The sequence below is a fragment of the Sulfobacillus thermotolerans genome, assembly GCF_039623705.1.
Classification (GTDB): domain Bacteria; phylum Bacillota; class Sulfobacillia; order Sulfobacillales; family Sulfobacillaceae; genus Sulfobacillus; species Sulfobacillus thermotolerans.
Genome location: NZ_CP133983.1, coordinates 115,343 through 173,013, shown reverse-complemented (window position 1 = coordinate 173,013; position 57,671 = coordinate 115,343). Strand labels below are relative to the sequence as shown.

54 protein-coding genes, 1 pseudogene and 1 riboswitch (1 of these 56 cut by a window edge) are annotated in these 57,671 nt (G+C 53.4%); of the genes and pseudogenes, 14 read left to right on the top strand and 41 right to left on the bottom strand.

Features of this window, described 5'->3' with window-relative positions; translation table 11 throughout:
• Nucleotides 1-112: 112 nt before the first annotated feature.
• Nucleotides 113-535: a DUF1284 domain-containing protein gene (locus ORD20_RS00730; protein ID WP_242968513.1), complete on the top strand. Its 423-nt coding sequence runs from the start codon at nucleotides 113-115 to the stop codon at nucleotides 533-535.
• Nucleotides 536-560: 25 nt separating this feature from the next.
• On the opposite strand, the gene ORD20_RS00725 is transcribed toward ORD20_RS00730, so the two are convergent.
• The 4 genes from ORD20_RS00725 to ORD20_RS00710 all read right to left on the bottom strand — a co-directional run bounded on the left by ORD20_RS00725 (nucleotide 561) and on the right by ORD20_RS00710 (nucleotide 2,303).
• Entirely contained in the window at nucleotides 561-1,040 is a 480-nt protein-coding gene (locus tag ORD20_RS00725) for a universal stress protein (RefSeq protein ID WP_158246264.1), read from the bottom strand.
• 116 nt (nucleotides 1,041-1,156) lie between these two features.
• The gene (locus tag ORD20_RS00720; protein WP_158246263.1) at nucleotides 1,157-1,330 is read right to left on the bottom strand and encodes a hypothetical protein; all 174 of its coding nucleotides are present in this window, start codon (nucleotides 1,328-1,330) and stop codon (nucleotides 1,157-1,159) included.
• Nucleotides 1,327-1,632 carry a hypothetical protein gene (locus ORD20_RS00715; protein ID WP_103375577.1) on the bottom strand — a complete coding sequence of 102 codons (306 nt, stop codon included), beginning with the start codon at nucleotides 1,630-1,632 and terminating at the stop codon, nucleotides 1,327-1,329. The genes ORD20_RS00720 and ORD20_RS00715 overlap by 4 nt, the downstream gene beginning before the upstream one ends.
• A 209-nt stretch (nucleotides 1,633-1,841) precedes the next feature.
• Nucleotides 1,842-2,303 (bottom strand): Fur family transcriptional regulator, encoded by a 462-nt coding sequence (locus ORD20_RS00710; protein WP_103375576.1) that lies wholly within the window; start codon nucleotides 2,301-2,303, stop codon nucleotides 1,842-1,844.
• A 178-nt stretch (nucleotides 2,304-2,481) separates the two neighbouring features.
• Here ORD20_RS00710 and ORD20_RS00705 point away from each other — a divergent pair, with 178 nt between their 5' ends.
• Nucleotides 2,482-3,042, top strand: a complete 561-nt coding sequence (locus ORD20_RS00705; RefSeq protein WP_103375575.1) for a hypothetical protein — start codon at nucleotides 2,482-2,484, stop codon at nucleotides 3,040-3,042.
• Here ORD20_RS00705 and ORD20_RS00700 read toward each other — a convergent pair.
• From ORD20_RS00700 to ORD20_RS00685, 4 genes are all read right to left on the bottom strand, one after another.
• Nucleotides 3,026-4,267 (bottom strand): SH3 domain-containing protein, encoded by a 1,242-nt coding sequence (locus tag ORD20_RS00700; protein WP_158246262.1) that lies wholly within the window; start codon nucleotides 4,265-4,267, stop codon nucleotides 3,026-3,028. The genes ORD20_RS00705 and ORD20_RS00700 overlap by 17 nt on opposite strands.
• Nucleotides 4,264-5,346, bottom strand: coding sequence for a dipeptide epimerase (locus ORD20_RS00695; protein WP_103375573.1), 1,083 nt, complete (start codon nucleotides 5,344-5,346; stop codon nucleotides 4,264-4,266). Before ORD20_RS00695 ends, ORD20_RS00700 begins: the two co-directional genes overlap by 4 nt.
• Nucleotides 5,347-5,448: 102 nt before the next feature.
• Nucleotides 5,449-6,309 (bottom strand): patatin-like phospholipase family protein, encoded by an 861-nt coding sequence (locus tag ORD20_RS00690; protein ID WP_158246261.1) that lies wholly within the window; start codon nucleotides 6,307-6,309, stop codon nucleotides 5,449-5,451.
• 111 nt (nucleotides 6,310-6,420) lie between these two features.
• Nucleotides 6,421-8,541: an MMPL family transporter gene (locus ORD20_RS00685; protein ID WP_430626405.1), complete on the bottom strand. Its 2,121-nt coding sequence runs from the start codon at nucleotides 8,539-8,541 to the stop codon at nucleotides 6,421-6,423.
• Between the two features lie 45 nt (nucleotides 8,542-8,586).
• On the opposite strand from ORD20_RS00685, the gene ORD20_RS00680 reads away from it, so the two are divergent.
• Entirely contained in the window at nucleotides 8,587-9,126 is a 540-nt protein-coding gene (locus tag ORD20_RS00680) for a peroxiredoxin (RefSeq protein ID WP_430626666.1), read from the top strand.
• A 227-nt stretch (nucleotides 9,127-9,353) separates the two neighbouring features.
• Here the strand turns inward: ORD20_RS00680 and ORD20_RS00675 are convergent, their stop codons facing one another.
• Complete coding sequence (locus ORD20_RS00675; protein WP_242968512.1) at nucleotides 9,354-10,910, bottom strand: APC family permease; 1,557 nt, start codon at nucleotides 10,908-10,910, stop codon at nucleotides 9,354-9,356.
• 295 nt (nucleotides 10,911-11,205) lie between these two features.
• Here ORD20_RS00675 and ORD20_RS00670 point away from each other — a divergent pair, with 295 nt between their 5' ends.
• Complete coding sequence (locus tag ORD20_RS00670) at nucleotides 11,206-11,832, top strand: GntR family transcriptional regulator (protein ID WP_430626404.1); 627 nt, start codon at nucleotides 11,206-11,208, stop codon at nucleotides 11,830-11,832.
• 313 nt (nucleotides 11,833-12,145) lie between these two features.
• Here the strand turns inward: ORD20_RS00670 and ORD20_RS00665 are convergent, their stop codons facing one another.
• The 11 genes from ORD20_RS00665 to ORD20_RS00615 all read right to left on the bottom strand — a co-directional run bounded on the left by ORD20_RS00665 (nucleotide 12,146) and on the right by ORD20_RS00615 (nucleotide 22,876).
• Nucleotides 12,146-12,985: a 2Fe-2S iron-sulfur cluster-binding protein gene (locus ORD20_RS00665; RefSeq protein WP_242968510.1), complete on the bottom strand. Its 840-nt coding sequence runs from the start codon at nucleotides 12,983-12,985 to the stop codon at nucleotides 12,146-12,148.
• Nucleotides 12,986-13,004: 19 nt separating this feature from the next.
• Nucleotides 13,005-14,150 carry a complex I 51 kDa subunit family protein gene (locus ORD20_RS00660; RefSeq protein ID WP_430626403.1) on the bottom strand — a complete coding sequence of 382 codons (1,146 nt, stop codon included), beginning with the start codon at nucleotides 14,148-14,150 and terminating at the stop codon, nucleotides 13,005-13,007.
• Nucleotides 14,102-15,793 (bottom strand): molybdopterin oxidoreductase family protein, encoded by a 1,692-nt coding sequence (locus ORD20_RS00655; protein WP_430626402.1) that lies wholly within the window; start codon nucleotides 15,791-15,793, stop codon nucleotides 14,102-14,104. Before ORD20_RS00655 ends, ORD20_RS00660 begins: the two co-directional genes overlap by 49 nt.
• 114 nt (nucleotides 15,794-15,907) lie before the next feature.
• Nucleotides 15,908-16,351 carry a PAS domain-containing protein gene (locus ORD20_RS00650; RefSeq protein ID WP_103375563.1) on the bottom strand — a complete coding sequence of 148 codons (444 nt, stop codon included), beginning with the start codon at nucleotides 16,349-16,351 and terminating at the stop codon, nucleotides 15,908-15,910.
• 18 nt (nucleotides 16,352-16,369) lie between these two features.
• Nucleotides 16,370-17,176 carry a thiamine pyrophosphate-binding protein gene (locus tag ORD20_RS00645; RefSeq protein WP_430626401.1) on the bottom strand — a complete coding sequence of 269 codons (807 nt, stop codon included), beginning with the start codon at nucleotides 17,174-17,176 and terminating at the stop codon, nucleotides 16,370-16,372.
• A gap of 35 nt (nucleotides 17,177-17,211) precedes the next feature.
• Nucleotides 17,212-18,462, bottom strand: a complete 1,251-nt coding sequence (gene frc / locus ORD20_RS00640) for a formyl-CoA transferase (RefSeq protein WP_103375561.1) — start codon at nucleotides 18,460-18,462, stop codon at nucleotides 17,212-17,214.
• Between the two features lie 223 nt (nucleotides 18,463-18,685).
• Nucleotides 18,686-18,835 (bottom strand): hypothetical protein, encoded by a 150-nt coding sequence (locus tag ORD20_RS00635; RefSeq protein ID WP_158246260.1) that lies wholly within the window; start codon nucleotides 18,833-18,835, stop codon nucleotides 18,686-18,688.
• 165 nt (nucleotides 18,836-19,000) lie between these two features.
• Nucleotides 19,001-19,489, bottom strand: a complete 489-nt coding sequence (locus ORD20_RS00630) for a hypothetical protein (protein WP_103375560.1) — start codon at nucleotides 19,487-19,489, stop codon at nucleotides 19,001-19,003.
• A 37-nt stretch (nucleotides 19,490-19,526) separates the two neighbouring features.
• Complete coding sequence (locus tag ORD20_RS00625; protein WP_158246259.1) at nucleotides 19,527-20,465, bottom strand: LysR family transcriptional regulator; 939 nt, start codon at nucleotides 20,463-20,465, stop codon at nucleotides 19,527-19,529.
• A 121-nt stretch (nucleotides 20,466-20,586) separates the two neighbouring features.
• Entirely contained in the window at nucleotides 20,587-21,399 is an 813-nt protein-coding gene (fdhD, locus tag ORD20_RS00620; protein WP_103375558.1) for a formate dehydrogenase accessory sulfurtransferase FdhD, read from the bottom strand.
• Nucleotides 21,400-21,484: 85 nt separating this feature from the next.
• A complete protein-coding gene (locus ORD20_RS00615; protein WP_242968514.1) occupies nucleotides 21,485-22,876 on the bottom strand; it encodes an OFA family MFS transporter in 1,392 nt (463 codons plus the stop codon).
• A 503-nt stretch (nucleotides 22,877-23,379) separates the two neighbouring features.
• Between ORD20_RS00615 and ORD20_RS00610 the strand changes: the two genes are divergently transcribed.
• Genes ORD20_RS00610 through ORD20_RS00600 form a run of 3 tightly spaced genes read left to right on the top strand, consistent with a single transcriptional unit; the run spans nucleotide 23,380 to nucleotide 26,698 of the window.
• Nucleotides 23,380-24,858 (top strand): efflux RND transporter periplasmic adaptor subunit, encoded by a 1,479-nt coding sequence (locus ORD20_RS00610; protein ID WP_103375556.1) that lies wholly within the window; start codon nucleotides 23,380-23,382, stop codon nucleotides 24,856-24,858.
• Nucleotides 24,855-25,535 (top strand): ABC transporter ATP-binding protein, encoded by a 681-nt coding sequence (locus tag ORD20_RS00605; protein ID WP_242968509.1) that lies wholly within the window; start codon nucleotides 24,855-24,857, stop codon nucleotides 25,533-25,535. The genes ORD20_RS00610 and ORD20_RS00605 overlap by 4 nt, the downstream gene beginning before the upstream one ends.
• Nucleotides 25,532-26,698 carry an ABC transporter permease gene (locus tag ORD20_RS00600; protein WP_158246258.1) on the top strand — a complete coding sequence of 389 codons (1,167 nt, stop codon included), beginning with the start codon at nucleotides 25,532-25,534 and terminating at the stop codon, nucleotides 26,696-26,698. The genes ORD20_RS00605 and ORD20_RS00600 overlap by 4 nt, the downstream gene beginning before the upstream one ends.
• 622 nt (nucleotides 26,699-27,320) lie before the next feature.
• On the opposite strand, the gene ORD20_RS00595 is transcribed toward ORD20_RS00600, so the two are convergent.
• Both ORD20_RS00595 and ORD20_RS00590 read right to left on the bottom strand, forming a co-directional pair.
• Nucleotides 27,321-28,649 (bottom strand): PQQ-binding-like beta-propeller repeat protein, encoded by a 1,329-nt coding sequence (locus tag ORD20_RS00595; protein ID WP_103375554.1) that lies wholly within the window; start codon nucleotides 28,647-28,649, stop codon nucleotides 27,321-27,323.
• Between the two features lie 107 nt (nucleotides 28,650-28,756).
• On the bottom strand, nucleotides 28,757-29,455 hold the full coding sequence (locus tag ORD20_RS00590) for an ArsR/SmtB family transcription factor (protein WP_103375553.1): 699 nt from the start codon (nucleotides 29,453-29,455) through the stop codon (nucleotides 28,757-28,759).
• 107 nt (nucleotides 29,456-29,562) lie between these two features.
• Between ORD20_RS00590 and ORD20_RS00585 the strand changes: the two genes are divergently transcribed.
• Nucleotides 29,563-30,183, top strand: coding sequence for a flavin reductase family protein (locus ORD20_RS00585; protein ID WP_103375552.1), 621 nt, complete (start codon nucleotides 29,563-29,565; stop codon nucleotides 30,181-30,183).
• A gap of 84 nt (nucleotides 30,184-30,267) precedes the next feature.
• On the opposite strand, the gene ORD20_RS00580 is transcribed toward ORD20_RS00585, so the two are convergent.
• Together ORD20_RS00580 and ORD20_RS00575 are read right to left on the bottom strand one after the other, a co-directional pair.
• Entirely contained in the window at nucleotides 30,268-32,652 is a 2,385-nt protein-coding gene (locus ORD20_RS00580) for an ATP-binding cassette domain-containing protein (protein WP_242968508.1), read from the bottom strand.
• Nucleotides 32,649-33,236, bottom strand: a complete 588-nt coding sequence (locus ORD20_RS00575; protein WP_242968507.1) for an ECF transporter S component — start codon at nucleotides 33,234-33,236, stop codon at nucleotides 32,649-32,651. Before ORD20_RS00575 ends, ORD20_RS00580 begins: the two co-directional genes overlap by 4 nt.
• A gap of 74 nt (nucleotides 33,237-33,310) precedes the next feature.
• Nucleotides 33,311-33,416, bottom strand: a riboswitch (TPP riboswitch).
• A gap of 231 nt (nucleotides 33,417-33,647) precedes the next feature.
• On the opposite strand from ORD20_RS00575, the gene ORD20_RS00570 reads away from it, so the two are divergent.
• On the top strand, nucleotides 33,648-34,463 hold the full coding sequence (locus ORD20_RS00570; RefSeq protein WP_103375551.1) for an SDR family NAD(P)-dependent oxidoreductase: 816 nt from the start codon (nucleotides 33,648-33,650) through the stop codon (nucleotides 34,461-34,463).
• Here ORD20_RS00570 and ORD20_RS00565 read toward each other — a convergent pair.
• The 6 genes from ORD20_RS00565 to speB form a co-directional block, all read right to left on the bottom strand.
• Nucleotides 34,420-35,871 carry a PucR family transcriptional regulator gene (locus ORD20_RS00565; protein WP_103375550.1) on the bottom strand — a complete coding sequence of 484 codons (1,452 nt, stop codon included), beginning with the start codon at nucleotides 35,869-35,871 and terminating at the stop codon, nucleotides 34,420-34,422. The genes ORD20_RS00570 and ORD20_RS00565 overlap by 44 nt on opposite strands.
• A gap of 174 nt (nucleotides 35,872-36,045) precedes the next feature.
• Nucleotides 36,046-36,642: an aldehyde dehydrogenase family protein gene (locus tag ORD20_RS00560; protein WP_430626740.1), complete on the bottom strand. Its 597-nt coding sequence runs from the start codon at nucleotides 36,640-36,642 to the stop codon at nucleotides 36,046-36,048.
• A gap of 16 nt (nucleotides 36,643-36,658) precedes the next feature.
• Nucleotides 36,659-36,781, bottom strand: a complete 123-nt coding sequence (locus tag ORD20_RS00555) for a hypothetical protein (protein ID WP_430626400.1) — start codon at nucleotides 36,779-36,781, stop codon at nucleotides 36,659-36,661.
• 20 nt (nucleotides 36,782-36,801) lie between these two features.
• On the bottom strand, nucleotides 36,802-37,857 hold the full coding sequence (locus tag ORD20_RS00550) for an aspartate aminotransferase family protein (protein ID WP_430626399.1): 1,056 nt from the start codon (nucleotides 37,855-37,857) through the stop codon (nucleotides 36,802-36,804).
• Nucleotides 37,835-38,758 carry an aminotransferase class III-fold pyridoxal phosphate-dependent enzyme gene (locus tag ORD20_RS00545; protein ID WP_430626398.1) on the bottom strand — a complete coding sequence of 308 codons (924 nt, stop codon included), beginning with the start codon at nucleotides 38,756-38,758 and terminating at the stop codon, nucleotides 37,835-37,837. The genes ORD20_RS00550 and ORD20_RS00545 overlap by 23 nt, the downstream gene beginning before the upstream one ends.
• Nucleotides 38,759-39,715, bottom strand: a complete 957-nt coding sequence (gene speB / locus ORD20_RS00540) for an agmatinase (protein WP_103375546.1) — start codon at nucleotides 39,713-39,715, stop codon at nucleotides 38,759-38,761.
• A gap of 328 nt (nucleotides 39,716-40,043) precedes the next feature.
• Here speB and ORD20_RS00535 point away from each other — a divergent pair, with 328 nt between their 5' ends.
• Nucleotides 40,044-41,498: an aldehyde dehydrogenase family protein gene (locus tag ORD20_RS00535; protein WP_103375545.1), complete on the top strand. Its 1,455-nt coding sequence runs from the start codon at nucleotides 40,044-40,046 to the stop codon at nucleotides 41,496-41,498.
• A gap of 353 nt (nucleotides 41,499-41,851) precedes the next feature.
• Nucleotides 41,852-43,087: a saccharopine dehydrogenase family protein gene (locus ORD20_RS00530; RefSeq protein ID WP_103375544.1), complete on the top strand. Its 1,236-nt coding sequence runs from the start codon at nucleotides 41,852-41,854 to the stop codon at nucleotides 43,085-43,087.
• Between the two features lie 81 nt (nucleotides 43,088-43,168).
• On the opposite strand, the gene ORD20_RS00525 is transcribed toward ORD20_RS00530, so the two are convergent.
• The 4 genes from ORD20_RS00525 to ORD20_RS00510 all read right to left on the bottom strand — a co-directional run bounded on the left by ORD20_RS00525 (nucleotide 43,169) and on the right by ORD20_RS00510 (nucleotide 47,151).
• Nucleotides 43,169-44,242: a polyamine ABC transporter substrate-binding protein gene (locus ORD20_RS00525; protein WP_158246257.1), complete on the bottom strand. Its 1,074-nt coding sequence runs from the start codon at nucleotides 44,240-44,242 to the stop codon at nucleotides 43,169-43,171.
• A 119-nt stretch (nucleotides 44,243-44,361) separates the two neighbouring features.
• Entirely contained in the window at nucleotides 44,362-45,183 is an 822-nt protein-coding gene (locus ORD20_RS00520; RefSeq protein WP_103375542.1) for an ABC transporter permease, read from the bottom strand.
• 1 nt (nucleotide 45,184) lies between these two features.
• Nucleotides 45,185-46,120, bottom strand: a complete 936-nt coding sequence (locus tag ORD20_RS00515) for an ABC transporter permease (protein WP_242968506.1) — start codon at nucleotides 46,118-46,120, stop codon at nucleotides 45,185-45,187.
• Complete coding sequence (locus ORD20_RS00510) at nucleotides 46,012-47,151, bottom strand: ABC transporter ATP-binding protein (RefSeq protein ID WP_207654665.1); 1,140 nt, start codon at nucleotides 47,149-47,151, stop codon at nucleotides 46,012-46,014. Before ORD20_RS00510 ends, ORD20_RS00515 begins: the two co-directional genes overlap by 109 nt.
• A 395-nt stretch (nucleotides 47,152-47,546) precedes the next feature.
• Here ORD20_RS00510 and speE point away from each other — a divergent pair, with 395 nt between their 5' ends.
• Together speE and ORD20_RS00500 are read left to right on the top strand one after the other, a co-directional pair.
• Nucleotides 47,547-48,392, top strand: coding sequence for a polyamine aminopropyltransferase (gene speE / locus ORD20_RS00505; protein WP_103375540.1), 846 nt, complete (start codon nucleotides 47,547-47,549; stop codon nucleotides 48,390-48,392).
• Nucleotides 48,393-48,874: 482 nt separating this feature from the next.
• Nucleotides 48,875-50,059, top strand: a complete 1,185-nt coding sequence (locus ORD20_RS00500) for an MDR family MFS transporter (protein ID WP_103375539.1) — start codon at nucleotides 48,875-48,877, stop codon at nucleotides 50,057-50,059.
• Between the two features lie 177 nt (nucleotides 50,060-50,236).
• Here ORD20_RS00500 and ORD20_RS00495 read toward each other — a convergent pair whose 3' ends face one another.
• The 3 genes and pseudogenes from ORD20_RS00495 to ORD20_RS00485 all read right to left on the bottom strand — a co-directional run.
• On the bottom strand, nucleotides 50,237-50,452 hold the full coding sequence (locus ORD20_RS00495) for a hypothetical protein (RefSeq protein WP_103375538.1): 216 nt from the start codon (nucleotides 50,450-50,452) through the stop codon (nucleotides 50,237-50,239).
• 118 nt (nucleotides 50,453-50,570) lie between these two features.
• Nucleotides 50,571-51,314 (bottom strand): ABC transporter permease, encoded by a 744-nt coding sequence (locus ORD20_RS00490; RefSeq protein ID WP_103375537.1) that lies wholly within the window; start codon nucleotides 51,312-51,314, stop codon nucleotides 50,571-50,573.
• Nucleotides 51,311-52,075, bottom strand: a pseudogene (locus ORD20_RS00485) (ABC transporter ATP-binding protein); the annotation flags it as partial. The pseudogene ORD20_RS00485 and the gene ORD20_RS00490, both read right to left, overlap by 4 nt.
• A 78-nt stretch (nucleotides 52,076-52,153) precedes the next feature.
• On the opposite strand from ORD20_RS00485, the gene ORD20_RS00480 reads away from it, so the two are divergent.
• Entirely contained in the window at nucleotides 52,154-52,924 is a 771-nt protein-coding gene (locus ORD20_RS00480) for a hypothetical protein (RefSeq protein WP_430626397.1), read from the top strand.
• Nucleotides 52,925-53,012: 88 nt separating this feature from the next.
• Here the strand turns inward: ORD20_RS00480 and ORD20_RS00475 are convergent, their stop codons facing one another.
• The 4 genes from ORD20_RS00475 to ORD20_RS00460 form a co-directional block, all read right to left on the bottom strand.
• Nucleotides 53,013-53,198, bottom strand: coding sequence for a twin-arginine translocase TatA/TatE family subunit (locus ORD20_RS00475; RefSeq protein ID WP_103375535.1), 186 nt, complete (start codon nucleotides 53,196-53,198; stop codon nucleotides 53,013-53,015).
• 289 nt (nucleotides 53,199-53,487) lie between these two features.
• A complete protein-coding gene (locus tag ORD20_RS00470; RefSeq protein ID WP_242968505.1) occupies nucleotides 53,488-55,119 on the bottom strand; it encodes an APC family permease in 1,632 nt (543 codons plus the stop codon).
• Nucleotides 55,120-55,596: 477 nt separating this feature from the next.
• Nucleotides 55,597-57,117, bottom strand: coding sequence for an IS200/IS605 family accessory protein TnpB-related protein (locus ORD20_RS00465; RefSeq protein ID WP_430626396.1), 1,521 nt, complete (start codon nucleotides 57,115-57,117; stop codon nucleotides 55,597-55,599).
• Nucleotides 57,114-57,671, bottom strand: partial view of an IS607 family transposase gene (locus ORD20_RS00460; protein WP_430626395.1) — the 3' portion only. The gene runs 93 nt beyond the window's last position; 558 of the gene's 651 nt are visible here — the last part of the coding sequence; its start codon lies beyond the right edge, outside the window; it ends in the stop codon at nucleotides 57,114-57,116. The genes ORD20_RS00465 and ORD20_RS00460 overlap by 4 nt, the downstream gene beginning before the upstream one ends.

Sequence of the window (57,671 nt, the reverse complement as noted above, 5' to 3'; positions counted from 1 at the left end):
GATTTTATTCAATGTCGAGGGGAATACGCCACGCCTTGCGGAACGTGAGACCTGCTTCAAGAACCGGTGAGTCCAATCCCTTCGTGGTATAATTCGCCGAGGTGGTATTAACGTGAAGACAATACGTTTACGCGGTCATCATATTTTATGCTTGCTGGGGTACCGCGGCATGGGATATTCAGAAGAATACATTGTCAATATGACAGCCATTCATCAGACCTTGCGCAACGAGCCGCAGACTCGAATCATATTGATAACAGGCCCTGACGACTTATGCGATAAATTCCCGACAACTCAACCTTATCATTGTGAAGATGCCGAAATCTTTTGGCGCGATCAACGCGTCTTAGACCAGTTATCGCTGTCATTAACCAAAGAAACAACGTGGGACGCTATTGTCGACCGCATCAGGCAGCATATGGTTTCCGGTGATATCGACACGCTCTGTGCTACGTGCTCGTGGCGACCTTACGGTGTCTGCGCTCAAGGTCTTGATGACATCAAACAGGGTAAGGGATTGTTTCCAATCCCTTAACGCCTGCACGCCCCAGATATTTCTGTCATGATGCATCTTGGGACGGGGGAATAATGACAACAGGTAAGGATGCATGCGTCGCCAGCCACCGCGGAAAACTGCCAAAGAGTCCTTCAATCCATGCTGAGCCATGGTGACGGCCTGCGACCACCGCTTGGGCCTTGGCTTTGATAGCCGCTTCTAAGAACGCTTGGGCAGCATGCATTTCCCCATCTTGAATCGTTACGACTTGCCACTGAGCCGTAATGCCCGTCTTCTTCACCATGGCCATCGCCTGTTCGCGCACCTTTTCGGCATTGGCATCCCATTCCTCGAGCAGTGTTTCGAGACTCGCCATGGACGATCCTCCGTAGGTGGTCGGAGCAATGGGCTGAACAAAGGCCACAATGTCTTTAACGTCAACGATCAACACTTCACCCTGGTCTCCGAGCCATTCCAAGGCGGCTTCTAAGGCGCGCCAACTGGCATGCGATCCATCGACGGCTACTGCCACTTTCGTTAGCATGTTCATTTCTCCTCTGCAAAATCTCGCGTATTGCCCTGATTATGCCATACATTTCCACAGATGCCTAAAGGCTTACAGGACAAGACACGCGCTTTTTGTCTTGTCCTAAACGAAAATTAATGAAACACCGCGATAGTAAAAAAAATGAGGGTAATGGCTGCCAACCCCAAATGGGTGATCACCAAGCCCAACGGATAATTCCGTTTCGGCAGGAGATAGGCAAAGAACAATGTACCTCCTCCCACAACCGTGAGCAAAAACAACATATACGTCCATTGCAACAAGGTCATTTGGTCGCCCCCTGACTAGGTGCAACCGACCCCGAATTCGTGAAAGTCAGACCATGCCGGTGCAAAGTCAACCATAAGGTGCTATGAGCGCCTCGGCCAATTACCGGATGCGGATAATGCTGCCTAAGACTCGGCGCCATGGCTGACGAAAACAAAATAAACGTCATGACCGTCAAAAATAAGTGGACGGCCAAAAAACGCGGCGGCAACTTGCGCCGGCGCAAATCATACCGCAGAAAAAATATGACGCCTAAAACAAATGTCAGAAGGTACGTAAGATACGCCCATATGACCACATGCATCCTTTATCACCTTCCTTGAGCCAAAACGGCTACACCTACCATGACTCCTCGCGACAGAGTTTGCGAGAAAACGACACCATGGACCTGCCTCATTGTAACGCACTCAGTAGGACTATGATGCACGCAAATCACCATACGACGTTCGAAATCATGGCATAGAAAATTAGCTGGCACCGCAATGCCAGCTCGCACCTTCCCTCTTATTATGGTTAAAAAGCCTTATGCTCGGCACGAGCTGCCGTCGACAGGGTGTTTTGCTTAGCGCAGGCAGGACACAAGCCGCGCAACGTCACGTCGACGGTTTCAATGACAAACCCCGGCGCATCAAACGTCAAAGCCTCCACATTATTCGGTTGCACGTCAAACCAGCCATGGCATGCGACGCAATAAAAATGCTGATGCGGCTTTAAACGCAAGCCATATAAGGCATAACCCTGGGGTGTCGGCAAAAGCTCCACGATGTTGACCGCGGTTAAATCCTGTAGGGTCTTGTACATCGTCCCTTTTGCCAACTCAGGCAATAACGGCAATAACGCATCACGCACTTGGTCGGCCGTGAAATGACTGCCTTCGTGGTCCAGCAAATATTGTAGGACCATGCGCCGTTGCGCTGTCACGCGTAGCCCTTTTTCGCGTAAAAGCGATTCCGCTGATACCCCGCGCTGATTCATGACCTCTCTCCTTGCTCTTTATCCTAGGTCTCCCTCTTATCTATTATACGGTCTCACCAAGAAAATACAAACCGCTGGAAATTGGTAGCCGTCCTAGAAAATAGTCCTTATGGCCCTGGTCACCTGTCTTGGGAATGGGTACCCTAAACACAGACTCTGACATTAGGGGAGGTTGAGTATGACTCCACGACCAATTATGATCGCGATGACCACAGCAATGGCTCTGGGACTTGCCGGATGTGGACTCAATACCGCTAGTCCATCCAAAGCACCGACGGTGATTGCCCGGACGATGGTCATTTACACGGGCCAGGAAATTCACAAACCAGGCTGGCCCCAATACCGTCCCGCTTTTTGGTCCGCGCCAGCCGGCAGCACCGTACAGCTCACCATTATCTCGCACGATTCCGGTACGGCTCCCTTGACGATGCTGCAAGATGACAAAGTCCGCGGGACGATTGGCGATACGGAGATGATTGACGGAAAAGCCGAGCGCTCCGTCAACAACCAAAACATCGCCCATACCTTTACCATTCCTGCGATTGGCTTAAACTTGCCCATACCCGCAGCACCCGCAGGCCACACAGTCACCGTCACCGCCAAAATTCGGATGCCTCAAGCAGGCCGTTACGGCTGGCAATGCATGGCCCCTTGCGGCACCTCTCCCATGGGCATGGGCGGTCCCATGGTCACTCCAGGGTATATGCAAGGCACTATTACTGTCACTCCAGCGTCTTAAGGACCGCGCCAACAGACGTGACGCCTTGGAGATAAGGCAGGTCACGGTCTCTAAGCTCAATATCAAGAGGCGAGACCATGACCTGATTAACCCAATGCACCTGGCCACCATGACGATACCCCACAAAAGCATGCAGGGCATAAGGACGACCACGGTACATACCTAAGTAAACCATCACGTGCCCTGGCATAAAGAGCACATCGCCCGCTAACGCTCCTTCTAATGCGATCCGGCGCTCATCATATGAGCCCGATAACCGCTGACGCCAAGACACCGCTTGTTCTTGGGCACTGCTATTGCGCGGCATATGAATGCCTAGGGTTTGAAAAACATCGCGAACAAAACTCGAGCAATCATGCCGGTCAAAGCTATCGCCCCAGCCATACCGCTCGCCTAATAAGCTGAAAGCGACACGTAGGAGGTTGGCACGCGTCGCCGGCAAAAACCCCTGGTGCACACCCGGCCCTTTTACCATAAGCGCCGGACGAACGCTCAAGGATCCATCAGCCGCACGCTGTGGCCACCACACCGCCACATGAACCAGCGATGCTTGATGGCCCACTGAGAACGTCGTGGCCTCTGGCAACATGGTGCCTACACTGACCACGTGGGGCTCCTCATCGCTCCCCGGCTCCGGTTCCACCACCTGCCTGGGGTGGGTAATGACAACAAGATGGGAACGATCCGCAAAACGCGTAAACGTCAGCGCGTCACACCAGGCCACATCGTCTTGGCGAACCCATCCCTGATAAATGGGTGACTGCACCAAAAACCATTGGCCATCTGCGCTTTGTCCTAAAATCAAAAGCGGTTCAAAAACCCCAACGCGTGTCTGTTGCAACTGATCAAATTCCTGGTCCTTTGGCGTGCGAAAGACGGGGTCTAAGGTAGGCCATGACCGTAGTGCCGCCCGCGTCACAGAAAATCCCCATCGCTCAGGAAATGGTTCCAGAATGGCATTCTTTTGCACCTGCCCTTGCCACGCCGCTGTCACGGGTTGCCCATGACGGTCATAGCCCTGGGGCACTGCACCCGCAGGGAGAATTAACGCCGCTTGGTCCCCTCCTTGACGAAGTGTTTGGATTGCCTCTTGAAAGGGGAGATGAGGAGGCTTGAGCGCCTGGTTAATAGCCTGTGGATTATAAACACGGTGTGCCGCCTCTTCCCCCATGCGAGCGATCCAGAATTCTGGAGACAGCATGGCCTCTTCGACGTGCAAAATCATACCAGCCCCTCTTCCTGGCCTTGCCATGTGAGCGCCAAACCCGGCTTGTCTGGAAACACAATGGCCCCATGTTCATAGCGAATGCCCCCTTGCGCTTTCGCCTCGTGTAAAAAGTAGCCGGCATCCAAATCAACATAGTGACATTGGTAGGCTTGGGCCAGCGCGGCGGCCGCACTGACCGATGCCGGACCTTCCATCATGCTGCCCACCATCAAGTGCAATCCGGCTGCTTGAGCCCACGCTAACAAGAGCGCCCCTCGGGTCAATCCTCCTGCCTTCATTAATTTGACATTGAGAATATCGGCTGCACGCAAATCCAACAGCCGTTGCAAATCAAGAGGCCCATACACCGCTTCATCCGCACAAATCGGCAACGCGCTGCGGCTTCGTACCTCGGCCATCCCCCGCATGTCGTTAGCCGGGAGTGGCTGTTCAATAAATTCCACCCCATAGGGACCAAGCGCTTCGGCTTGGTCCAACGTTTCTCGGACGGACCACGCTTGATTGGGGTCTACCCACAGACGCACATGGCCGCCCACGGCCTCCCGAATTCGGCGCACGCGCACCGCATCGTCTCCGTCGCGGCCACCCACTTTAATTTTTAGCTGCGAAAATCCTTGAGCCACAAGCGACAAAGCTTGACGCTCCATGGTCTCACTCGTGTCCAAACTGACAGTCGCATCCGTCAACACCGTGGTGCCCTTCCCCCCCAGTTGGCGCACCAACGGCATGTCATCAAAGCGGGCATACAAATCATGTAACGCAATATCCACCGCCGCTTTTGCCGACGTATTGTGTTGCAGCGCATCTTGAACCGCTTGATACGTCGCGTTGCGGTCATCGAGATCGCGCCCATAGAGCGCAGGCAATAGATATTCCCGAATCGCAGCCACGATGCCCGCCGTCGTCTCACCCGTAATCGCCGCCGTAGGAGACGCTGACCCCAGCCCTTGGTGGCCGGAATCGGCTAGCAAGGTGACACGGACATCGTCTACCGCTGTCACTTCCCGTAAACTTGTACGGAATGGGGTCACAAGCGGCAAACGAGCAACATGGACCATCCCTTCTATCAATCGCACCCCAGACCCCTCCTCTTCACCTGTGACGGCCAAGCTTGTTACCAAAAAGATTCGCTTTGGCAGGTGAAAGTTCCTGTCTTTGGGGTGGGATTTTTCTTTCAATCACAGAGATAGCATCTTGGCAATGTCCGGCAGAGCCTCAATCGCCGCATGGCGCCCTAAGGCGATAAGGCGATGATAGTCGTGAAAAGCCCAAAATGGCGTCCCTTCAGTCGGTGGACTTATCACGACTGAGAGGTAGTGTTGATTCTGCACATCGGACAATTCTTGGGTCACAAAAGCCTCCGACCGCGCTAAAATGTCGGCAATCCCCAAATCGGCGCCGTTGACCGGTTTCGTGGGCGCGACATTGACCCCAATAACCGGCCCTGGGCAAAGTTGAAAAGCCCAATTAATCGGCAACGTGTCGGAAATCCCGCCATCGACATACAAGGCCGCCTTGTGGCGCACCGCATCAAATAACGCAGGAATCGCCATCGTCGCCCCTAAAGCCCAACGCAGGTAAGCTTGTTGGATAATTTCCCAGCCCGGCCCTGGGGGCTTAACCCCCAAAACGGGCGTAAAGGCCGCGGGCTGCATTTGCGCAATATTCGTCGCAATCACCGCACAGGGCATCGCCCAATCCGCAATGGTTTGCACAGTGGGAGATAGCGCAATGAGACTCTCCAAGAACTTTTGCGGATTAATGATCCCGGTAGCGGGCTGATGTACCCCCGGCCAAATTTCTTTAACAAATCCCTCCGTATTCAGCTCGAAATAGTCCTCCGGGTGTTCGGTTACGGCTTGGCCCCACGCGACCATATCCTCCACCCCTACCCCTGACGCGACCATCGATGCCACCAATCCTCCGGCCGATGTTCCTGCCACTGCCGACGGCCACAAACCGTTTTCCTCCAAGACTTGCAGCACGCCTAAATGCGCGGCTCCCAGCAAACCTCCCCCAGACAATGCGAGTGCAAACATAATACGATTGCCCCCCTTCAGTGGTCCTTTTACACCATATTCCAAAGGTCCCATGTTTCTTCGGGAAGGCAATAACTGGGGCAAAGAAAAGTTGAAAATCAACCGAAAATCTTAAGACGGATCCCTGGCATCTTCTCGTGCCCATCCATCGCTCTCACTGGCCACCTGTTGCGCCGGATCCGATGAGGGAATGCGCCACGGCCAATACGACGCCCGCCCCAATAAAACGATGGTGCTCGGTACTAACAACGAACGGACAATCCATGTATCCACCAACACCGCAAAGCTCAATCCAAGCGCTAAGGTCTTCATCACCTGCAGCGGGCTGACCATCAAAGATAAGAACACCACTACCATAATCATGCCTGCCCCCGTAATCATCGAGCCGGTGGTCGACACCCCCGAATACACCGCCCGGGATACGGGCGCCCCCGTTCGCAGCGGCTCTTGAATTCGGTGCAATAAAATCACTTCATAGTCCATGGATAAGCCAAAAAGCAACACAAAGATCAACGGCGTAATCGAACTATCTAAGGGTTGGGCTTGGAAGCCCCACAGACCGCGCTGAACGACCAGCACCAACAGTCCGGCTGTCGCCAGCGCAACCAACGCATCAAATACTACGCCTAATACGGCCTGCATAATGGACCCCGTCGCAATGGACAGCACAATCAAGGCAACAATCAGGGCCGCGCCAATAATCCACGGAAGTCGGTGCGCCGTCAGCGTATTAAAACTGCGCAAAATCGGCACCTGCCCCCCCACCGCAGCGCGGGTACCCCGCGGCAGCCACCGCGGCAACTGATGGTCAATGCGAGCCGCCAAATGGGCGGTCGCTGGATTATCTGGTCCGGTCGTGGCTACCACGTAAACGACCACGGTGCGGGGAATAACATGGGGATTGATAAAATTGGACAAGGCCGTTTTCAAAGCGGCAGGCTCTGGCAGTTTATGTCCCACCATCGCAGCTAAACCCCCTGGGGGCACGCCCAAGTCCCTGGGAGAGGAAACTTTCTTGACCCCCGAAAGATTTTGCAAATGGGCCGTGACGTCATTCACAGCGCTCCACGTTTGTGCCTGACTAAGCGGCGTGGCAAAGCGCATCACCACCCCTAATGGGGCAATACTGCCTGGCCCTTGAATTTTCTGCTCGAGGATGACGGCTTGCCGAATCGGACTATTTAAGGGCAACATACTGGCCAAATTAGCCGGAGTCCGCATTTGCATGCGCGGCCCCAATAACGCCAGGGGCACTAACAGCAATACGCTTAGGATCAAGCCCCACCACGGCTTATCGACGGATAACCGGCCGACAAACCGCCAGAATCCCCAATTGGGCACCCGCTTCAGTCCACCCCAACGCAAGTGTTTGCCCATGACCGCCATAACCGCTGGCAACAGCGAATGGGTAGCCAACAGCACAGAAGCAATGGCGACAGCGCCTCCCAAAGCCAGACCTTGCCAATACGCATTGCCTCCCAACAGCAATGTCGCCACCGCCAACGCTACCGCGATTCCGGAATAGAGCACAGAGCGCCCCGCATGACGCATGCTTTCCACAACGGCCTCTTCAACCCCGTGACCGCGGTCTAACGCTTGGCGAAAACGCGTGCTAATAAAGAGCGCATAATCAATGCCGACCCCTAAGGCTAAAAAGGACACAATGTCTGTCAAAAAGACGGACAATTGAATGTGTGTTTCCACGAGAGTAATCACCGAAAGCGCAATTTCCGACCCCGCCACCGCAATGATGAGCGGCAAAGCAATCGCCGCCACCGATCCGAACACGGCAAACAAGAGCACGGCTAAAAAGGGGATGGCGAGTACGCCGCTTAACGCCAAGGTTTTCGCGCTATCATGGGCCACGGTTTTCCCCACAGAGCCTTGGGTCACATCTTGCCACTGTCCATGGTGGGCCGTAATCACGGTTTCAAAATGGCGTGACATCGACACCGACGTCTGGGGAGAAGGCACATACAGCACCCCGCCCCCGTGCAGGGGATGCAAAGTTTGACGACCAATATGCGCATCTTGGGCAATCGCGATCACGCGGCCTTGAGATAATCCCTGAATCAAAAGGGGGTCAGGGGCAGGCGGAGGATTCAGCCGGGAGAGTTGATCCGTCGCCCACCTCGCCTCACTCCGAGGATTATCAAATCCATTGGCCGTGAGATGGCGGGTGACTTGCATCGCTAAGGGGATAGTCGCAACGATTAATAGCACCCACACCATAATTACCAGCCATCTAGACCGTACTGTAAACCGCGTCCACCCCGCATTGTGGCACTCGTAGGAAAACCCGCACCATCTTTTGACATGCCGGCTATTATGCCGAACGGTGAAACCGAGCAAGTACGCCTTGAACAGTACCGCGGTAAGTGGGTTGTCCTATTCTTCTATCCCCACGACTTCACCTTTGTCTGCCCGACCGAAATCACTGCCTTATCCACCGCCTATGACCGCTTTGCGAATCTGGGCGCAGAAATCATCGGTGTCTCCACAGACAGTCCGCATGTACATAAGGCATGGATTCAGCAAAGCCCAGACAAAGGCGGCATTGGACCCATCAACTACCCGTTAGCCAGTGACTGGACTCATGACGTCTCACGGCGTTACATGGTCTATGTTCCTGAAGAAGGTGCAGCGTACCGCGGTCTTTTCATCATCAATCCAGACGGCGTCGTAGAATATGAAGTGGTGCACAACCTCAACGTCGGCCGTTCCGTAGATGAAACCTTGCGTGTTTTGCAAGCCATTCAAGCGGGTGGTTTGTGTCCTGTGGACTGGACCCCTGGCAAGCCCTTGCTGAAAGTCTAAGGACCCCTTTTTGGCGTCACCAGCCGCCCTCTTACGGGGCGGCTTTATTATGTTGGACAAAATGCGACCTTAGGTATTGGACTTGTTGCATTGACAGCGGCTTTTGCCACCTCTGCCTGCCCTCTCGTTCCCACCCAAGACTACAAGGGCACAGCACATAAGCAAAGACCACTAAGCGCAGGGGGCCGAAGTCTCCCCTGCGCCTCTAGCAAGGTTAAGACGTGCCTTTAAGCGCTATCTCCCACACTGCCTTTAGCCGTTACATCGGGATTCGCCTGCGGAGCCATCCGCGAGGCGATTCCCCACGGCAAAAACAACACTAAACACACCACGACAACAATGACGCTGCCTATATCAATATTAAACCACTTCAGGGCTCCGACGCTGCCAATATAGGTCATGAGCGTCAAAAACAGCACATAGGCGATATACCAGATGGCATTAACAAATCCCCCTTTGACCTTGTACATGAGGCCAAAGACAACAGAGGCCAATGCCAGCAAGACAGTGGCATAGGGGACTGAAGGCCACCCACTCCAATAGACAATGAGTGACGCGGACGCAAACGCCAACACTGCGACGAGTGAACCATTTTTCAACTTGCCGGCATGACCTTCCTTGCGCAAGGCCAACATCACCACAGGATTGACTGCAAAGCCCAAATAGCCCGCCACGACGGCATCGGTAATCAAACTGTAAATCGATGGCAAGGGTGCCGCAATATACGCCACAACCGCTCCGATGACCGTAAAGACAAGCAAGGCCCATACAGGAATCGCATAGCGATCGCTTAATTCTTGCATTTTGGCGCTTACCAAACCGGAACGGCCCATGGCCAAAAGGATACGACTCCCTGCCCCTTGATAAATGTAGCCGGTCACAAACGGACCAATGACGGCGATGATGACAGTCAGGAATATCAGCCACCCAACATGCGCACCCTGGGCTATTGTCAAAAAGGGATTGCCCGCAATAGACGCAATGGCGCTCCACGTCCCAGGATGAATCTTGAGCTGGGACCAATCCAGGGCCGTAAGAAAACCCAAACTCAACAAGACATAGATAATGGTTTGACCAAGAACTGACCATAATATCGCATGACCTAAGAGCCTTGGCTGTTTAACCTCTTCGGCATAGTCGGGAATTACCCGTATGCCGCCAAAAGCAAACATCCCAAGTGGTATGGCCGCAAACACGCCCCCCATCCCGAAAGGCATGAAGCCACCATACGCCGTGAAATTCTGACTATGCGCGAAGGATAGAAAGCCAATTCCGACCACGACATAGAGCAATAGCTTGGCGATGCCAAAAACATTGGTCGAATTGGCAAACATGCGAACGCCATAATAATTGAACGGCAGAAATAAGAGCATCAACACGACCCCAAGTACGGCTCCAGCCGTCGTGGGATTGCCTAACGCATTAATAAAATGCGGGTAAAAATAGTTCAGCCCTTCTACAGTCGCCAATGCTTCAACCGGCGGAATAAAGAGATACCAAATCAGGTCAGCGAACGCATTAATCATATTGGTCGTTTTACCATAGCTGTACAGACTGTACCGTGAGGGTCCGCCCGCTTCGGGATATAAATAACTCAAATCGACATAGGTCAACCCCACGAAAAGATACATCACAGCCCCAATCAACCACGCTAAAACCACGCCGGGTCCCGCCACCGCAGCCATCCCCGCTGAGCTGAAAAGAACACCGGTTCCGACTGCTCCTGCGACCCCAATGACGATTAGGTCGAACAATGTAAGATGCTTTTTTAAGCTGTTCAGCACTGTCACGTCCTTTCGCCCGAAATGTTCTGCCGAGCCCTGTGAAGCCAATCCGTTTAGGCTAGCCGTCTAAAACACTTCCATTGGTGCAGCCAGCCAGTCTTTCTTATTGTTCTCAGCCATTGACTCCACGCTTTAATTGTATAGAATTATCTGGCTATACAATAGGGATGGCGCACAACTTCTGACTATCACTGCATTTCGAGGTATTGATTTGATATAATATATCTATCAATACTCGTAGATGATTCACCTCATCACAATGCGGCGGCAACGCGCTGAGGAAGCAGGCAGAGGTATGGAGAACAAAGCATTTGAAACCAAAAAGGACTATATCTTAAGAAGGCTGCGAGAAAAAATTCTCGCAGGCGAGTATGCTCCTGGCGACCGACTGAAAACACGCCAACTGGCCGAAGAGTTCGGAACCAGCGAAATCCCTGTACGGGAGGCCATTAACCAATTAGCCTCAACCGGTTTGGTGTCCATTACGCCTCATGTGGGAGCCACGGCAAGTTTAATCTCTTCACGGGATTTGGAAGAAATTTTTCAGATCCGGACTGCGTTGGAAAGCTTAGCCATTCGTCTCGCTACGCCCGCGTTAACCGATCAGGATTTGGACGAACTCGACCGCATGGCGCACGAACTGGAGGAGGCTGTTGCCCAGAACGCGCCGCCTGAACAATTAAACGCGTTGAATCGGCGGCTCCATATGGCCATCTATCAGCACTCCGGCAATCGCAGACTTATCCAAGGCATCGAAGAGCTGTGGAACCATGCGGGCCGCTATCCCGGTCCTCTAACGGGTAGCGACGACAGCACACGCTACAACCCGGCAGGTCTAAGGCATGCACCGTATAGCGATCTTGAAGGAGCCGAAACGGCCAGACCGACTCGGCCGTCCATCCCATTCCCGGAAGAAAAATGACGGGGCTACCCACTCCGGCGACCTTAGCAAAGACCTTAATGCGCATCCCTCTTTTCTCTCACCCATCTTCCCATGACTAAACGGCCCAGCGCCCACGCCTATTTGCCACACCTCGTATCATCCTAATAGATATTTCTTGCGGACGCATAGAGCAAATTACACCAACCCCGGACTCTATGGAATGTATAGCACACGCGGTGGCCAGTTAACCGAATCCCCCTTTTAACAAACCAGCCATTCACTTTCCTATAACCAAAAAATAACTCCCTTTCCGTATTCGAAAAAGGGAGTTTAGTGCGTATATGGTTTAAGGTTACTCGTCTTCACTTTGGGCAAAAGCATAGCCATAACGTCCTTTTACACACAACATGCCATGCGTCACAGGATGATCTGCAGGCGATGTGACTTTGACAATTTGGTTGTCTAGGACATGTAACTGCAGATCGCAGCCCACGCCACAATAGGAGCAAACCGTTTCGGTCGTGGTGATCTGGCTTTCATCCCACTGCCCCTCCTGCCGCAATTCGTATTCCTTTTTGCCAATCAATGCTCCTGTAGGACAGACTGCCACACAATTTCCACAAAAGACACAATCTGACTCCGGCAGTTCGCGCCCGAAGCCCGCATCAATATGAGCATCAAACCCTCGCCCCGCCACCGCAATCGCAAATGTATTCTGCGCGTCGTCGCCACACGCTTCAACACAACGGTAGCACAAAATGCACTTGGACAAGTCCCGCACATATAAATTGTTGTCATCGCGCATCGGCTGCGCCCACGTGGCCCCCCCTGCAAAGCGATTGGGATCCGCTCCCGATATTTGGGCCAATTCCTGAAGACTCGGCGCCAATGTCGCATCCGATGTAGATAACAGCAATTCCGCGACTACCTGGCGCGCATTCTGAACACGCTCGCTCGCTGTCAACACTTCCATCCCATCTTCTGCGACACGCGAACATGATGCCACGAGCGTACGCGACCCTTTCAGTTCAACAACACACGCTCGGCAAGCATTAGCCGGCGTCAAGTTTTCATGCCAACAAAGCGTGGGCACCGGATGCTGCGCCTGTTCGCATGCGGCCCGCAAGGTCGTGCCAGGCGCTACCGTTACGACTTGGCCGTCAATGGTCAGTGATATGGATTTCTCCATCATAGCCTCCTCCTTCTTCGCCTCAGGCATGAGGCCTCAGTTGCGGCCGTTCGATGAATGACAGGAGAGCTAAGGGCGCTGTCTGGCCTAAGCCACAAATCGAGGCATCGCGCATCGCCTGTGCTAACGCCCGCACATCGTGTACGCGACTTTCCCACTGCTTGGCTTCCACGATCTCTAAGAGGCGGCGGGTGCCAATACGGCACGGCACACACTGGCCACAAGATTCCTCTGCGAAGAAGCGGGCAAGCCTTGCGACCACCCAGCCCAAATCCACGGTATCGTCAAAGAACATCATTGCGCCTGAGCCAATGCTGGCTCCTAGCGCTTGCAGCGACTCATAGTCCAAATGGTGGTTCATGACCTCCTCCGGTGTCAAAAAGGTGCCAGCCGCTCCGCCAAGTAACACCGCTCCCAAGCGGCCGCTCCCTGCCACCTGTCCACCCAAGTCCGGATCGCTCACAATATCGGCCAACGGCACACCAAACGGCACTTCATAAACACCAGCACGGCGAATGTGTCCGCTTAAGGCCACTAATTTGGTGCCCGGCGTCTTTGGGGTCCCGTACTGCGTAAACCACGACACATCATGAGCGAATAACACGGCAACATTGGCCAACGTTTCCACATTTTGAATGAGGGTCGGTGAGCTCCATAGCCCTTTCACCGTCGGAAAGGGTGGTTTGACCCGCGGTTCGGGCCGCTTTCCTTCAATGCTATTAAACAAAGCCGTTTCTTCGCCGGCAATATACGCCCCCGCTCCCCGCCGGATTTCAACATCCACCCCGCGCAGCCAATCACCCTGGCGTAAGGTTTCCAAGGCATTGGCTAAAGCCTGCTCGACCTCCCGGTATTCGCCGCGGATATAACAAAAGGCTTTTCGAGCCCCGACGGCATACGCCGCAATGAGAAGCCCCGTCAATGCGCCTAAGGGATCTTGCTCTAACAAGACCCGGTCTTTGAACGTCCCGAGTTCGCTTTCATCCGCATTCATCACCACATACTTTATCTCTCCAGGCGCTTGACGCACACTCGTCCATTTGATCCCGGTGGGGAAGGCAGCACCCCCGCGCCCCTTAATCCCACTGGCCGTGACCCATTCAATCACCGTTTCCGGGCTCATCGCCCAAATCGTGGCCAACGCCTGATCAAAACCCCGTTCACGCATCCGCTCAGCACTTTGTCATAGACATTGGACTGCACCCCCGTGTTATAAAAGGCCAGCCGACGCCCCGTGGTGAGCTGAAACGGATACTCCGGTGTCGGCATCTCCACAGGAGGCGCCCACTGCACTGGCATAAAGGGAGCTTTTACCGCCACCTCCGGCGCCCACAAGCGTTCATGTAAAACTTTACTGCCCGGATGGTCCAGCTCCGGTACAGGCCACTGCAAGCCGTGCGCTTCCTCTAATCGTGCATACGTCATGCCCCGGAAATTCACCGTCAGTTGCCGCATCTCGTCAAATACCCCTTCGGCATCGAGATAAGGCCACGGATAACCCATCGCCCGCGCCAGTGACGTCACAATCCACAAGTCGTCTTGGGCCTGGCCCGGAGCTCTGCGGGCCGCGCGAACACGCTGCACTCTTCGTTCACTATTGGTATACGTTCCGTCGCTTTCCGCAAACGACACCCGAGCGGGGAAGACCACATCGGCTATTTCCGCCGTAGCGGTTAAAAAGATGTCTTGAACCACCAATGCACCCAGTTGGCCAAACAGCGCCCGCATGTAGCCACTGTCCGCTTCAGACTGGATCGGATTCTCTCCGATGACGTAAAGTCCACGCAGTGTTCCCTGCTCAATGGCGTCAAACATCTGCGTTTGATTCCAACCAGGCTCAGGTGCTAGCGGAACCCCCCAGGCCTTTTCAAATTTTTCTCGCACGGCCGGATCGGTGACATCTTGAAACCCTGGCAAGCGGTTGGGCAACGCCCCCATATCTCCGCCACCTTGCACGTTATTTTGCCCGCGCAAGGGATTAAGACCGGCGCCGGGGCGACCCACATTGCCACAGAGCAGCGCTAAATTGATTAAGGCGTATACGTTGTCGACGGCATTATGATGTTCGGTAATCCCCAAAGTCCAACCAATCATCGCTGTCGGAGCTGCCGCGTAACGCCGCGCCAAGGCTTCAATGCGTTCGGGCGCAATCCCCGTAATGACAGCAGCCCGCTTAGGTGTCCAATCTGCCACACTGTCGCGAAAGGCATCAAAACCTACGGTTGCGCGCGCCACAAAGTCTTCCCGGTACAAATGCTCACGAATAATCACATGCGCCATGGCATTCAATAACGCAATATCCGATCCGATAGCAATTTGAAGATGCTCATGAGCGCGTTTAGCGGTCACCGTCTTGCGAGGATCTACGACGACCAACTCCGCTCCATTGTGCACCCCTTTCATAATGTGGTGGAAAATAATCGGATGCGCTTCAGCGGCATTGGACCCCACCAACAAAATAAAAGACGTGTGATGAAAATCTTCATAGGAACTCGTACCTGCTCCACTCCCGAATACCGTCGTGAGACCCACGACAGAAGGAGCGTGTCACGTCCGGTTGCACGAATCGATATTATGGGTTCCAAAAACAACACGAGAAAACTTCGAAGCTAAATAGTTGAGCTCGTTTGTCGACTTGGAACAACTGAAAACACCCAAGCCATTAGGGCCGTACCGCGTTTTGACATCCTGAAAGAGCTGGGCTGCCCGCGTTAAGGCCTCTTCCCATGTCGCTTCCCGCAGCTGCCCATTCTCGCGGATGAGAGGTTTGGTAAGCCGGGTGTGTTCAAACTTCCGGATGACCGTAGCCATGTGAACCCTCCTCTTGGAACTCATTCGTCATGCGTCTGCCTTATTCTACGCCAGAACCTTGTTATGGTACAGATCGAGCACCCCCTATTATCGTTATTTACGGAATATTACGAATTATGATGGCGACAGTCCCCCCTGTCCTTGTGCCACGCGGCGCCGTAACGCTTGAAGTTCTTGAAATTGCCGCGTGACATCGCGCAACACGGCGGCGATTCCCGTCAACACGTGGTCTTCATTATAAAACGGGACTACCGTAAATTCCACCGAGATTCGGACCCCGTCTTTGCGCATCGCCGGTACCGCCAGTACGGCTCCATCTGGATAGCGCCGTTCTCCCGTCTGCACCATGTGGTCAAAGCCTTCCCAATGGCGAGCCCGCAATTTTTCCGGAATAATCAGATCGAGAGACGCCCCCACTGCCTCCTCCGCGCTAAAGCCGAAGATGTGCTGGGCTCCTCCATTCCACACCCGAATCGTTCCTTGCCCATCGGTGAAGATAACGGCATCGGCCATCGCCGTGACGAGGCCCACACAAAATTGGGCGAAATCAAATTCCATGGGTCCCTCCTCTTAGGTCTAAGCCAACCCACTTTTCGGATTCAGATTTTGAATATGGCCGCTCTCCGTCCCCGCCAACGGATCAATCACACAATTGATGAGTGCAGGACGCCTGGCTGCCAACGCTTCTTGGAGAGCTTGCATCAATGCCTGTGGATCTTCGACATGGTAGCCCTGGCCGCCAAACGCTTCAATCAACCGGTCATAGCGTGCCCCCGCCACAAATCCCGTCGGAGAGGGCGGCCCATTGCCCACATCGCCACGGTAAATTCCCCCATTATTCATCACGAGCACCACTACCGGCAGACGGTAGCGGCAAATCGTTTCTAACTCCATCCCGCTAAAACCAAAGGCGCTATCGCCTTCAATGGCTAACACTATGCCCCCGCGCGCCGTAGCCGCCCCTACAGCATAGCCCACGCGAAACGAAGCCTTGGCAAAAGGTTTTGCCGCGGTCATTTGGTCCAGTTCTTCATAGTCGCCTTGCTCCAAATCTACAATGGCACGGTCGCTGGATCCGCTAAGAAGAATCATAGGAAAACAGTTGGTGGTGGCATTCGCCAAAGCCACCAGCCCATTCAGAAAACCAGGCCCTGAAACCGTCAAGCACACCCCAGGCTGTTGAGTCAAATATCCCGCAATGGCCGCCGCATGGCCGGCACTTTGTTCATGGCGAAAACCAAAATAGTGTAGACCTTCTTGCTGCGCGAGGCGGGCCAAATCGGTAATGGGAATCCCCGCAACTCCATAAATCGTCTCAATCCCATTAAGCCTCAGAGCTTCTATCACTAAATGAAAGCCGTCGGTCATTGCTCCACTCATCATAATCCCCCTTCTGCTGCGACTCTTCCGGGGCTCGGTCAAACGACCCGCGCCGCGCGCAATTTCGCAATCTCATCCGCCGAATAACCCAACTCCGTCAGCACTTCGTCGGTATGCTCACCCAACAACGGCGACTCTAAAATGGTGGGTTTGAATCCGGAAAACTTGATGGGACTGCCCACGGTGAGATAGGGCCCACGCACTTTATGCTGAACTTCCACCACCGTGCCACTCTCGCGCAGGGCTGGATCATAAGCAATTTCCTTCATCGTCAGGACGGGTGCACAAGGGATGTCAAACTTACGGAGAATATCGACCGCTTCGAATTTTGTCTTATCCGCGAGCCATTTTTCAATGTCGGCGAAAATCTCAAAAATATGGGATTGGCGGGCTCGAGGCGTGGCATAATCCGGATCATCAATCCATTCAGGCTTGCCTATCGCCTTGCACGTCGCCGCCCACGCTTGCTCTTGAATCGTAAAATAAATATAGGCGTTGTCATCCGTCTCCCAACCCTTGCATTTTAGCACCCATCCCGGTTGCCCGCCGCCGCCAGCGTTGCCGCCGCGAGGCACCACATCGCTAAAGGTTCCATTGGGATATTGCGGATATTCTTCAAGATATCCAACGCGCTCCAAACGCTGTTGATCGCGCAATTTCACCCGCGCCAAGTTCAGTACACAATCTTGCATGGACACCGTGACCTTTTGCCCTTTGCCCGTTTTCATGCGGTCAATAAGCGCAGTGAGAATGCCAATAGCTAAATGCATTCCGCTGTTGCTGTCCCCCAACGCTGCACCGCTAACGGTAGGCGGCCCATCCCAAAACCCGGTCGTAGAAGCCGCGCCCCCCGCGCACTGCGCCACATTTTCATAGACCTTAAGGTCGGCGTATGGAGAGTTTTCACCAAATCCCTTGACCGACCCAAAGATCAAACGAGGATTAAGTTCTTGAATGCGTTCCCAACTAAACCCCATCCGGTCCATGGCCCCTGGCGCAAAATTCTCGACTAAAACATCGGCGCTCCGAATCAACTTTTCCAAAATCTCCCTGCCCTCAGGGCTTTTTGTGTTCAGTTCCAACGACTTTTTATTGCTGTTGAGCATGGTGAAATAAAGCGCGTCGACGTCAGGAATGTCACGCAATTGTCTTCTCGTGATATCCCCTACCCCAGGGCGCTCCACCTTAAGCACATCAGCCCCAAACCACGCTAGCAATTGCGTGCACGCAGGCCCCGCCTGCACCCCCGTAAAGTCAATCACTTTAATCCCTTCCAGCGGCAAACTCATGCCTCATCACTCCTCGTGGTCATATTCAGTCGGTGTTAAAACATCTTCATCGTTGGCTACACGCCATCACTCAAGGGATTGCCCGCCAGCTTGGTGTTTTGGCGGATAGTCGAAGAGGGTTACCTGAAGTACGGGTTCATTCTAAAATTGCTATCTGACTACTTCAATGATTGTGCATTATCCGTTAATATAATTATTCCTTATATCCTCTTATACTTGCGCTTCACCGAGGCTCGCGGCGGCTATCTCTCCACACCGCCCACAACATCATCGCCGTCCGCGGAATAATAATCACGGCCAGCATCACCCCCAACAGCCACCACTGCGGCCCGTGACGGCCCGCAAAGAACGACAATGCCCCAAGTTGCTCCATACTCGCCGCCCCTTTCTAGGAACCCCAACCTAAGGTCATAAAATACGAAGTATTCGGTTTTTTGTAGTCAAAAGCATGCGCAGCCCTTGTGGTCATCGTATCGCCATTTTCCCCAGGTCATAAGGAGGTGACGTTATACTCCCCTATAAAGATGGCTTATGGAGATTAAGACATTTCCGGCCAGCGGTTGACCACATAGCCCCAATAACACGCAAGCGCCCCAATCATGACCGCCAACAACACATCCATCTCGCGCCACTGCACCATAATTTGCTGCTGACACCAAGGGCTTGACCGGAGCCAGCCGCAGACATCTGCCTGATGCGCATCCACATCAATCTCGCAACCGGTAACAATCCCTCCAATGCGCCCAGAGATATGCATGCCGTTTTGATTTAGGCGCAAAGTGTGTCCTCCCAAACGGCTTCCCACACGCACGACTAACATATCCCCCGGCATGTAGAATCCCCGGACGGAACGCTTCCACAACCCCCATCCGCAACGCCCCGTAATGTATTGGGACGCATCCACCCACAGCGTCAATTCCCACCTGCGCTCCCCTTCTTCAAACCGCGAGTGAATGGCCTGACTGGGTGCGCTTTCCGCCCACAAAACGGTTTGCAACACCCCCACCTGCCCCAACATCACACCCATAAACCTTGCCTCCCCCATGTCTCATGCGCTTTCCCGATTAGCCATTGTGGTCGGCCACCCGCTGCTTTTCTTGGTGAACCCGCGTCCTGGGAACCTCTTCGGAGTAAGACCGAATATAATGCATAAACACTTCGACAGCTGCACCAATTTCCTCGCGCGCCCGAAACACCATCGCCAAGCGCCGATAGGCTCTGGGCTGCAGCGGCGCGGTACGAATGAGTCCAGCCTCCGCTTCCAGCAAAATCGTGTCCTTCGGCACAATCGCTATCCCAATCCCGGCAGCAACAAAGCCTAACAAGGCATGAATGCTTGTCGCCTCACTGACAACGCGCGGCACAAAGCCCGCCTGCTGAGCAAGGCGTGATATCGTAAGATTGATACTATAACCGGGTTTCATAAACACGAAGTTGCGGTCGCGCAAGGCATCCATCCGCACAGGTCCCTCTAAAGGCTCTTCGGGGCTGGCGATTACCACCAGCTCTTCGGCCCATAAGGGCTCGAATTGGACTTTCGTCGTAAAAAGCGGCAAAGGCGTAAGCGCCAGGTCCACCTGATTTTTTCTCACCTGCTCGGCAAGATGCAAGGCTTCATTCTCGAGCACTTCAATGCGAATTTCAGGAAAGGCCTTATGAAAAGGGCGATAAATCCGCGGAAAATGGTGAATGGATACCGGAGATAAAGGGCTGACCCCTAACACAATTTTGCCCGCAATAGAATTTTTTGCGTCCTCTATCGTCATTGGAATTTGGCGCACTTCGTGTAAGACCTTTCGGGCCTGAATCACCGCTTTTTGACCACTTTCCGTTAATGTGGCGCCCCGGACGCCCCGTATCAAAAGCGGCGTCGCCAATTCCTCTTCAAGTTGTAAGATTTGATTGGTGACCGCAGGCTGGGTTACCCCAAAATACTCCGCACACGCTGATAAACTCCCCAAATCGGCTATCCCAATCAAAAATTCCAATTGCCGCAGCGTCATCCCCATCGCCCCCATCATCTAAAACGTCAGGTGCCTCAATGGCCTGTCCCGAACTGCTTATACCATTATATTCCAGTTGTTAGCTGCACTATGCCAAGACGTTGAAGACACCCGACACCTCCTAAAGACTTGGGGCGTCAATCCGTTCGGGATGGCTATACACACTGAGTTCTTCATCCCGAACAAACCCTACTGCCGTAATGCCCAGCGCCTCCGCCAAGGCAATGCCTAAAGTGGTGGGGGCCGCATTGGAAATTACCGCCGGCACGCCCATTCTCGCTATTTTAATGATGACTTCCGATGACAACCGTCCCGAAAACACCACCGCAGCCTCTCCTAAAGACAGCGCATGTAACAAGCTGTAGCCATATAGTTTATCGAGCGCGTTATGACGCCCCACATCGGCGCGAATCGCTACTAGGCGTCCCTCCCGCCACAACCCCGCGGCATGCAAGCCTCCTGAATGCTGCATTTGTGTCCATGCACTAAACTCGTTAAACAACGACCCAAGGATGTGGGCCTTTAACCGCAAAGCGCCTTGTGGCACCGGCCTGATATCGGCATCTTCCGCAAAATAGAATCCCGTTCGTCCGCGCCCACAGCAATTGCTGATATAGCGCTTACCGCTTTGCGCCAAAAGTTCCGGCCGTAATCCTGGAATGCGCACCCACACTTGCCCCTCGGATTCTCGGATCTGACAAATGCTGATTTCTTGCGGCGCCACAATAAAGTGTTCGGCCGCCAAAAACCCGACGACCAATTCATAAAGGTCTGTCGGCGTAACGATCATCGTCGTCCATTCCCGCCCGTTGATAAAGAGAGTGAACGCTTCCTCGCGCACAATTTCTGCTGATTCCCGCCGCCACTCTCCTTGGTCGTAATGGTCACGGGTCAACATGCGCACAGCATCTTGCAGACGTTTTGGCACCTCCACCGGAAATCCCCCCAAGGTGACCCCACACTTCCCACCGCGCGCGAAAACGGCCAGTTTCCGCGAACGAAAACTGGCCCAAGCATTGCTACTCGTGAGAAACAGCCACCGCGTCCGTATGGCGGGCAGCAACTAATCGCGCCGCTCGTTCCACCTGCTCAGCGGTTGGCCGCTTTAACAGAAACAGCGCGATTAACGAAGCCAACAGGGCCATGATGCCCGCAATGACGAAGGCCACGGGATAGCCGCCGATCCCAACCAAAGACGCCGTGACAATACCGCCATAGAAACCGCCAACAATCTTTCCCGCATAAATTGTTCCGTAATTTTGCGTCACGTGATTTTCTCCATAATAATCACTGGTCATCAAGGGATTGAGCACAAACAACGATCCTGAGGTTCCCCCTGCCAGCAAGGCGAAAATCACAAAGAACGGCACACTGTGCGCTTCACCTGCCAGTAGCACGAGAATCGAGGAAAACCCTAAAATCGCATAGACATAGACCATAGCGCGCTGCCGCCCAATATAGTCCGACCACAAGCCGACAAGCGGTCTACCAATCCCATCGGTAAAGGCAAAGCCCGTTGCGCCAGCAATAATCACGACCGTTCCTAAATGCATCGCTGTGCCAAAGGGGTAATAAAAGCCCACGCCGAAGAGCGATGTCCCTGCAATTAACATGAACTCAATCAGCATCCAGAAAGGTTGGGGGGTTTTCCACATTTCCGCGGTGGTCATTTGCCGACGTGCCGGGGGATTATGCCGCAAAGCCAGCAACTGCTTGTTCTCGGCCCATTTCAGCGGATCGACGTCTTTAGGCCACCAATTCTTGGGCGGATCTTTGAACCAGAAGCTAATGATAATCAGACCGCCACCCAAAATCACGCCGGTCAGGTACAAAATGCTGATGAAATCGTGCGTGTTGAAGTCTGCACCATAGAGAATAATAAAGGGAACCGCGCCATAGGCCCAGCCTCCATCCACAAACCCGGTCCGCCAGCCCTTCTTCTCCGGGTACCATTTGCTGACCGTATTGACACAAGTCGAGTACACCAACCCCGACCCCAAGCCCCCCAGTGCTGCGTAGCCCACATAAGAAATCCAAGGCTGTACCGCATGGGCCAAGAAATAGTAGGCGGCCGCCACAAGCACACCGCCTATCAGCACCGCATACCGCGTCTTTAACAAGCCACGTTCCCTTAAAACCCCATTAAAATACGATATCCCCGCCTCAAAGAGCACATAGACGGAGTAATTCCAAAAAGCCGTGGTCAAACTCCAATGATACTCATTCGCCACCGTCGCGGACGCAGCGCCCCATCCGTATTCCAGTGTTGAGGCCAGCATCATCCCAATCCACGGCAAAATAATCATTACGATACGGCCTTGCCCCATAATATCGCGAGGACTTTCCCCAATCCGGTAAATGCGTCCATTTTGATCTCTGACTTCTTTGTAAGGCACCGCGTTTGCTGTCATAGACACTGACGCCTCTCCCCCTTCTTCATGGGCCAACGGGATGTGTACAATATAGCTAAACAATTGCTCAATCGATTGGGCTCATTTATTTTATCTTTAACTTTTTGATTAATTCAAGAATTGTATATTATCGCTCATCATAACAATTGCTTATAGTCATTAGGAATGTCTGGATTTAAACCATCTGTTCATTGAAGCTATTCCCATCCGGAAATGCCGCAAAGTATTCCCTGCAATTTCTGTTCTCATCACGTCGATGCCCATCACATAGCCCGGGAGTTTAAGCGAGCGGCGATTTGTCTTTGCCACGGTGGCAAGGGGGGATTGATCACGGTCTTTCGAACCCCGTGTGAACGCCATGATTAACTTCAGCCGTTCTTCAGGGCCAAACGGTATTCATGCCGGACTGTCCTAAGTATCATGGAATGCAAGAAGGATAACCATGCCTAGACAACGAGTATGACATATCCGCATGTAATTTCGCTTTGGGAGGCGATGCTTCGATGGCGACATCACAGACTCCAGAAAGCCTGAAGCTTCACCGTAAACTGCCGTATCCGCGTGTCATCCTTTTAGCGGCGGGTACCGTGACCGTATTGTCCGCGCTGACCTATGGCGTTATCCGCAGCACCGAACCCCCGTCTCCGGTAAAATATTTGACGGCAATGGTCCGCCGTGGATCGTTATCGGAAACAGATTCCGCCACCGGCGAGGTCGTGCCCGCCGAAACCGATACGGTCGCAGTGCCCAGCAACGCCGTGGTCAGCACAGTACCTGTTCACTTAGGCGAGGTCGTCACCCAAGGCACCACCCTCGCCACCTTTAGCGATCCCACTCTCGTCAGTACCGTGGCCGCCGAACAGGCGGTCGTCTCCGCCCAATCCGCACAGGTCAATCTTCTCACGTCATCCAGTTATACCGCTTCGCAGCAAGACAGCATTACGCAAGCGCAAGATAACCTGATCCAAGCCGAAGAGATTCTGTCCGCTGATAAAAGTGCTGGGAATGTTGTCTCTCCCGCTGGAGGCATTGTCAGCCAACTGACCTCGGCTGGCACTGCGGTAACCGCGGGGCAAAGCATTGCGATGGTCGACGGTAAACCGGTTCAAGCGCCCATGACTGGCACCGTACAGACCATTTCCGTTGTCAACGGTCAGACCGTGAATCCCGGCACACTCCTTCTCACCATCACTTCCCCTGCCCTGCAAGCAAAAATTGTCGGGGACGAAGGACAAATTGCCGGGTTGCAAGCCGCTCTAGATAAAGCGGAGGCACAAGACAGCCCCGCACAAAACGCCACGGCCGCCGCCGAAGCAAGAGCCCAGTTACAGCGGGATGATGAAACCTTGGCCCAAGAACAGCAAGCCCTAGCTGGATTAGTCGTAAAAGCTCCTTTTGCCGGCGAAATCACCGCCCTCAATCTTTCCTCACCAGCTAAACTCCTGACCCTCAGCAGCTTAGCGCAGCAAGTAACAGTGCCCATTCCGGAAACCCAGGTGGCCATGATTCATCTCGGACAATCGGTCCAGTTGAGTTTACCCGCACTCCCCGATCAAACCCTTGCGGGCAGCGTGCAGAACATTGCCCCCGTTGGTACCTACTCCAATGGAGTTTCCAGTTTTCCTGTCAATGTCAACCTAACCCATTCTTCAGAGGTTCGGTACGGGATGAGTGCGCAAGCTAACATCGTCATCCGTACCGTGCATAATGCCTTGCTTGTTCCCTTATCGGCAATCCAAACGCACGGATTACACCATTTTGTGCAATGGTTAGGTGCGAACAATACCGTCACACGCACTCCTGTGCGCGTCCTCTTAGAGAACGCGACCACCGCAGCGATCAAATCGAAGCATCTAACGACCAATATGCGCGTCATTACCGCGACTCTGACAGCCTCCAATGGCAAATTACACTTGAAAACGAAGGGACGTGCACTCCATAGAGCCCATCCTAAAGGCCCACGAGGAGGAAAAAAAGCATGATGATTCGCTTGGTATCCGTATCGAAAACCTATCAGGTAGGAACAGAAACTTATCCGGTCTTGCGCGATATTGACTTGGAAGTACCCCACGGCATGTTCACCGCTATCATTGGTCCCTCCGGATCAGGCAAAACCACTTTGCTTAATATTTTAGGCGGTTTAGACGTTCCGTCTCAGGGATCATATTGGCTTAACGGCCACGACGTGAGCCATTTCAACCGAGAAGAATGGGCTCATGAGCGCAATCACACGATTGGCTTTGTCTTTCAATCCTTCCAACTCATTCCCTCGTTGTCGGCCCTAGACAATGTCGCATTGCCGCTCATTTACCGAAGAACGCCCCCCAAACAACGCCGCATCTTGGCCCAAGAAGCGCTCGAGCAAGTCGGGCTTGCCAAGCGAATGAATCATCGTCCCACCCAGTTGTCAGGAGGGCAGCAACAAAGGGTCGCCATCGCTCGCGCTCTCATTGGTCAGCCCCCTCTCATTTTGGCCGATGAACCCACAGGCAATTTAGATCATCAAACCGGTGAAGAAATTCTCGCGTTGTTGGAATCGTTAAACCGTAACGGCAAAACCGTCATCATTGTGACGCATAGTCACGAAGTGGCCGACAAATGCCGACAAGTTGTTCACGTCGAAGACGGCCATGTCACCTTGGCGGGGGTCCTATCATGATGTGGCGCGATGGCGTAGCGTTAGCACTTCGGGGCTTGACAGGCAACAAACTGCGCGCACTATTAACCATGCTAGGAGTGGTCATCGGGGTCGCCGCGGTCATCGTACTCGTAGCGATTGGGCAAGGCGCATCGTCCTTAGTGACCTCTCGAATTGAAACGTTGGGTACCAATGTCGTCTTTGTCACACCTTCAGCGGGAACTTTCTACCCTGTGTCAGAAACAACCACCGTGGCACGTGTGTTACCATCTGGAGATCACGTCGTACCCGTAATGAGCACCGGTGCCAAAATTTCAACCCCTGACAATCAAAGCAGCGCCCTCATTGACGGCACCACCCCAAAGTATTTTGCGCTCGGCGGCCTCTCCTTGGCTTCGGGACACTTTTTAACCACGCCCGAACTTGAGCAAGCTCAGCATGTCGCTGTGCTAGGAGCCAACCAAGCAGCCAATTTGTTTAACGGCATGAACCCGGTCGGTTCGTCGGTCATGATATTAGGCCAGCAATTTACCGTCATAGGCGTTTTGAACGCAGTGGGTCAAGGTCCCGGAGCGAGTCAAGACAACGCCATTTTTATTCCCTTGTCAGTCTCCGAGTTCCTATTTAGCACCAATCAGCTTAGCGAATTGATTATTCAAGCGCCCAGCCCCAATATAGCGAATTTATCGGCAGACGAATTGACCCGCCTTTATACGAATGCATTGGGATCGGCCAACGCAGTCAGCGTGGCTTCTGAAGACCAAGTTTTGCAAACCCTTCAGGCCACCCGGTCGACCTTTACCGACCTTTTAGCCGGGACGGCTGCGATTGCGCTCCTTGTCGGCGGGATTGGCATTATGAATATCATGCTCGTATCTGTTACCGAGCGCACGCGAGAAATCGGCATACGCCAAGCGTTAGGGGCAACGCGCGAAGACGTGCTGTTGCAGTTTTTAATAGAATCTATGGTCCTAAGCTTATCGGGAGGGATCTTGGGTGCCGCCATTGGGGTGGGACTGACCCAACTCGTTCCTGTCATCTTGAAAACCCCTGCCATCTTTTCGCCTTCAGCTTTGGTATTAGCCTTCGTCTTTAGCACGGCTGTTGGGCTCATTTTTGGTCTCTATCCGGCCTTTAAAGCGTCCGCCCTCGAACCCATTCACGCTCTGCGCTATGACGGCTAACCCAAAAGACAGTCCTGCATGATGCTGTCGAACCCAATCTTTAAAATGTGTTAAGGAAATTGATGACCCGTCTTAGGAAAGTTTCCGCCTATGGAAAACACAACGAGTGCGGCTCAGGTTACCAAGACATTAGGGGTGACGGTAAAAACCATTTCGCATTAAGACCACGCAGGCCGTCTGACGCCGGCACAACGCACACAGCGTAGTCGCCGCTATGACACGCCAGACGAGTACACCGATTTCGCCAAGCATTCCACCAAAACCGCGACAAAAGCGGGTCGCGAATCTTCGACATCCTCTGAAACACATCGCGCTGTCTCCGACGTAAAAACAAAGAAGAAGAATCGAAACCGTGGGGAAGGCATGGTGAAGAATCATCATTGGGGGGTGTTCTTCGTGTGAGATGACGCCTGCCCGTGATATCCCTGCCTCACAGCATGTGCACCGGCGAGCGACCAAAACGGCGACGTGTTCCGCAATGGACGCGACGAAAAAGTCACGCCTGTATGATCTGCACCGAGACCCGCTGGCTATAGGTTGAAGGATTTAGGGCAGTGATCCCTATCGATTATAAGATTGTCTAGCAGGTATTAACGACCGCACGGGCTTTGAGTGAAGTCCTCTAATGTCCACCCAAGATGGGCGCAATGGCCTTTAAGGGTAACGCCGTTAGAGAAGGTGCCCGAGTCCCCACGATGACGGTTTGACCGACTAAAAGTGGCACACTGGGCATAAACGCTCCGCCCACGGCTGTTTGATGCAAGACGTCCCCGGTCTTCGCATTCACGTCCCATAATGTGCCTTGGCTATCGCCCACCAAGAGTTGTCCTTGTACATACAAAGGCGCCTGCGTAATCCCCTTGTGATTCAACCCATTGCTCCAAAGCACCGCCCCGGTCCGAGCATTAAGTGCATAAAGTGTTTTTGTAATCGGACTGCCAAGATAAAGCACACCAGCATGAAAGGTGGGAATGCCCGATTCATTGCTTGCTCTTCCACTTGCCGAATACGGCAAGGGCCCGGTTCCTAACGCGTGTTGCCATCGAATATGTCCCGTCGCTTTATCGATATCGATCGCGTAGAAGGTATTGCGCCCATCCACCGTTTTCACGGCTTCGGTATAAATGTTGTGCCCCACCAGCAAAGGAGGACAATCATCTAACGCTCCTGTGGCACCAGACACGGGTGTCTGCCATTGGACGCGCCATGTCCTTAAATTCACCGCATAAAACGTGTAGGGATAGGCACCGCCAAAATAGAGCACGCCTTGCGAAACGACCGGGGACGACATACTAACATAACTCGGAATCGGCAACGTACGAAGAATTTGGCCGGTGACAGGACTAATCTCCATGAGTTGGTCTGATCCGCCGACAACATATAAATCCCCTTGCCAATAGACGGGAGTCGGCATATCTTCTCCCTGTGTAGGAACTTGCCACAGCACTTGTCCCGTTTTGGCGGATAAGGCCATGACACTGCTGCTGCCAGTGCCCCGGATATTCGCCTGACCTATTTGCGGCACTTCCGGAAATAGACTATTGCCCTTTCCCACAAACACCCGATTGCCTATGACAAGCGGCATGGTCATGACCTGATTATTGACGGGGGTAGCCCACAGCGGATGACCATTTTTAATATTGAGCGCCACCACTTCAAAGGGCGAGGAAACCGTTCCTCCATATACCACGCCTCGCACGGCCACGGGATTCATAACGGCGCCTCCGTCATATCGCCAGTGCACCGCGAGTGATTGTTGCAAGACGTTCGGTTTTGGGGTTCGAGACGCATCGATCCCAAACATCTTTGCCGATTGCAAGCCATAATTCCCGAAGATTTGACCTGCTGTGGACAAGACGGTCCACCTTACAGTTACCGCCACGATAAAGAGAACGGCAAGCATGGCCCCTGTCCTAAACGACGATTTATGCAACACACGTGAAACACTCATGCGCTTTCCCCCTTGTTCTTCCCGGGGGATTTTAACAAGACAAGCTGAAACGGTCCTGAATGTGAGCTGAACATTACCTGAATCACCAAGGGGCTCCCGAGCACGCGTTATCTGCCGCTGATTGAGAACCGTATGCCCAGTTCCCCTTTGAAGCCCATCAATCCTGAAGGCGTTATGCGCACAGCGCGCCCCACGGGAACTCGCTCGACCCACTTGAGTTCGATAAGGCGATTAGTGAGTGCCGCCCCCAGCGCCCCGGCCATATGATGCCGGCGTTCGCTCCAGTCCAAGCATTGCCGTGCAAAATGGCGCCGGCTGCGTCCAAGATCTTCCACGTCTATCCCGAATTCGCGAAACCACTGTGTTCCATTCAACGTCACGACAAAGTCTCGCCCTTGGGAGCGCACCAGACCCAGTTCCCCCATCTTATCGGTTAACGCCACCCCAACCTCCCCAGCGAGATGGTCATAGCAGGTCCTGGCAAAGCGCAAAGCACGTGATTCCTCCGATTCACGAAGGGAGCGAATCGGCTTAGGGGACGCAACGGCATTGAGTGCCTCCAATGCCAACCCCACCTCAATGCTCGCTAAACGATAATAGCGATGCCGGCCGTAGGATTCGTGGACCAATAGGCCCCCTGCCACCATCTTGGCGAGATGTGAGCTGGCGGTTTGGGGCGTCACATGGGCCGCGCGGGCGAGTTCACTAGCTGGTAGCGCCTTGCCGCCCAGCAAACACAGCAACATCGCGGCCCGTGATTCATCCCCTATTAAGGACGCAACCTCCACCAAATTCGGTACCGTCATTCCATACCTCCATTCATTGGCCCATAACATGTATAGTTCGATACTAGTCGAATAGATTGCGTCTTACAATAGCGGCGGAATCCACTAAGCCTTAGGGAGGTCTTGCCATGACGCAACATCTAGAACCCAAGTTCCCCACGCGGATTGTCCATCCAAGGATCTTATATTTCGGGACACCGGTCGTCCTGCTCAGCACCTTAAACCTAGACGGCAGTACTAACATTACTCCGATGTCCTCAGCCTGGGCATTAGGTTCTCGCATTGTCTTGGGATTGGGGGAAGGCGGGCACGGGTTAACCAATCTCCGGCGACATGGCGAATGTGTCGTGAACGTCCCCAGTCCCGACCTGTGGGAGCAGGTGGAGGCCCTTGCTCCCTTCACCGGAGCCCAGCCGGTCCCGGAACATAAGCGGGGCGTGTTCCGGTTCGAACCCGACAAGTTTAGGGTCTGTGGCCTAACGCCTCAGCCTTCACACGAGGTTCGCCCCCACCGCATTAGCGAATGCCCACTCCAAATCGAGGCTAAGCTCGTCACGCTGCACATGGCAGGCGCGCATACTCGTTTTGCCATTATCCAGGTCGAAACCGTCCTGGTCCACGCCCACGAAACCATTGTGGTTGACGACTCGCATATCGATCCGGCACTTTGGAGTCCTCTCATTTATAACTTCCGTCACTATTTTGGCTTGGGACCCCAGCTAGGCAAGACGTTCCGCGCAGAGCTCTAAAATAAAAGGACACGTGGCACACCACGTGTCCATAGAGCCGAGATCTTGCCAACAAGAAGATGACCACACACTGCGGCACCTGCCTTAATGCCCCCCTATCACAATAGCTAGGTTCACCGCACATACCAGCACCACGTACAAACCATCTTGCCATCCCAAGGGGATCCGGCGGTAATACGTTCGGGCCTGAGGGTTGTCTGCCACTACCCCACGAAATCCGCGCGCTTCCATTGCGACGGACACGCGTTCTCCCATGCGGATGGCTTGACTTAATAAAGGTAGGGCATAGGTCACAATCCGGGTCAGGCGGTAACGTCCGGCTTTTCCTCGCAGTTGGCGAGCTTGGCGAATCTTGCGCCATTCATCCTCGAAAAGAGGAAACACGCGAATGCCCGCCAGACTTCCGTAGCTAAAACGCGGCGGTACCCGCAAGTTTTGCGACAAACTCACAATGAGATCCGTTAAATCGGTTGTGGAGACAAATAATACGCCAAATGCGACGGAAGCGAGCATCCGAAACGCTAAAATCAGCCCGTTATCGAGCCCGGTCCAACTCAAGCGATACCATAGAAAATAGAACACGGGCGTATGCGGTCCGACACGGGAATACGCGGTCAGCGTCCACGTATATAACACGAAGAAAATTACAAATGGAGCCATGCGTTTGGCAATTTGGCCAAGCGTCAACTGCGCTCCCCACCACATCAAGAGCACGGGAAAAATCGCCAGCGCGACCGCTTCAGGGATATTTGCCGCAAACATTGCAATTCCCATCGCTAGTATAGTCGCAATCAGTTTTACGGAGGGATTGAGCCGCCCCAGCCATGATTGTTTTTGTGATTCCTGCACTTGCGCAAACCGGCTCCAGCCCCGGGTTTGTGGATCCACGGCCGTTTCGCTCGGCACGGGTTCTTCACCCACTAATTCAGGCACGAGATGCGCTTGGCGCATCAGCGCGGGATTTGCAAATAAATCGGCCGGAGCGCCATCAAACACGATCTTCCCTTCCATCAAGACAAAAACACGGCTGGCGTAACGCGCCACCAGCTCCATATCGTGGGTTGTGATGATGACGGTACGACCTTGCTGGTGCAGCGTTTCCAATTGGTTCACAATCGCTTCTTGTGTCCGCGCGTCTTGGCCAAACGTCGGCTCATCTAAGACATAGGCTAGGTGATCATCTTTCAGCATAACGGCCACCGCAAGCCGCCTTTTTTGGCCTTGACTTAATGCGAATGGACTATGTCGCTCATAGCCATCAAGACCAAATTGCTGTAGTAGCGCCCCGACCTGGGGAGGCGTCTCATCCTCGACATAGCCATCTGCGAGTTCGTCCACGACCCGTTCATAGACAAACTGATGCTCCGGATTTTGAAACCCCAACACCACCGGTACCGGCATCATCTCCGTGGGTTGCGGCCTGTCGAGTTCTCCTCCACTGGGTTTCGTCAATCCGGCCAGCAAGGCGAGCAACGTGGATTTTCCCGACCCGTTTGGCCCCACAATGACGACTTTTTCGCCAGCATGAATCTCAAAATCTAATCCATGAAGCACCTCTCGCGATGCTTTGCGTTTGCCGTAGGCATAACGCAACTGACGGGCTGCAAATAACGTCTCTTGGTCCCTGCCGTCAGGTTCTTTTGAGGAGCGCCGGGCTTGCGCCAATGCCTGCAGCGTGTGAGGCTGTCCCCAGGCCCCGTGGGCATCGGTCCACCATGGCGGCACCATACCTTCTTGCACCATCCATGGCCATTCTCTTGCGATCACCTCACGGGTCGGGCCTTGAGCTCGAATGGTACCCTCGCGACCAATGAGAATGACTTGAGGCAGGAGATCCATAAATGCTAAAAACTTATGCTCAATGACCATGAGGGTGCGGCCACTACCGTGCAGCCGCCGAATTTCATGAAACACCTCGGCCGTGCCTTGCGGATCGAGATTCGCGGTCGGCTCATCGAAGATCAAGACGTCGGGATTCTGCGCCAACGCCGACGCAATCGCTAATTTTTGTTTCATCCCGCCTGACAAGGTCAAATTGTATGCGTCCGGTGCCACGGCCAAATGGGCCCGTGATAATGCGTCACGAATGCACCCATCCATCTCTTCTCGTGGCACACTTTGGTTCTCCAATCCAAACGCAATTTCTTGGCCGGCTGTTAATTGGCAAAATTGCGATTCCGGATCTTGAAAAATATAGCCGATGCGTCCCGAAGCCTCAAGTTCTGGGGCGCGTTCCACCCGTCCTGTGACCAGGGCTTCAACGCTATCGGGGATAAGGCCCGCAACTACCATGGCCAGCGTCGATTTACCGCTGCCGCTGGGACCGATCACTAACACGGATTGGCCTTTGTAGAGCGTGAAATCAACGTGGTCTAACGCCAAGCGCCCTTCGTAGCGAACGCTCAAATCCCTTGCCGCAAACAAAGGCGTTTCGAGCTGGCGCTCCGGACGCGACAAAGAGGTCATCATAACGAATTTTGAGCCTGCCGGCCGATGGCAAAGTTGCGCAAGACGCCGGTGCGTTTGAGAGCATTGCCGATCCATGTGGACAGTAAGCCGGAAAAGATAGCCCCACTAATTAACGTGACCACCACATAGCCGACTTGGGTTAAAATCGTATAATCATTGACACCATAATAGAAGTACGAATAGATGTAATTGCCGACGCCACCCATAGCCGTGGCAAACAGCATCATGGGCAAATTGTATCGGCGATAGCGACCTAACGCAAAGCCCGCTTCGACGCCTAGACCTTGGGCAATGCCAATTGTAAACGCCTGAATCCCATAGGGGCTACCTAAAGCAAATTCGACAAATCCGCCAATCGATTCCGCTAACACAGCAGCGCCCGGCTTGCGCACAATATAGGGAACAATTCCTGCAGCAATCCACCATAAGCCATTAAAACCCGCTGTTAGTACGGGGCTTACCGTACTCGGCACAAATTTATAGAGGAGGTCCCAGCCCAGATAGATGGCACCGCAAGCCGTAGCTAAGACGGCTGTGACAACAATATCACGCAGTTTCCACTGCATCGATGAATGATTTTGCATGAATCCCATCCTCCCTAGTGAAGGACAAGGAGTGAGGGCTCCAGAAAAGGATACACCTTAAGAAATGAGGTGAATCGCAGTCACTGGCACTTTCCTCCCGCTGGCATTATCCAGATCGAGTTGAAAGGGTTAGCAACGGTCACGTTGCTTCTCAGCCTCTAGGCACCCCTAGTACCATGTCACAAACAGTATTGTGTTTGCTTCTTGATTATAATCCACGATCCCTCTTATGAGATCAATCCCGACAGATTTTTTACAGGGCTCAAAAACGGCTCAGCGACAAGGTCACCGTGTTTTTTAGAGTCTAGCACCGGATTGATACCCACAAGATTCAAGAAATACTTGAAGTTCTCTGGGGTATTTCGTAACGTGAAGAGAAGAGCATAGCCTATTGACAAGGAGACTACTCATATGCCGTACCCCAGGTCCGTCGCGCTGATAACGGGCGCAGGCAGTGCCCAAGGCATTGGCTTTGCCACCGCTAAGCTTTTGGCCCAAGCGGGTATAGCCATCGCTATCACATCCACGACAGCCCGCATTCATGACCGTGCGCACGAACTGCGTCAAGCCGGCTTCAACGCTTTTTCGGTCGAAGCTGACCTCACCGACTGGTCAGCCGTTACGCACGTTGTGCACGAGACCCTTGCCACATTTGGCCATCTCGAGATTTTGATTAACAATGCGGGCATGACACAAGTTGGTACCGCAATGGGTGACCAACCGGTCGAGACGCTAAGCCTTGAAGAGTGGGAACAAGGGCTAGCACGCAATGCGACGACGGCCTTCTTATGTTGTAAAGCCGTCCTTCCTGTTATGAAAGCTCAGCGCTACGGCCGCATCGTCAACGTGGCATCGGTCACGGGCCCAGTCGTGACCAATCCCTTTGAAGCTGCCTATGCGGCGGGCAAAGCCGCCATGGTGGGACTGACGCGCACCTTGGCTCTGGAGACTGCAACATGGGGCATTACCGTCAATGCGGTGGCCCCAGGATGGATTGCGACTGCCTCTTCAACACCCGAGGAACACCATGCTGCCCGTTATAGTCCGGTGGGCCGAGCCGGAACTCCAGAAGAAGTCGCCAGTGCCATTAGGTGGCTAGCGGCCCCTGAAGCCAGCTACGTGACTGGACAGATTCTGATTGTCGACGGAGGAAATTCTCTTATGGAAAACAAAGCCCCAAGCCTTAGCCTTGGGATTGCGCCTGACTCTGAATCCAACGAAACATAAAGCCCAACTCCCACAGGTAGCCGGGATCTAAAGGGCGTTCTAAAATCTGCTCTAACTGCTGAACACGGTACCGCAAGGTATTGCGATGAATTCTCAGCGCCATAGCCGCCTCAGACCGCGATCCATGATGCTCTACGAGCACTTGTAAGGTGAGACGCAAGACAGGATCGGTAATCCGGTCCCACGTCAATTTCACCAATGTCCCCATCACCTCCGGTGGCAATTCTGCAATCAATCGCGGAAATAAGAGGCTACTTAGGTCCATCACCTCGGTTCTCGCCGTACGCGGCATCACGCGAATGATAGCGCGGTATGTTTCGGCGAGTTTGGTCGTCTCCACCGCATCAGAAAACACCGCAGTTAGACACCCGTTCTCACGCAACAACCGATGGATTTTATGATTTAAAGAGACCAAATTGATGGCGGGCTGTTCTGGCAAAACCGCGACAATATACTCTTGCGACAGCGTCGTCAGGACCTTCCATTCGCTTAACACATGGCGCAGCTGATCTTCCAAATGGGTTACAGGCTCAAAGCCTTGTTTGGTCTTGCAAGGGCCCGTACGAACCACCGCCACCACCAATAGATGGTGACGCCGATGCATATGAAATCCAATCAGTTTGGCGCGCTCCACCAAGCCCGGATCGTGCGTGACGTTGCCACTCAGCGCCATATCTAAGACAGAACTTTGTAGACGCGCTTCCGTGCGTGCTGCCACCTGTTCGCGTAAAACCCAAAGACCGGTTACTAAGGCCATATGCTCAAAGACATGGGTTTGCCAATCTTCAAGCGGCTGGGGTAGGGCTACACGCAGAAAATGCGTATGGGCATGAAAGGTTTGAATAGGAAACTGGGTAAAGGCCGCCATAGGAATCGCCCGATTGAGCAGGGAATTGCCCTCACTATCGGTAACGTCCACGGCATGGCCACATAACGACGACAAGTCTTGGCATAACTGCGTCAACGACCGACTTTGTACCGCCACGCGCACCATCTGCGTTTGCAAGCGGTCAATATTGGCCATCACCGCAAACTGCTCTTGAATCACCAATTGGTGCACTGCTTCGCTCACCCGCACAAAGGGCAGCGCCCACGGCAAAACAATAATCGGTAAGCCTAGGCGATCCGCATCCGCCAGCGCCTCATCCGGAATTTCTTGGATGTAAGGCCCCAGTGCTACCATAATGCCACTCAATTTTTGCGCATCTAGCTCCCCAATGATACTGGTCCACTGAAAGCGACTATACCCCGTGGTCATCAAAAGCATTTGTGGCAAGATCCATTGCGTGATATCGGGAATATCCACCACATGGACCAGCCGTACCGGCCGCTCCAACCCCGAATTCCCGGCCACAACCTGCGCTTGGGATAAAATGGGCAAGCCTAGGACATCTTTGACCGTAGCCACTGTGCCACCTCTTTACCCGAATCCATTCCCGAAAGACGCTGCCAAAATCGCTAATAGGGCGTCACCGATATACTGTCGCCACGAATCCTGATTTAATACAGAATAGCGCGAAATGTTGAGCCATAAAAGGCCTTAGCCCTAAAAACCAAACGGAGGGTCCGTTTTTGCAAATTACTAAGACCGGCTGGCTAGCCATGACCTAAAAACCGAAACGGAGCCACTTTGCTTGATGCCCCCATGCGGCATTTCCGAGGTCAACGGCAAATGGTCATTGAGCCACACCTCGCCAAAGGCTAGATGCTTGCTCATGGTGAGCGCGCGGTTCAAGTCCTGGGTCCACACCGAGGCGGCCAAGCCGTAGTCCACGTCATTCGCCTTGGCGAGCACGTCCTCGTCCGTGTCAAATGGCATGACCGCGATGACCGGCCCAAAGATTTCCTCTTGGACACAGGCCCAATGCTGTTCGACGTCCGCTAAAATCGTAGGGTCCGCATAAAAGCCCGTTCCGATGCCTGGTAAGTGCCTGCCTGCGGTGATAATCCGCGCCCCTTGTTTTCCAGCCTGTTCAATGTAGCCCGTGACTTTTTGCCATTGCGCCTGCGAGACTAAGGGGCCTAAATCGGTGTCTTTTTGCATGGGATCACCTAAGCGGGCTTGATCAAACACCTCTTGCAGCCCTTCTAAAAACTGTTCGTAATGCTTGCGGTGAACATAGGCCCGGGTTGCTGCGGTACAGTCCTGCCCGGAATTGACTAAGGCTGCAACGGCAATCCCGTGGATTGCCGCATCAAGAGGGGCATCCTGCCGTCGCGACTTCTGCCACCGTTTCCTTTGTGGCCGGATTGATCACGGTGCCTACGCTTTGCTCCCCAGACGTCCATGCTCCGTCAACCCACGAATGCCACTGCATCAATGCGCCCTCCTCCTGCTTCATAATTGTGCCATTTCTTCTACTAAAGCCTGACGCAAGGCGTCAATAATGTCTTGGCCTTGCTCCTTGGTCATAATAAGCGGGGGAGACAACGTTAAAATATCTTGGGCCGTTCGGACAATCACCCCGCGCTCTTTCATTTTTTGGGCTACGCGTAAAGCCCGCTGTCCTGGCTTGTCGGCCTTCCCCGGCACAATCTCAATGCGCCCTAACAAACCAATGCATCCCGGATACTGCGCGGCATCGGGATACGCCTCACTCAAGACCTTAAGCTCCTGGCCCATCCATTCTCCGACATGCTGGGCATTAGTGGCGAGATCTTCTTTTTCGATGATTTCCAAATTGGCGATGGCCGCCGCGCACGCCACCGGATGGCCACTGTAGGTATTGCCGTGTCGAAATTCCGGACCGTCAGCGGCTTGTGATGTAATGGTGTCAAAAACGTCGCCACTGACCGCGGTGGCACCAAGCGGCATATATCCTGAGGTCAGGCCCTTGGCAAATGTCATCATGTCGGGCTGTATCCCGTAGTAGCGACTTCCCGTCCACGTACCCAAGCGCCCAAACGCCGTTACCACTTCATCGGCGATGAATAAGACATGATAGCGCGTACACAAGTCCCTGACCCGGGCCAAGTAGTCCGGCGGTGGGATAATGACCCCACCCGCCGCCTGCACCGGCTCCGCAATGAACGCCGCAACGGTGTCAGGATCCTGAAATTGAATCATCCGTTCGAGTTCGGCCACACACGCGTAGGTGCATCCTGTTGTTGGACCATGAAAAGCGCAATGGGACACGTAAGGTGCGGGCGCGTGGTAGACGTCGCCGACAAAAGGCTCGAACAACGTGCGATTGGCGGTGATACCTGCCACGGACAACGCCCCATATGTCACGCCATGATAGGCGTGATGCCGCCCAATCAACTTGGTCTTGCGCGGCTGTCCCTTGCTCTTCCAATATAATCGCGACAGCTTCAGCGCCGTTTCCACCGCTTCTGACCCGTCATTGCTAAAGAACACGGACGCCATACCTTCAGGTTGTAAAATCTCTACCAATCGCTCTGACCCCGCCACCAAAGGCTTTACCCAAGGTCATAATATCGGGCACGACTCCGCTGTGATCGACGCCGAAAAGTTTGCCTGTCCGGCCCATCCCCGTTTGAATTTCGTCGACGATAAGCAAGCATTCATAGCGGTCGCAAATCGCGCGCAAGTCGGGGAGATATGACGGCGGGGGAATATTCACGCCCCCTTCGCCTTGAATAGGCTCCACAATAATCCCGGCCACGGTTTCACCGGAGCGCAGCAATTGCACAATAGCTTGCTCGGCGGCTCCTGCATCGCCAAAAGGCACATGCTGAAATCCAGGTACCAAGGGTAAATAGGGCTGGCGAAACAATCCTTTGCCGGTCGCTGACAACGACCCCATGGTTTTGCCATGAAACCCCTTTTCCATCGCAATGAAATGTTTTTTGCCCGTCGCAAGCCGCGCCAGTTTTAATGCCATTTCATTGGCTTCGGTGCCGGCATTGACAAGGTAAGAGTGTTGCAAATCTCCGGGCGTTATCATCGCGACCAGTTTTGACAAATACCCCCGCAACGGATCAATTAATTCTTGGCTGTGCAGCGCATAGCGGTTCAATTGACTTTTGACCGCTTCGACCACTTTCGGATGGCGATGACCCAGGAGATACACGCCATAGCCGCCTAAACAGTCAATGTATTCATGACCATGGGTGTCGCGAAATACCGCCCCTTCGTCTTCCCATTCCGCCACTGAATAATCGTCAGAATAAGATTTGCGGCTTTTCAGAATCGCTTCGGTCACGTAGAGCGGAAAGTTTTCCAAAGAATCCGCGACAATGCGGTCGCGATCGGCCTCGCTCAGCGTATCTGCTTTGATATACCCAAGGATTCTCTGCGACTCCCGTACAATCTCTTCTGATGATGCACGCATTCATACCGTCTCCTTCGTTTTATTGCGCCCGCACGCACGCGCAAGCAAAAATAGCACTTCATAGGCCGTCGTCGCTGCAAACAATGATGAGGTCCGGGTCACATCCAAGTCAGGACTAAGTTCCACCACATCGGCACCTGCCAGCGGTGCGGAGATGAGGCGCAAGGCTTGCAACACCATGTAGCTGCTTGGCCCTCCCGCCTCCGGTGTGCCGGTTCCGCACGCATAAGCGGGATCGACCACATCAATATCGACACTTAAATACGCCACGTGTGTTCCGACGCGCCTGTGAATTTGTTCGGCAAGCCATGACGCTGAGTGTGCATACCAATCGTCCGTTGTGATCTGTTGAATGTGTAGGTCCTCTCCAAAGTGGTCCTCCTCCGCTTGGTCAAGCCCGCCCCGCAATCCCACCTGAAGACTGAATGCAGGATCAATCAAACCCTCTTCGATTGCTCGCCGAAATACCGTGGCATGACTATACTTTTCACCCCACGAATCGTGCCACAAATCATGGTGCGCATCGAAATGGATGAGAGCGAGAGACCCTACCCGCTTACTTAGTGACCGAAGCGCGGCCAGCGACACCGAATGATCCCCACCGAGCAGCAAGACCGCGGCCTCTCCCAACTTGTCCAGCTGTTCTGTCATGCGCACAAGTGTCACGACGATATTGCCCGGAACCACAATGAGGTCTCCGCCATCCGCCACGACGGCTTCATGGGTGAGAAACTGCCGGTGTCCTCGGTGGTAGGGATATAAGGCGCTTGACGCCTCGCGAATGGCACTAGGGCCCATTCGAGCTCCCGGCCGAAAGGTGGTTCCGCCATCAAAAGGGGCGCCAACGACAACGATATCAGGGTCGTTAACCTGTTCCAAAGACGGCAGTTTCATAAACGTGGTAGGGCCAGAAAATCGTGGCATCAGGTGTTCTGCAACGGGATCATAATTGGCCATAATGCGTCCTTTCTTGGTTCTCTCATCATGCGATATTGGCTTATTCTTGGCTCATCGGACTGTAGTGGTAACGCACGATCACCCCTATACCTCTGACGTATTCAGATATTTCTTTAGAATGACCATGAGATCCTTCGTCGCTCTGCCCTATATTCCAGGCAATATTCCATCGCCTTGCACAAATGCCAAGTGTTTTGGGCGTCAAGATGCATTCCATGCCGCGTCGTTGTTCATCCTGCCTCAAGGAATTTCAACGAGACAGCGCGAATCTTCCCCAAAGACAGACTGTCTAAAGAAGCTTTTTGAATCGGCAAAGGAGCGAATACAGATGCCCTATGGTTATCAGCGCATGTATATCAACGGTAAGTGGGTTGACGCGGCGAATCATGCCACCATTGACGTCATCGATCCCGCTCGGGGTAGCGTCATTGCCACCGTCCCCCGGGGCATGTCCCATGATATTGATCAAGCCGTACAGGCCGCCCGCCAATGCTTTGACACGGGGGCTTGGCCAGGTCTTGCTCCGCGCGAGCGAGAACAAATGCTGCTTGACTTAGCCCAGATGATTCGCCAAGACCGCCTACGCTTAGCCGAAATGGAGGTCGCAGATTGCGGCAAGCCTTTAAACGATGCCCTAGCGGACATTGATGAAGCAGCCTTTATCTTGTCTTATTATGGCGGGTGGATTACGAAAATCGCCGGCGACATTCCCCCCGCCAGCCCCGGAGCCATGAGCTTAGTGGTCAAAGAACCCATTGGGGTGGCAGGATTGATTGTGCCGTGGAATTATCCGTTTCTCATGGCCATTCAAAAAATCGCGCCGGCCTTGGCCGCAGGCTGTACCTGTATCCTCAAACCCGCCGAACAAACGCCCTTAACGGCTTTAGCCCTGCCGCGCTACCTTGAAGCGGCACATCTGCCACCAGGCGCCGTAAATATCGTCACAGGGTACGGAGAGGAGGCTGGGGAAGCACTCGTCAGACACCCGGATGTCGATATGATTAGCTTTACAGGTTCCCTAGAGGTCGGGCGCCATATCCAGCAAGCCGCCGCCCATACCATCAAACGGGTCACGTTAGAATTAGGCGGCAAATCACCCAACATTGTGTTTGCGGACGCCGACATGGACCTAGCCGTGGCCAAAACGTGCTTTGGCGTCTTTTGGAATCAAGGAGAAGTCTGCTCAGCGGGCAGCCGGGTCTTTGTCCAAGAGAGTATTTACGATGCCTTCATCACCCGCGTGTCAGCCTATTTGGCCACCATTAGAGTAGGCAGCGGCGATAACTCCACCACCACCATGGGCCCGCTAATCAGCCGCGAGCATCAAGCGCGCGTGCTAGGCTATGTGCAATCCGCCTATCAAGAAGGCGCCCAATGTATCGCCAAAGGGTCCGTTCCGGATGACCCCGCCCTTCGCCAAGGATTCTTTGTTGAACCCATGGTTTTTGCCCATGTCACGCCCTCTATGCGCATCATGCAAGAAGAAATTTTTGGACCTGTTATGGCCGTCATGCCCTTTGCCACCGAAGACGAGGTCATTGCCCTTGCCAATGACACACCGTATGGACTAGCGGCAGCTGTGTGGACGCGTGATATTCAGCGCGCCCTTAGTGTGGCCAAGAAACTGCGGGCGGGGACCGTATGGATAAATGACTCCCAACCCGCGCCCTCGGAAGCACCATGGGGCGGCTACAAGCAATCGGGCAACGGGCGCGAGTTGGGCCGCTTAGGGCTCGAAGAATATTTGGAAACCAAGCACATCTATATTCGCTTAGATAGCTAACGCCTAAGGTCTGTAGGCCCCCAAGCGCTTAGTCCTGGCCATCATCACATTGTCATCATTTACCCGAGTCCATCATAGACTGATAACAGCCCCATAGTCTCACCGCACAAGCTGTGCATTATAAACATTAAAATTATGAATTTTAGGGCGGGTTGCTCAAGGAATTTGCGCTCGGGACCCCGAATGTACTGAAGGATGAAATATTTGGAGATGGGGCGTTTGACGATGCGGGAAATTTTTGGCGTATCGGCTGTCTCCTTGAGCGCGCCACAGGAAGCTTTGTATTTTCTGTGTCTGGACCGTACCGAGCCCCATTTTCTGTGCGCACAAGGAGTGTAGAAGAGGAGGACTTTATGAATGGCGATAACAAACGTGGTGTCTTAGTTTTGGGAGTGGGCGGAGTGGGAGAGGTTGTCGCAAAAGGCTTGACGCGACTGCCCGCGGTGGAGGCGATTATTGTGGCTGACCTGTCACTCTCCCGCGCTGAGATGGTGGCCGCCAAACTGCATGATTCTAGAGTGCGCGCCCTTTCAGTAGATGCCCGTGATGTCGAGGCCGTCTACCGTGCCATTCCCGATGATTGTGCCATTGTGATTCACGCTGGAATTCCTCGCTTTAATCTGACCGTCATGGAAGCATGCTTGCGAGCAGGCGTCCACTACATGGATATGGCCGCAGACGGCCCTGTAGAACTTCCGGGGCTCGTCACCGTGCAGCGCCAAATTCGGGAATATCATGAGAAATTTCAATCCGCAGGACTCTTAGCATTGCTCGGTATTGGCGTCGATCCGGGTGTGACCAATATTCTGGCACGCTGGGCCTCAGACCATTTAGCATCGTTAGATGAAATTGTGGTCTATGATGGAGACAATTCCATGTTAAAAGCCAGCTATGCCTTTGCCCTTCCGTTCTCACCAGACACGAGCATTGAAGAATGCCTGCAACCGCCTTTGAGTTACCTCAACGGCTCTTTTGTGACGGGCACTGCGCTTGACACCGGGATCGAAGTCTTTGATTTTCCCGATCCCGTAGGCCCCTTGACCGTCCGCTCCGTGTCGCACGAAGAAGCGGGAACCTTGCCGGTGTTTCTCCCGAACAAGGAACTTGTCCGCTGCGAATTCAAATATGCGCTGCCTGATGAATACATCAATATTCTCCGAGTGCTTAAGACGTTAGGATTGGACTCCGAAGACGCGATTGACATTAATGGAACCAAAGTGGTGCCTAGGCAAGTCGTCACGGCGCTTTTGCCGACCCCAACAGATTTAGCGCATGCCTTTGAAGGTACATCGTGCGTTGGCACTTGGGTGCATGGCCAAACCTATGACGGCGATATGGTCGAATGGTATCTGTACACAATGGGTACACACGCCGCGAGCTGGCGGGACATGGAAGCCAACGTCACCGTCTGGCAAGCCGGATTGCCTTCGGTGATTGCCACCGAACTTCTCTTCGCCGGCGATATCCCCGAACGCGGCGCGTTAGTGCCTGAGCAGTTAAATCCGGAACCTTGGATTCAGAAACTGCCCCAATGGAACATGCCCCTATTTAAACGCGAGTTGCGTTCCACCGTCCTTAAACGCGCCTAATAAGCGACTTCTATAAAAACCCGCTTCAGTCCTTAAGTGGACCGAAGCGGGCTTTTGGGGTTGAGCGGGGTCTCGAGCTATTTAGGATTGTTTGAATTTCTCCCAAATCGTATTGAACTGCTCATTGGCCGACGCAGGAATCGCCTTCATGACTTCCCCCTGCGTAATCACCCACTGCGGGGGATTCAACCACGGATTTTTCAACAAACTCTTTTGAATATAGGGATCGGCTGCGGTGTTGGGATCGGAATATTCTTCGGCATTTTCTAACTCGGCACTAATTTTGGGCGACAGCAAGAAATTAATGAACAGTTCTGCCGTGTACTTCGCCTTGGAACTGGTAGGAATGATAAAGTTATCAAACCATCGGTTCACACCAGACTTCGGATAGACCGGCAGAATCCACGGATCCTGGCTGTATGCCAATGCACCTTCTCCACTCCAAACAATCCCTGCTGTCGCTTCCCCGTTGAGCAAATCCACATGCGGATCATTGCTGTTGAACACCTTGACCTGCGGGCGGAACTTGTCCAAAGTGACGGCGGCCTGATTCAAGGCGCTCAGGTTGGTATCATTGAGGTTATGGCCATTCATCATAAGCGCAATACCAACCATAGTGCGCGGCGAATCCACCACCACCAAATTGTTCTTAAACACCGGATTGAGCAAGCTTCTATATCCTGTCACAGGCACATGGACAGCGTGGGTATTGACCGCAATCGGCACGGTGCCCCACAAATACGGCACGGAGTATTCGCTGTGGGGATCAAACGGCAAATTGCGAAATGGCGGCGCGATATTTTTAAAGTTCGGAATATCCTTGAAATTGAGCTTGTCTAATAGCCCCAGTTTGGTCATGGTCTGCACCATATAATCGCTGGCCACGGCGACATCAAATTCTTGGCCCGCTTGCATTTTCGCCAACAGTTCGGCGTTGCTCGGATAGGTGGAATAGTTGATATGCACATGGTATTTGTTCTCAAACTGATGCAGGATTTCATGCGGCAAATACGCCGCAAAATTCCCTACATCCAACACAGGGGAAATGGTATGCGCCCCATTCCCCGCCGCGGACGGCGTAGAACTTCCGCATCCCGCAAGCGTCGAGGCAAGCACTAGTGTGCCTAAGGCCGCTGATATTATCGGTAAACGCACTGAGTAATTCCTCCTTATATGGAATATATAGAATGATATAGAATGGTCGATGAACATTGATGCGGACTATTCCTCAACGCCTGTATGTCGTTGCCGCGCCCTCACCCCCTTACCTGTAATCAGCCGCGCTGTGCGCGGCGACGCTGTGTCCTTTGCCCGATAAATACGATAACAAGGGTTGCCGCCACAATAATCGTCGATAACGCATTGACAGACGGATTGACCCCATGGCGCAGCATTCCATAAATTTGCACGGGTAACGGCGTATTGCCTGAACCATCCACAAAAAAGCTGGTCGTAAAATCATCAAAGGATTGTGAGAACGACAACAACGCGCCCACAATAATGCCCGGCAGGATCACAGGAACCGTCACCGTCCATAACGTCTGCAGCTCACTCGCGCCTAAGTCCCTGGCAGCCTCTTCTAAGGTGGTGTCAAATCCCGCCATAGCGGCGCGTACGACCAAAACCACATAGGGAATCGTAAAGGTCGTCTGGCCAATAACCATAGCAGGAACGCCAAGCGGCACGCCAATATGGGGAAAATAGATCAAAAGCGCCACCGCCATCACAATTTCCGGGATGACAATGGGCACATACAGAAAGTAGATCAACGCTTTCTTGCCCCAAAACGTGTACCGATGCAGCGCAATCCCGCCCAATGTGCCTAATATCGTGGAAATAATGGTTTGAATCACGGCCACTTCCAGACTAATCACCAACGAATGCAGAAGCGTGGGCTCTTGCAGCAGCACATGATACCAATGAAAGGTAAACCCTGTCCATAAGGCGCTGAGGTACGAGTTGTTAAAGGAGAACGCAATCAAGACCACAATCGGCACATAAAGAAACCCTAGGACCGCGACGATAATGGCTTGGCGCACCCAACTAGGCGACGACGGATGTTCACGCCCACGTACACGCGGAGCCTCAGTAGCCATATTACCGCTCCTCCTCTAAGAAGGCATTATTCATATAGCGTGAGCTCAACCCGATGAGCAACAGCGTAATGACAATCACTACGGCAGACGCAGCGGCTCCAAACGGCCAATTGTCGGCCGCAAGAAATTGGTTTTCAATGAAATTCCCAACGAGGACGACTCCTCCACCGCCCATCAATAGCGGAATGAAAAAGGTGCCTAAGGTGGGAATAAACACAAGCAAGCTGCCTGTTGCAATCCCTGGAATCGACAATGGGGCTACGACTTTCCAAAAAGTCTTAGCCGCGCCTGCCCCTAAGTCTTTCGCGGCTTCCATGTATTCAGGATGGTCCATAATGCCTTGCAACGACGCGTATAACGGCAAAATCATATAGGGCAGCATACTATAAAATTGTCCGACATAGGTTGCTCCCATGGTATAAAGCATGTTCAGCGGCTGGTGAATCAGGTGCAATGATAGCAAGACCGAATTGATAAAGCCATCGGTTGCAATTAAAAACATCATGGCAAAGGTTCGGATCAGCGAGCTCGTCCAAAATGGCACAATCACAAGAAATAGCAACACAATTTTACGTTTGGGTGAGGACGTTGCGATAATGTAAGCAAAAGGGTAGCCCACAACTAAGCAGAATATCGTCACCAAGAAAGAAAACAACAAGGAATCGGCAATGACTTTAAATTCGACCCAATGAAACAGCAAACCATAATTGGCGAGGGTAAAGTGATAGACGATCCCTCCATAGCCACCTACCTGCATAAAGCTGATAAACAACATGTACAAATTAGGAATGGCAAAAAACAGCACCATCCATGCCACCACGGGTAAGACTATGGTCCATCGCTGCCGTTTGAGCCAAGCACGCCGGCGATGCCAGGAAGAGTGCTGGATGGCGGTTTGTCCGTCTGGCAAAACGCGAGGGAATGATTGGGATCCCACTGCACATCAACCTCCTCTCCAAGGGCATACGTCTGATTAACCCCGTGACTGACACAATGCAAGGTGAGGTCGGGCGCAACGCGGATCCACAAATGCACGAGCGAACCGCCAAAAATGCGTTCGGTGACAACACCACGGCACAGCGCCTGATCCCCAAAGGCCCCCAAATGCAGTGCCTCCGGCCTCACACTCAGCACCACCGGTGCACCCAAAACGTGGTCCGCCCGCATGGGGGTTTTGGTGAGAAAATACGGGGTTTGCACAATGGTATAGCCTTTCGTCACATCGACAATGGACCCCGTCAGCAAATTAGTCTCACCAATAAATCCCGCAACCGCCGGCGACGACGGGCTGCTATATAATTCTTCGGGGCTGGCGTATTGTAAAAGCTCCCCCTGCGCTAGCACCCCAATCCGATCGGATAGGCTCATCGCTTCTTCCTGATCATGGGTGACATACAGAAATGTAATGCCTAATTCGCGATGCAGTCTTTTGAGTTCCAGCTGCATTTCCTTACGCAGCTTCAGGTCTAAAGCACTGAGCGGCTCATCGAGCAACAAAACCTTGGGCTCATTGATGAGCGCTCGCACAATAGCCACGCGCTGCTGCTGACCCCCGCTCAACTGACGAATGCGGCGACTCGCAAACTTTTCGAGTCCTACCATCGCCAGGGCGTCATAGACGCGCGTTCGAATGGTCTGTTCGGGGACTTTTTTAATCCGGAGTCCAAAAGCCACATTGTCAAAGACATTCAAATGCGGAAACAGCGCATAATTTTGAAAGACGGAGTTCACGGGCCTTTGATTGGCGGGCATTTGGGTCATGTCGACTCCATCGATGATGATATGACCCGTCGATACCGACTCAAACCCGGCAATCATGCGCAAGATGGTCGTCTTTCCTGACCCGCTGGCGCCCAATAGGGTGACAAATTCTCCCTGATAGATTTCCATTGAAAAGTCTCGGATCGCTTGCGCACTAGCAAAGTGTTTTGCGACATGATGGAGCCCGATCATGACTTTTGCCGACACACCACTGCCCCTTTCCTGCCCCCCAAAGGCCCTTTCCTGTGTTGTTTCCTTATGCCTTGCATCATCTTTCGTTCCCGCCTCAAAGGAATCCTTCGTCGGCGTGAACAATGTACCAAAATAAATTGCATCAGCCCGCACAAGACGTCTAAACCCCAGTCTCATGCAAGGTGACATTGGATCATTAGCGGCGAGGGACAAAGGTTGCCACGCTTTCTCTACCCGCATTATTTTAATGCATCGCTGCATAATTGCTAGACTTCTGGGGTCTCTTCGCAAGAAAAACTCACCAAGCGCCATAGCCCGCTATCACCCCAGATGTGTCGACCGTCTGGGTCAATATGATATGGTAATAGCGTGTCAACACGAAGGGATATTGGTTTTGGGAGGTCATATTGATGGGTTTCTGGTTTGAGGAAACGGCCTCTTCCGGGCACCGTTTGCAATGGAAAGTCATTCGAGAACTTTATGCAGGGAAGTCTCAATATCAACAGATCCAGATTGTCGAGACCGAAGAATTCGGGGTCGCCATGGTCCTCGATGAAATTATGCAGACGACAACAGGCGATGAATTTATCTATCATGAAATGCTCGCGCTCGTGCCGTTGTTGTCGCATCCCCATCCGCGCCGCGTTCTCATTGTCGGCGGCGGCGATGGCGGACTTGCGCGGGAAGTGCTTAAAGTGCCCAAAGTGGAGCGCGTCGTCATGGTCGAAATCGATCCGATGGTCATCGAAGTCGCCAAGCGCTTTCTGCCAGGACACACGCAGTCGCTTGATGATCCGCGCTTGACCATTTTGTGTCAAGATGGCGCCGCTTACGTGAAAAATATGGCCCACGCCCAGGAAAAATTTGACGTGATATTGGTCGACTCGACCGACCCCGAAGGTGAAGGCCCAGGACAATTTCTTTATACGCCCGCATTTCACGAGGACGTCATGAATGCCTTGAATCCTTTAGGGGTCTACGTCCAGCATACCGGAGCCCCCTTTTATAATCCCGAGGTACTCCGTGACGTGAGTCGCGACGTGGCACGGCTTTTCCCAAGACGCCAAGTCTACTGGTGCACGATTCCCACCTACCCCGGAGGCATTTTTACCTTTACCGCCGGATCACTTGGTCCCGACTTGTCGGAACCGCTGCAGTCATGCTCTTACCCGACGCGCTATTATTCGCCTGCTATACACCAGGCAGCCTTTGCGCTTCCCCCTTTTCTCGAAGAGCTCATTGATAACGCCCAATAGATAGCCACGTTTGCCCAGAAGAGACCCCTGCCGGTCCTCACCACGAGAATCCGCAGAGGTCTCTTCTGCTCATATGGGGGGGAAGCTGTTACGTTACGCCTAAAACCAATCACCGACAGCTAAGACAATGCCAAACCTCTTTCCTCTTGGGTCAGCGCACAAGCCCTGGGTTCCCGAGGAGACCGATAAAAATGACCTGCACAAAGCCATCCCCAAGGCTAGCCGGTTAACGGAACTTCTTTATATTTTATGGGACAAGGTTAAAAATAGAGCATCTCAGCTTAAACCGATGAATTTCTAGGGGCCTTTCACAGGCAATGCGAATGGTAATAAATTGCAGCAGAATTTCTTGAAAATCTGGGGTTTTTGTGGTTTGCCTGACAGGGATGCGAAGGGCTACGCTACAGATGTGCCGAGTCGATGAACAAAGCACAAAAAACAATCCTCCATGAGGATGGTGATGAATCTGGAGTAGTGATAATATGTGGGCCCTTGTGGTTGCCCAATTCTTCTACGCCCTCGGGGATGGCTTCTTATACCCGTTTGTCGTCTTTTACTTAACACGTGATTTGCATCTTTCTATGGCTCATGCCGGACTGTTAATGGGAATTGCGGGCATCGGGTACATCGCTGGGCAATTGCCAGCTGCTTACCTAAGCGACCGCTTTGGACCACGCAGAATCTCAGTGGTGTCTTATGCGATTGCCGCTATCGCCGTGATGACAGCTGGTCTCGTGCATAATGTGTGGGTGTGGACCATTGCTTACGGTCTCACCTTAATGATGGTCGGAGCCGCATTCCCGGCGGTAATTCACGCCATGACCCTCCAGGTCAAGCCTGAACACCGAACCCAAGGATATAGCTTGTTGCTCCTATCCCAAAATGCCGGCATTATTGTCGGGCCTCTGGTCGGCTTATCTTTGGCTCTCTATCAATTTCAATGGATATTCTGGATCGATGCCATTTGCCTTGTCATAAGCAGCCTCGTGCTGACCCGCGGTATTCCCCAGATCGTGCCCGCCCGTCCCATGGATTCTCCAAGGGCGCATGTCTCCATTTGGCGCACGTGGCTGTATTTCCCGCCGTGGAAACAGTCGGGATTTTGGTCTGTCGCCTTAGGCGGCACCCTTATTGGCATCATTTATAGCCAGCTGATGTCGACGCTCCCCATGGAAATGGAGCATACGGTGGGCATCTTGCGCTGGTACGGCTTATTATGGGCTATGAATGGCGCTCTCATTACGGTATTGCAATGGCCTGTGTCTCGTGTATTGCGCCATGGAAACCGTCGCTTCTGGATGGGGTTAGGCGCCATCTTGTACGCCGCTGCGATGATTTTGCTGGGCATGTCCGCTGAAATCATGCTCATTGTCGCCGCCTTTGTCATCGTGACGCTAGGTGAACTCATCTATGAGCCGTTGCCCCCTACAGAATATGCAGCGCAAGCCCCCAAAGGCTATGGGGCACGCTATCAAGGTGCTGGCAGCTTCTTTAGCGCATTCGGCATGGTCATTGGTCCCGTTTTAGGCGGCGTGTTATTAGCCGATGCTGGGCATCTGGTATTGTGGCTCGCCATGGGCGCCTGCGGTCTCATTGCCACCTGGCTGATTATGCACCACTCCACATCGGGCACGTTGCGCTCAGATTTCACGAAAACAGCCCACTAATATCGAAGAATGTGCAACCAATCATCGGGTGAAAAGATCAAAACTTAAGCGCTCCACAAGTGGGGCGCTTTTGCTTTTCATTTCCTCCATAAGGCACGGGTTGTAAGAAAGATAGACGGGCATAGTGAAATAGCCGCAGCATAAAAGGCTCCGGAAATTTACGCGGTGAGGCTCGAACTAGGTCGGAGACAGCTCTTGCGAGCGCATGCTTTGGCGGCGCTTGCGATGCGCGCGTTTTCTAATCCCTTCCGCTGTAATCGTATAGACAATCGTGCCATCGTCATCATGTTTAAATTCCACGGTACAGGTCGAACAGAAATACCAGCCGGGCGCCGTCAGCCGCCCCACCCACCGATTTCCGCATTCAGGACAAATGGGATACTTTTCACGCATAGCCATTCTCCTTTGCTCGCTTTATACCTACCATAACGACAGACACGAATTGTTGGTAACAAGAAATCGAAAATATTTTCCTAATCCTTCCTGTTTGTGCCCCAAGCCTAAAATTCGCTCACAAGTCAGGACGCGCATCCTGCCATTTTTGTGCCAAGGCCGCTAATCCGATAAACAAAACGGCGTACACCCCCAATATCAGCACATCATTGATTGCCACAGGCTTGTTTTCTAAAATAGCCCAAGCGGGTGCGGCAAACCGGTAGGTCGGCATCAGCCGGGCTACCGGTTGTAAGGGAGAAGGCATTGTGGAAATAGGAGTCCAGAGTCCGCCTAAAAAAGATAGCGTCAAATACACCAACGTGCCCAAAATTTGAGCGGCGTTCCCAAAAAACCCTATGACCACGCCTAATGCCGCAAAAGGAATCGACCCTATCCACAACCACCCTAAAATTTCTGCCCACTTTTCCCCCTTTAAAGTGACTCCTTGGTCAAAATGCGCTACGGCAAAAATCGCCGCGACAATTAGTAAAGACAGTACTAGCTGCGTCAAGATTTTCGATAGGGCATAAGCGACGGGCGACAAAGGCGTCGTTTTAAACCACCGCACCCACCCACTCTTGCGTTCCGCCGCAAGGCGTACTCCAAGGGTATTGACGGCCGAACCCACTACCCCAAATGCCGCCATCGATACCATAAAATATCCTTTCCACAACGGTGCCGAAGCCGAAAGATGCGGATTGGTTTCGTCAATAAAAATGAAATAGAAGGCAATCGGCATGCCCATCGTCAATAAAAAGACACGCCGGTCGCGCACCGTACGCAGCATATCCATTTTCCATTGTGACCATAAGGCTCTCACAGCTCACCCTCCCGTGCCGTTAAGCGAACAAAGGCTTCTTCTAATCCAACACCGGTAATCATAAGGTCACTGACAGGCCAGTCCTCTTGGATAAGGCGCTTGACGACGGCATCCGAATTTTGCGTTTGCAAGATGACGTGACGCCCTGCTATCTGGACCTCCGTCACGTCCGGCCAGTGCCGCAAATCTACCGTGCGCGATGCGTCTTGGATGACAAATGAGACTTGACGCCCACCGATTTGCATTTTAATGTGCTCAGGAGATGCATCCGCGACAATACGTCCACGATTCAACACGACCACCCGGTCCGCGATTTGGTCGACTTCATGCAAATCATGCGTCGTCAAGATCAACGTGCGCTGGTCCTCCACAAATTGACGCAGCATTTCCCAAAATAAGCGCTTAGATTGAACGTCCATCCCGACCGTCGGTTCATCCAAAAAGAGGACGTCAGGATTGCCCACCATGGCTAAGGCAAACTGCAGGCGCCGCATTTTACCCCCAGAGAGCCGAGACGCCATTTGCCGTCTATCCTCTTCTAGGCCCGCCATTTCGAGAACTTCGGCCGCAGGCAGAGGATGCGGATAAAAGCCCCGGAACAAATTCACACTTTCGAGCACCGTCAAGCGGTCCGGCACGCTGACATTTTGCAACATCACCCCAATTTTGGCATGGATTTGGGGCGAAGCCGGCAGCGCACCCAAAAGCCGCACTGAACCGTGACTCGGCGATGTTAAGCCCATCATCAGGGCAAGGCTTGTCGTTTTGCCCGCGCAGTGCCAAGCACCTTACTGTCAGATGCGAAGGCTAAAATCCAAGCCGCCGTGTCTGCGGGCAAAATGACTCAAACCCAAGCCACTCAAATCGAGTCACATCTCAGCACCATGATTGATCAGATGGTAACTCGCACCGGCATGATGCCCAAAGGCGGTGCTTGGAATCACCGTGGCGGCTTCGGCATGATGGGTAACGTCATGTCCACTATCGCTAAAGATCTCAACATCTCCACCAGCACCTTAAGGGCTGATCTCAAGGCGGGCCAGAGTCTAGCCACCATTGCCCAAGACCACGGCTCTTCCGCTAGTGCCTTGGAAAGCACCTTATTGTCAGACGCCCAGGCGAAGATTCAGTCCGCCGTCTCTGCGGGCAAACTGACTCAAACCCAGGCCACTCAAATGGAGTCACATCTCAGCACCATGATTGATCAGATGGTGACTCGCACCGGCATGATGCCCAAGGGCGGTGCTTGGGGCCATGGTCCTCACCATTTTGGCATGATGGGCCACGCCGTCTTGTCCACTATCGCTAAGGATCTCAACATCTCCACCAGCACCTTAAAGGCTGATCTCAAGGCGGGCCAGAGTCTAGCCACCATTGCCCAAGACCACGGCTCTTCCGCCAGTGCCTTGGAAAGCACCTTATTGTCAGACGCCCAGGCGAAGATTCAGTCCGCCGTCTCCGCTGGCAAACTGACTCAAACCCAGGCCACTCAAATGGAGTCACATCTCAGCACCCTAATTGATCAGATGGTCACGCATTCCGGACCCATGGGACATATGCATTACCATGGCTCTTGGAGTCACGCACCGTCATCCCCGGCCGCTTCCTAAGCTTATGCAACACACAAGCGCCACGCCAAGAATTAGGCGTGGCGCTTCTCGTTCTGAGATACGGTATGCGCGTTCCCGAAATTATGCGTTAACGATCATGAGAGGAATCTAAGGGCTTTTCCGATGACGAGGCGTCACCATTCATCGCGCGTTTAAATTCCTTAATGCCTTTAGCTAAATTGCCCCCAATTTCCGGCAAGCGTTTGGGCCCAAAGATCAGCAAAGCTACGATTAACAGCACAATGATGTGCATCGGAGACAACAAATCATCCATGTTATCGCTTCCTTTTTTGAGCACCTCTTGGCCCTATTATACGCCTGCCACAAGGTCTTCGCGCAGCGTTTTTAAGCGCGTTGGTCATAACGATATGGGGATCACCAAAACACTTGTTTTCTTGTTATCCACAATTCCACACAGGTTTATCCACATAATTCTCACACGCTCAAGCTTTTAGGCGTCATAATGCCAAGCGCTTCCATGACCAAAACGCCGGTCAACAAAAGGCGGCTCATAACGAGCCGCCTTTTGTTTTAATGGGATTGCTAGCCTTTCGGGACTGCCTTTATAACGCGCCCGTCTCGCGGGTTTCCTCGAGGGCTTCCAACACTTCATCCGCCGCTTTGCTGCGGTAGCCACTCGATACCCCCCAGTAGTAAAACAGCAACGAGACGACCGCAATCACTACCAAGTCCCACGGATACGGAATAAAGCCCTTGCCGTGGTTAGCCGGGGCTCCAAAGACACCCGAGCCGTAATAAGACATCGCCAGCATGAATAGCAGATAGAACACCATCCATACGCTGGACTTAAATGACTGTGCCGACGGCTTCGCAATCGTCTGCGGCACAATGGCGCTGATAATCAAATACAGGGCCACGCCAATCAAGATAATGCCCAAGAGTTTCTCGTCGGCCACCCAGCCATCCCAGTAGATAATCAAGGACGCGCCAATAAACGCCACCGGCGCAATCCACGACAAGCCGCCTAAGCGAATGGGCCGCGGTACATTGGGCATCGTGCGGCGAAACACGGCGGCCGAAATCGGTCCCACCATGTAGGTAAAGACGGTGGCTCCCGACACAATCGCCACCAGCGACTGCCACGCCGGGAACGGGGCCAAGAAAATCAAACTGATGATGGCCGCGACCACCAAGGCAATGCTGGGAATCCCCGTCTTGGGGTTGATTTTCGCTAAGCCCTTGGGCAAATAGCCATTGCGGCCCAGCGCGTCTAAGACGCGCGTCGTGGAAGCCAGATAAATACTGCCCGTGCCAGCGGGCGACAAGAACGCATCAATAAACAGCAGGGTCGACAACCACGACAAGCCCGCAAAAATGGCCAACTGGGCAAACGGCGCCCCTGCAATTTGCGCATTGGACGCAATCGCGGCCCAGCCTTTCCCGAGGACCGAGGTGGGGAGCGCTCCGATAAAGACCACCTGCAACAAGGTGTAGAGAATAATGCCGATCACAATCGACACAATCAAGGCGCGAGGCACGTCCCGTTGGGGATTTTTCGCTTCTCCCGCCAAGTCCACCGCTTGCCGAAAGCCCAAGTAGGAAAACACAATCCCGGCCGACGCGACCGCGCCCAACATTCCCGACGATTTCATCGGCATGAAGCCCCCAATGTGGCTGAAGTTGACGCCATGCAGCCCGACAATGGCCAACACAATTACCGTCAACGTCGGCATCAAGAATTTCCAGATCGTGAGCGGTGTGTTAATCCGTGCAAACACCTTAATCCCAAAGTAGTTCACGGTGAAAAAGGCCACAATCAACAGGGCGGCGAAAATCAAGCCCGACGTAGTCAACGTGGACTTGACATACAGTCCCGGGAAAAAATGACTCATATACTGCACTGTCGCTTCGGCTTCCACGGCGGGTACAGAGGCATATGCAATCACCGCGGCCCACCCGACGATAAAACTCGTCAAGTGCCCATGCGAGTATTGCGTATAGCGCGCAATGCCCCCCGATTCCGGAATCATCGAACCTAATTCGGCATAAACCAAGCCAATGAACAAGACAATCACACCGCCAATGATCCAACTAAAAATCGATGACGGTCCCGCCAAATACGCCGCCGTAAAGGCCGCAAATAACCATCCGGATCCAATAATGGCCCCCAGCGAGGACATGGTCAGATCGAGAAAGGATAATTCACGTTTCAAGCCCCGCTCTAAATTAATCACGTGTTTCCTCCTCTGTGAGTGACAGAAATAGCAATTATCTGAAATTAAATAAGTGCTCTAAGACGTCTCGGGGCAATCCTCAGCAAGGCGTCTAATGGAAATAATGATACCCTTCAACTTTCGACATCGGACGATAAATTCCTGCCTTGTCAGAAAATAAATTTTCATGCCAGCATGTGAATAATTGTACAAACACCTGGTTAAAAAAACCTACGATAATCTCTTTCGGCTTTTCTCGGCCCCTAACGGGACCCGCAGTCCTCACAGGATTCGTCTGCTCGGGGGTGGCTTCCGCCCCATCGCGTGGGGATGTTTTTCCCCCACGCACCGCTCAAGATCCCGGCAGGAGAAGGATGGCAGGAAACTCCCATCGGTGTCCCGTCGGTGGTGCCCTGAGCCCCAGTGTTACTGGGCCCTCATCAAGATGCCCCGTCGCTCCTTTCGCCACGTGGTGGCGACGGGGGAATGCGATATGGGTCATTCGGAGAATAACGTCTTGCGATACCCTAACCAGGCACTCAAATACTGATGGTGCGATGCCAACGTCTTCGTCATGATCCGTTTAATCCGAGCCCATGCACTCCAATCATTTTTCCGATAAGTGGGGTCGTTCCATTGATCGCGGTCTTGCATCCAGAGCCGCAAGGCTTTCGGGACGTTTTCCCGGCGGACTTTCAGTCCGCCTCGTCGCCCGATCACGAGGGCCGCGGCGTGATGCACGCTTATCCCGTATTGCGGCTGATACTTGAACCGCCCGATAATCGAGGTATAAGCTGGTTTGACTTTCCGCAAGGCGACGCCTTCCCGCGCGGCCTGTCGTTCGACCGCCGTCAGCAAGGCCCGGTAATTAAACTGGTGCGTCACGCGGTTAAACTTGGCGCTCACATCCCGATCATGGATGAACTGCAAGTCTTCCACGACCAGTCCCGCTCCACGAGCCTTAGCCCACTGAACGGTCTCGACCGCGAGACCTCCCACCAACGCGTCGCGTTGGGTCGATCGGACATCGAAGAGACGGGGGTCCCCGATCGTCGCGAAGGCGTGGGGATTGCCGTTCGGCAACACGTGACAGAGCGCCAAAAAGGTGCTGTTGGTATCCACTCCCACCCAGCCATGACGCGGATCGGTCTGGATGGGCGCGGGGACTTCTTCGACGGTCACGCGGACCTGATACCGTCCTTGACGTCGGAGAATTTCGACTTGATAGGGGTCGCCGGCGGCGAGCACCCGACGCAGCAGCCCCTCATAATCCCGGCCATGGACTTGGCCAGTTTTCTTGGACACCTTCCGCGCAATATAGAGAGGGATCTCCAGTTTCTCATACCGAGGGACTTTGGCGTCGGGGTTGCCCGGTTTGAGGCAATCGAGAGAGATTTCTACGATCCAATGGTCGGTTCCTGCGCGGACGCGCAGGAGGGGATTGCCCCTTTTGGTTCGATCCCCACGCGCTGACAGCCGACCATTCCGGCTCTCGTCCCATTCTTTCCGCCACGCCTGCTGGCGTTCCTGTTCGGCGAGGGGGTCATCGAGAGTCTTAAACTGATCCAACCACCGTTTTTTTGTGCCAAACACCACGGGAGGAAAGGTGCCTGCCTCGACATGCTGTAGATAAAACGCTTGCTGGGCTTCTTGATGCGTGAGCTTACGTTCTTGTCCCGCAATGCGGCGGGCATTCGGATGCGGGGAGGCCCGGAGTGCGGTCAACCGTTCTCGGGTTTTTTTCACGCGTTGCGTCCATAAAGTCGCCCCGTCTTTCATGGCTTGATGGCGGGCCCGAATGAGGTCTTGCGCTTCTTGCACCGCATCTTTGGCGTAACGCAGCGGCAACTCCGTTTCACTGGCACAGTGACGTTCCAAACCGCCGATGTTTTGTAGTCCTCCAACCAAGCGTTGAAAGGCAAACCGTAGCATGAACCCATATTTGCGCATCAAACGGCGTAACACCGTGTCCTGATCGGGCGTGACATCGAGCAAGACACCAAAAATGGTTGTCTTCATTCGGGGACTCCTTCCTGAGCTAAGGTCGCCATCGCTTGACGCACGGTCGACCCCATCTTTTCCCCTCCGCGTTTGCCATAAATGCGGGCCGAGAACGACGTGGTAATGGCAATCAAGTCCTCCACGAGTTCCTGCTGATCGTCTTTCACCGTGTGTTCCATGACAACAACACGCACGCCAAAGGCGTGCAGGTAACTTTCCAGATAAGTAAACCCGAAGCGTGCCAATCGATCCTCGGATTCCACAGCCACAATGCCCGCTTGGTGTTGCTGAGCAAGATCCAGCAACCGATGGAGACCCCGCCGTTTTTCATTCAAGCCGCTCGCGACATCGGTAAGAGCCGCCACCACAGTCCATCGCTGCTCCGCAGCGAACGCGGTTAACCGCCCGAGTTGACGATCCAAGTTCCCCGCGTCTTGTTGTTTTGTGGTCGAGACTCGGGCATAGAGGAGACAACGAGTATCCCTAGCAACATCAGGCGCATCCTCGTGCATCAGGGCGCGTAAGTCCGCGACCCGATAGCGCCGATGATTCGTCACGGTACGCACCGGAAT

Coding starts and splice junctions, on each gene's coding strand:
- ORD20_RS00725 (WP_158246264.1), bottom strand. CDS start 1,040: ATGCTAACGAAAGTGGCAGTAGCCGTCGATGGATCGCATGCCAGTTGG.
- ORD20_RS00720 (WP_158246263.1), bottom strand. CDS start 1,330: ATGACCTTGTTGCAATGGACGTATATGTTGTTTTTGCTCACGGTTGTG.
- ORD20_RS00715 (WP_103375577.1), bottom strand. CDS start 1,632: ATGCATGTGGTCATATGGGCGTATCTTACGTACCTTCTGACATTTGTT.
- ORD20_RS00710 (WP_103375576.1), bottom strand. CDS start 2,303: ATGAATCAGCGCGGGGTATCAGCGGAATCGCTTTTACGCGAAAAAGGG.
- ORD20_RS00705 (WP_103375575.1), top strand. CDS start 2,482: ATGACTCCACGACCAATTATGATCGCGATGACCACAGCAATGGCTCTG.
- ORD20_RS00700 (WP_158246262.1), bottom strand. CDS start 4,267: ATGATTTTGCACGTCGAAGAGGCCATGCTGTCTCCAGAATTCTGGATC.
- ORD20_RS00690 (WP_158246261.1), bottom strand. CDS start 6,309: ATGTTTGCACTCGCATTGTCTGGGGGAGGTTTGCTGGGAGCCGCGCAT.
- ORD20_RS00685 (WP_430626405.1), bottom strand. CDS start 8,541: ATGGTGTGGGTGCTATTAATCGTTGCGACTATCCCCTTAGCGATGCAA.
- ORD20_RS00670 (WP_430626404.1), top strand. CDS start 11,206: ATGGAGAACAAAGCATTTGAAACCAAAAAGGACTATATCTTAAGAAGG.
- ORD20_RS00665 (WP_242968510.1), bottom strand. CDS start 12,985: ATGATGGAGAAATCCATATCACTGACCATTGACGGCCAAGTCGTAACG.
- ORD20_RS00660 (WP_430626403.1), bottom strand. CDS start 14,150: ATGCGTGAACGGGGTTTTGATCAGGCGTTGGCCACGATTTGGGCGATG.
- ORD20_RS00650 (WP_103375563.1), bottom strand. CDS start 16,351: ATGGAATTTGATTTCGCCCAATTTTGTGTGGGCCTCGTCACGGCGATG.
- ORD20_RS00645 (WP_430626401.1), bottom strand. CDS start 17,176: ATGATGAGTGGAGCAATGACCGACGGCTTTCATTTAGTGATAGAAGCT.
- frc (WP_103375561.1), bottom strand. CDS start 18,462: ATGAGTTTGCCGCTGGAAGGGATTAAAGTGATTGACTTTACGGGGGTG.
- ORD20_RS00635 (WP_158246260.1), bottom strand. CDS start 18,835: ATGGAGCAACTTGGGGCATTGTCGTTCTTTGCGGGCCGTCACGGGCCG.
- ORD20_RS00630 (WP_103375560.1), bottom strand. CDS start 19,489: ATGGGTGTGATGTTGGGGCAGGTGGGGGTGTTGCAAACCGTTTTGTGG.
- ORD20_RS00625 (WP_158246259.1), bottom strand. CDS start 20,465: ATGACGCTGCGGCAATTGGAATTTTTGATTGGGATAGCCGATTTGGGG.
- ORD20_RS00615 (WP_242968514.1), bottom strand. CDS start 22,876: ATGACAGCAAACGCGGTGCCTTACAAAGAAGTCAGAGATCAAAATGGA.
- ORD20_RS00610 (WP_103375556.1), top strand. CDS start 23,380: ATGGCGACATCACAGACTCCAGAAAGCCTGAAGCTTCACCGTAAACTG.
- ORD20_RS00605 (WP_242968509.1), top strand. CDS start 24,855: ATGATGATTCGCTTGGTATCCGTATCGAAAACCTATCAGGTAGGAACA.
- ORD20_RS00600 (WP_158246258.1), top strand. CDS start 25,532: ATGATGTGGCGCGATGGCGTAGCGTTAGCACTTCGGGGCTTGACAGGC.
- ORD20_RS00595 (WP_103375554.1), bottom strand. CDS start 28,649: ATGAGTGTTTCACGTGTGTTGCATAAATCGTCGTTTAGGACAGGGGCC.
- ORD20_RS00590 (WP_103375553.1), bottom strand. CDS start 29,455: ATGACGGTACCGAATTTGGTGGAGGTTGCGTCCTTAATAGGGGATGAA.
- ORD20_RS00585 (WP_103375552.1), top strand. CDS start 29,563: ATGACGCAACATCTAGAACCCAAGTTCCCCACGCGGATTGTCCATCCA.
- ORD20_RS00580 (WP_242968508.1), bottom strand. CDS start 32,652: ATGATGACCTCTTTGTCGCGTCCGGAGCGCCAGCTCGAAACGCCTTTG.
- ORD20_RS00575 (WP_242968507.1), bottom strand. CDS start 33,236: ATGCAAAATCATTCATCGATGCAGTGGAAACTGCGTGATATTGTTGTC.
- ORD20_RS00570 (WP_103375551.1), top strand. CDS start 33,648: ATGCCGTACCCCAGGTCCGTCGCGCTGATAACGGGCGCAGGCAGTGCC.
- ORD20_RS00555 (WP_430626400.1), bottom strand. CDS start 36,781: ATGCAGTGGCATTCGTGGGTTGACGGAGCATGGACGTCTGGGGAGCAA.
- ORD20_RS00545 (WP_430626398.1), bottom strand. CDS start 38,758: ATGCGTGCATCATCAGAAGAGATTGTACGGGAGTCGCAGAGAATCCTT.
- speB (WP_103375546.1), bottom strand. CDS start 39,715: ATGGCCAATTATGATCCCGTTGCAGAACACCTGATGCCACGATTTTCT.
- ORD20_RS00535 (WP_103375545.1), top strand. CDS start 40,044: ATGCCCTATGGTTATCAGCGCATGTATATCAACGGTAAGTGGGTTGAC.
- ORD20_RS00530 (WP_103375544.1), top strand. CDS start 41,852: ATGAATGGCGATAACAAACGTGGTGTCTTAGTTTTGGGAGTGGGCGGA.
- ORD20_RS00520 (WP_103375542.1), bottom strand. CDS start 45,183: ATGGCTACTGAGGCTCCGCGTGTACGTGGGCGTGAACATCCGTCGTCG.
- speE (WP_103375540.1), top strand. CDS start 47,547: ATGGGTTTCTGGTTTGAGGAAACGGCCTCTTCCGGGCACCGTTTGCAA.
- ORD20_RS00500 (WP_103375539.1), top strand. CDS start 48,875: ATGTGGGCCCTTGTGGTTGCCCAATTCTTCTACGCCCTCGGGGATGGC.
- ORD20_RS00495 (WP_103375538.1), bottom strand. CDS start 50,452: ATGCGTGAAAAGTATCCCATTTGTCCTGAATGCGGAAATCGGTGGGTG.
- ORD20_RS00480 (WP_430626397.1), top strand. CDS start 52,154: ATGACTCAAACCCAAGCCACTCAAATCGAGTCACATCTCAGCACCATG.
- ORD20_RS00475 (WP_103375535.1), bottom strand. CDS start 53,198: ATGGATGATTTGTTGTCTCCGATGCACATCATTGTGCTGTTAATCGTA.
- ORD20_RS00465 (WP_430626396.1), bottom strand. CDS start 57,117: ATGAAGACAACCATTTTTGGTGTCTTGCTCGATGTCACGCCCGATCAG.